58 protein-coding genes, 8 tRNA genes and 1 pseudogene are annotated in these 57,671 nt (G+C 37.5%); 59 read left to right on the plus strand and 8 right to left on the minus strand.

Going from position 1 to position 57,671, the window contains the following annotated elements:
- The first annotated feature begins 117 nt into the window (after positions 1 to 117).
- A tRNA-Asn gene (locus ACFQ3N_RS04725) sits at positions 118 to 192 on the plus strand.
- Positions 193 to 200: 8 nt separating this feature from the next.
- Positions 201 to 273: transfer RNA gene (locus tag ACFQ3N_RS04730), tRNA-Thr, on the plus strand.
- Between the two features lie 87 nt (positions 274 to 360).
- Here ACFQ3N_RS04730 and ACFQ3N_RS04735 read toward each other — a convergent pair.
- Positions 361 to 1,086: a YwaF family protein gene (locus tag ACFQ3N_RS04735; RefSeq protein ID WP_390360051.1), complete on the minus strand. Its 726-nt coding sequence runs from the start codon at positions 1,084 to 1,086 to the stop codon at positions 361 to 363.
- Between the two features lie 115 nt (positions 1,087 to 1,201).
- Positions 1,202 to 1,978, minus strand: a complete 777-nt coding sequence (gene fabI / locus ACFQ3N_RS04740; RefSeq protein WP_390360053.1) for an enoyl-ACP reductase FabI — start codon at positions 1,976 to 1,978, stop codon at positions 1,202 to 1,204.
- 298 nt (positions 1,979 to 2,276) lie between these two features.
- On the opposite strand from fabI, the gene ACFQ3N_RS04745 reads away from it, so the two are divergent.
- The 11 genes from ACFQ3N_RS04745 (at position 2,277) to rocF (ending at position 8,998) form a co-directional block, all read left to right on the plus strand.
- Positions 2,277 to 2,351 (plus strand) — tRNA-Glu (locus tag ACFQ3N_RS04745).
- A gap of 5 nt (positions 2,352 to 2,356) precedes the next feature.
- A tRNA-Val gene (locus ACFQ3N_RS04750) sits at positions 2,357 to 2,432 on the plus strand.
- A gap of 208 nt (positions 2,433 to 2,640) precedes the next feature.
- A tRNA-Thr gene (locus ACFQ3N_RS04755) sits at positions 2,641 to 2,716 on the plus strand.
- 43 nt (positions 2,717 to 2,759) lie between these two features.
- Positions 2,760 to 2,843, plus strand: a tRNA-Tyr gene (locus tag ACFQ3N_RS04760).
- Between the two features lie 14 nt (positions 2,844 to 2,857).
- Positions 2,858 to 2,932 (plus strand) — tRNA-Gln (locus ACFQ3N_RS04765).
- A 254-nt stretch (positions 2,933 to 3,186) separates the two neighbouring features.
- Positions 3,187 to 3,262: transfer RNA gene (locus tag ACFQ3N_RS04770), tRNA-Lys, on the plus strand.
- Positions 3,263 to 3,480: 218 nt separating this feature from the next.
- Complete coding sequence (locus ACFQ3N_RS04775; protein WP_390360211.1) at positions 3,481 to 4,791, plus strand: hydroxymethylglutaryl-CoA reductase, degradative; 1,311 nt, start codon at positions 3,481 to 3,483, stop codon at positions 4,789 to 4,791.
- Positions 4,788 to 5,750: a mevalonate kinase gene (gene mvk, locus ACFQ3N_RS04780; protein WP_390360055.1), complete on the plus strand. Its 963-nt coding sequence runs from the start codon at positions 4,788 to 4,790 to the stop codon at positions 5,748 to 5,750. Before ACFQ3N_RS04775 ends, mvk begins: the two co-directional genes overlap by 4 nt.
- A gap of 67 nt (positions 5,751 to 5,817) precedes the next feature.
- On the plus strand, positions 5,818 to 6,795 hold the full coding sequence (mvaD, locus tag ACFQ3N_RS04785; RefSeq protein WP_390360057.1) for a diphosphomevalonate decarboxylase: 978 nt from the start codon (positions 5,818 to 5,820) through the stop codon (positions 6,793 to 6,795).
- Between the two features lie 13 nt (positions 6,796 to 6,808).
- The gene (locus ACFQ3N_RS04790; protein ID WP_390360059.1) at positions 6,809 to 7,906 is read left to right on the plus strand and encodes a phosphomevalonate kinase; all 1,098 of its coding nucleotides are present in this window, start codon (positions 6,809 to 6,811) and stop codon (positions 7,904 to 7,906) included.
- A 189-nt stretch (positions 7,907 to 8,095) separates the two neighbouring features.
- Complete coding sequence (rocF, locus tag ACFQ3N_RS04795; RefSeq protein ID WP_390360061.1) at positions 8,096 to 8,998, plus strand: arginase; 903 nt, start codon at positions 8,096 to 8,098, stop codon at positions 8,996 to 8,998.
- 384 nt (positions 8,999 to 9,382) lie between these two features.
- Here rocF and ACFQ3N_RS04800 read toward each other — a convergent pair whose 3' ends face one another.
- Positions 9,383 to 10,042, minus strand: a complete 660-nt coding sequence (locus ACFQ3N_RS04800) for a CPBP family intramembrane glutamic endopeptidase (protein WP_390360063.1) — start codon at positions 10,040 to 10,042, stop codon at positions 9,383 to 9,385.
- Between the two features lie 42 nt (positions 10,043 to 10,084).
- Positions 10,085 to 10,252 (minus strand): Spo0E family sporulation regulatory protein-aspartic acid phosphatase, encoded by a 168-nt coding sequence (locus ACFQ3N_RS04805; RefSeq protein ID WP_390360065.1) that lies wholly within the window; start codon positions 10,250 to 10,252, stop codon positions 10,085 to 10,087.
- A gap of 133 nt (positions 10,253 to 10,385) precedes the next feature.
- Here ACFQ3N_RS04805 and sigW point away from each other — a divergent pair, with 133 nt between their 5' ends.
- The 7 genes from sigW (at position 10,386) to glmS (ending at position 20,212) form a co-directional block, all read left to right on the plus strand.
- Positions 10,386 to 10,949, plus strand: coding sequence for an RNA polymerase sigma factor SigW (gene sigW / locus ACFQ3N_RS04810; protein ID WP_390360067.1), 564 nt, complete (start codon positions 10,386 to 10,388; stop codon positions 10,947 to 10,949).
- A 15-nt stretch (positions 10,950 to 10,964) separates the two neighbouring features.
- Entirely contained in the window at positions 10,965 to 11,603 is a 639-nt protein-coding gene (locus ACFQ3N_RS04815; protein ID WP_390360069.1) for a zf-HC2 domain-containing protein, read from the plus strand.
- Between the two features lie 207 nt (positions 11,604 to 11,810).
- Complete coding sequence (gene cdaA, locus ACFQ3N_RS04820) at positions 11,811 to 12,632, plus strand: diadenylate cyclase CdaA (RefSeq protein ID WP_390360071.1); 822 nt, start codon at positions 11,811 to 11,813, stop codon at positions 12,630 to 12,632.
- Positions 12,625 to 13,848, plus strand: a complete 1,224-nt coding sequence (locus ACFQ3N_RS04825; protein WP_390360073.1) for a CdaR family protein — start codon at positions 12,625 to 12,627, stop codon at positions 13,846 to 13,848. Before cdaA ends, ACFQ3N_RS04825 begins: the two co-directional genes overlap by 8 nt.
- 125 nt (positions 13,849 to 13,973) lie before the next feature.
- Complete coding sequence (glmM, locus tag ACFQ3N_RS04830) at positions 13,974 to 15,323, plus strand: phosphoglucosamine mutase (RefSeq protein ID WP_390360074.1); 1,350 nt, start codon at positions 13,974 to 13,976, stop codon at positions 15,321 to 15,323.
- Between the two features lie 733 nt (positions 15,324 to 16,056).
- Entirely contained in the window at positions 16,057 to 17,847 is a 1,791-nt protein-coding gene (locus ACFQ3N_RS04835; protein ID WP_390360076.1) for a S9 family peptidase, read from the plus strand.
- A gap of 562 nt (positions 17,848 to 18,409) precedes the next feature.
- Entirely contained in the window at positions 18,410 to 20,212 is a 1,803-nt protein-coding gene (glmS, locus tag ACFQ3N_RS04840; protein WP_390360078.1) for a glutamine--fructose-6-phosphate transaminase (isomerizing), read from the plus strand.
- Between the two features lie 66 nt (positions 20,213 to 20,278).
- On the opposite strand, the gene ACFQ3N_RS04845 is transcribed toward glmS, so the two are convergent.
- Complete coding sequence (locus tag ACFQ3N_RS04845; protein ID WP_390360080.1) at positions 20,279 to 20,482, minus strand: hypothetical protein; 204 nt, start codon at positions 20,480 to 20,482, stop codon at positions 20,279 to 20,281.
- Positions 20,483 to 20,581: 99 nt separating this feature from the next.
- Here ACFQ3N_RS04845 and ACFQ3N_RS04850 point away from each other — a divergent pair, with 99 nt between their 5' ends.
- From ACFQ3N_RS04850 to ytxJ, 8 genes are all read left to right on the plus strand, one after another.
- Positions 20,582 to 20,740, plus strand: coding sequence for a hypothetical protein (locus ACFQ3N_RS04850; protein WP_390360082.1), 159 nt, complete (start codon positions 20,582 to 20,584; stop codon positions 20,738 to 20,740).
- A gap of 113 nt (positions 20,741 to 20,853) precedes the next feature.
- Positions 20,854 to 21,039 (plus strand): hypothetical protein, encoded by a 186-nt coding sequence (locus ACFQ3N_RS04855; protein ID WP_390360084.1) that lies wholly within the window; start codon positions 20,854 to 20,856, stop codon positions 21,037 to 21,039.
- The gene (locus tag ACFQ3N_RS04860) at positions 21,032 to 21,169 is read left to right on the plus strand and encodes a hypothetical protein (RefSeq protein WP_390360085.1); all 138 of its coding nucleotides are present in this window, start codon (positions 21,032 to 21,034) and stop codon (positions 21,167 to 21,169) included. Before ACFQ3N_RS04855 ends, ACFQ3N_RS04860 begins: the two co-directional genes overlap by 8 nt.
- Before the next feature lie 131 nt (positions 21,170 to 21,300).
- Positions 21,301 to 21,942 carry an endonuclease III domain-containing protein gene (locus ACFQ3N_RS04865; protein ID WP_390360087.1) on the plus strand — a complete coding sequence of 214 codons (642 nt, stop codon included), beginning with the start codon at positions 21,301 to 21,303 and terminating at the stop codon, positions 21,940 to 21,942.
- A 44-nt stretch (positions 21,943 to 21,986) separates the two neighbouring features.
- Positions 21,987 to 24,299 (plus strand): RNA polymerase recycling motor HelD, encoded by a 2,313-nt coding sequence (helD, locus tag ACFQ3N_RS04870; protein WP_390360089.1) that lies wholly within the window; start codon positions 21,987 to 21,989, stop codon positions 24,297 to 24,299.
- Between the two features lie 252 nt (positions 24,300 to 24,551).
- Positions 24,552 to 25,277: an EcsC family protein gene (locus ACFQ3N_RS04875; RefSeq protein ID WP_390360091.1), complete on the plus strand. Its 726-nt coding sequence runs from the start codon at positions 24,552 to 24,554 to the stop codon at positions 25,275 to 25,277.
- Between the two features lie 32 nt (positions 25,278 to 25,309).
- Positions 25,310 to 25,708, plus strand: coding sequence for a secondary thiamine-phosphate synthase enzyme YjbQ (locus tag ACFQ3N_RS04880; RefSeq protein WP_390360213.1), 399 nt, complete (start codon positions 25,310 to 25,312; stop codon positions 25,706 to 25,708).
- 28 nt (positions 25,709 to 25,736) lie between these two features.
- A complete protein-coding gene (gene ytxJ / locus ACFQ3N_RS04885; protein WP_390360093.1) occupies positions 25,737 to 26,084 on the plus strand; it encodes a bacillithiol system redox-active protein YtxJ in 348 nt (115 codons plus the stop codon).
- Positions 26,085 to 26,150: 66 nt separating this feature from the next.
- Here the strand turns inward: ytxJ and ACFQ3N_RS04890 are convergent, their stop codons facing one another.
- Positions 26,151 to 27,119 carry an AEC family transporter gene (locus ACFQ3N_RS04890; protein WP_390360095.1) on the minus strand — a complete coding sequence of 323 codons (969 nt, stop codon included), beginning with the start codon at positions 27,117 to 27,119 and terminating at the stop codon, positions 26,151 to 26,153.
- 191 nt (positions 27,120 to 27,310) lie between these two features.
- On the opposite strand from ACFQ3N_RS04890, the gene ACFQ3N_RS04895 reads away from it, so the two are divergent.
- The 20 genes from ACFQ3N_RS04895 (at position 27,311) to moaD (ending at position 44,169) form a co-directional block, all read left to right on the plus strand.
- Positions 27,311 to 27,472: a hypothetical protein gene (locus ACFQ3N_RS04895; RefSeq protein WP_390360097.1), complete on the plus strand. Its 162-nt coding sequence runs from the start codon at positions 27,311 to 27,313 to the stop codon at positions 27,470 to 27,472.
- 181 nt (positions 27,473 to 27,653) lie between these two features.
- Complete coding sequence (locus ACFQ3N_RS04900; RefSeq protein WP_390360099.1) at positions 27,654 to 28,298, plus strand: TetR/AcrR family transcriptional regulator; 645 nt, start codon at positions 27,654 to 27,656, stop codon at positions 28,296 to 28,298.
- Positions 28,298 to 29,215, plus strand: a complete 918-nt coding sequence (locus ACFQ3N_RS04905; protein ID WP_390360100.1) for an ABC transporter ATP-binding protein — start codon at positions 28,298 to 28,300, stop codon at positions 29,213 to 29,215. Before ACFQ3N_RS04900 ends, ACFQ3N_RS04905 begins: the two co-directional genes overlap by 1 nt.
- Entirely contained in the window at positions 29,215 to 30,816 is a 1,602-nt protein-coding gene (locus ACFQ3N_RS04910) for an ABC transporter permease (protein WP_390360102.1), read from the plus strand. The genes ACFQ3N_RS04905 and ACFQ3N_RS04910 overlap by 1 nt, the downstream gene beginning before the upstream one ends.
- Before the next feature lie 347 nt (positions 30,817 to 31,163).
- Positions 31,164 to 32,273 (plus strand): hypothetical protein, encoded by a 1,110-nt coding sequence (locus ACFQ3N_RS04915; RefSeq protein ID WP_390360104.1) that lies wholly within the window; start codon positions 31,164 to 31,166, stop codon positions 32,271 to 32,273.
- A complete protein-coding gene (locus ACFQ3N_RS04920; RefSeq protein ID WP_390360106.1) occupies positions 32,260 to 34,428 on the plus strand; it encodes a molybdopterin oxidoreductase family protein in 2,169 nt (722 codons plus the stop codon). The genes ACFQ3N_RS04915 and ACFQ3N_RS04920 overlap by 14 nt, the downstream gene beginning before the upstream one ends.
- On the plus strand, positions 34,429 to 34,992 hold the full coding sequence (locus ACFQ3N_RS04925; RefSeq protein WP_390360108.1) for a 4Fe-4S dicluster domain-containing protein: 564 nt from the start codon (positions 34,429 to 34,431) through the stop codon (positions 34,990 to 34,992).
- An 11-nt stretch (positions 34,993 to 35,003) separates the two neighbouring features.
- On the plus strand, positions 35,004 to 35,528 hold the full coding sequence (locus ACFQ3N_RS04930) for a QcrA and Rieske domain-containing protein (protein ID WP_390360110.1): 525 nt from the start codon (positions 35,004 to 35,006) through the stop codon (positions 35,526 to 35,528).
- Positions 35,518 to 35,724: a hypothetical protein gene (locus tag ACFQ3N_RS04935; protein WP_390360112.1), complete on the plus strand. Its 207-nt coding sequence runs from the start codon at positions 35,518 to 35,520 to the stop codon at positions 35,722 to 35,724. The genes ACFQ3N_RS04930 and ACFQ3N_RS04935 overlap by 11 nt, the downstream gene beginning before the upstream one ends.
- Positions 35,714 to 36,028 (plus strand): hypothetical protein, encoded by a 315-nt coding sequence (locus ACFQ3N_RS04940; protein WP_390360114.1) that lies wholly within the window; start codon positions 35,714 to 35,716, stop codon positions 36,026 to 36,028. The genes ACFQ3N_RS04935 and ACFQ3N_RS04940 overlap by 11 nt, the downstream gene beginning before the upstream one ends.
- Positions 36,015 to 36,302 carry a hypothetical protein gene (locus ACFQ3N_RS04945; protein ID WP_390360116.1) on the plus strand — a complete coding sequence of 96 codons (288 nt, stop codon included), beginning with the start codon at positions 36,015 to 36,017 and terminating at the stop codon, positions 36,300 to 36,302. Before ACFQ3N_RS04940 ends, ACFQ3N_RS04945 begins: the two co-directional genes overlap by 14 nt.
- Positions 36,295 to 37,803, plus strand: a complete 1,509-nt coding sequence (locus tag ACFQ3N_RS04950; RefSeq protein ID WP_390360118.1) for a nitrate/nitrite transporter — start codon at positions 36,295 to 36,297, stop codon at positions 37,801 to 37,803. The genes ACFQ3N_RS04945 and ACFQ3N_RS04950 overlap by 8 nt, the downstream gene beginning before the upstream one ends.
- Before the next feature lie 19 nt (positions 37,804 to 37,822).
- Entirely contained in the window at positions 37,823 to 38,476 is a 654-nt protein-coding gene (locus ACFQ3N_RS04955; protein ID WP_390360120.1) for a sensor histidine kinase, read from the plus strand.
- Between the two features lie 12 nt (positions 38,477 to 38,488).
- A complete protein-coding gene (locus ACFQ3N_RS04960; protein WP_390360122.1) occupies positions 38,489 to 39,142 on the plus strand; it encodes a response regulator transcription factor in 654 nt (217 codons plus the stop codon).
- On the plus strand, positions 39,132 to 39,590 hold the full coding sequence (locus ACFQ3N_RS04965; protein ID WP_390360124.1) for a GAF domain-containing protein: 459 nt from the start codon (positions 39,132 to 39,134) through the stop codon (positions 39,588 to 39,590). Before ACFQ3N_RS04960 ends, ACFQ3N_RS04965 begins: the two co-directional genes overlap by 11 nt.
- Before the next feature lie 17 nt (positions 39,591 to 39,607).
- Positions 39,608 to 41,329 carry a PAS domain-containing sensor histidine kinase gene (locus ACFQ3N_RS04970; protein WP_390360125.1) on the plus strand — a complete coding sequence of 574 codons (1,722 nt, stop codon included), beginning with the start codon at positions 39,608 to 39,610 and terminating at the stop codon, positions 41,327 to 41,329.
- Positions 41,330 to 41,375: 46 nt separating this feature from the next.
- Positions 41,376 to 42,392, plus strand: a complete 1,017-nt coding sequence (gene moaA / locus ACFQ3N_RS04975; RefSeq protein ID WP_390360127.1) for a GTP 3',8-cyclase MoaA — start codon at positions 41,376 to 41,378, stop codon at positions 42,390 to 42,392.
- A 27-nt stretch (positions 42,393 to 42,419) separates the two neighbouring features.
- Entirely contained in the window at positions 42,420 to 43,430 is a 1,011-nt protein-coding gene (locus ACFQ3N_RS04980) for a MoeB/ThiF family adenylyltransferase (RefSeq protein WP_390360129.1), read from the plus strand.
- Between the two features lie 34 nt (positions 43,431 to 43,464).
- Complete coding sequence (locus ACFQ3N_RS04985) at positions 43,465 to 43,929, plus strand: molybdenum cofactor biosynthesis protein MoaE (protein WP_390360131.1); 465 nt, start codon at positions 43,465 to 43,467, stop codon at positions 43,927 to 43,929.
- Positions 43,930 to 43,935: 6 nt separating this feature from the next.
- Complete coding sequence (moaD, locus tag ACFQ3N_RS04990; RefSeq protein ID WP_390360214.1) at positions 43,936 to 44,169, plus strand: molybdopterin converting factor subunit 1; 234 nt, start codon at positions 43,936 to 43,938, stop codon at positions 44,167 to 44,169.
- A gap of 144 nt (positions 44,170 to 44,313) precedes the next feature.
- Here the strand turns inward: moaD and ACFQ3N_RS04995 are convergent, their stop codons facing one another.
- Positions 44,314 to 45,081 (minus strand): DUF3891 family protein, encoded by a 768-nt coding sequence (locus tag ACFQ3N_RS04995; protein ID WP_390360133.1) that lies wholly within the window; start codon positions 45,079 to 45,081, stop codon positions 44,314 to 44,316.
- 90 nt (positions 45,082 to 45,171) lie between these two features.
- On the opposite strand from ACFQ3N_RS04995, the gene ACFQ3N_RS05000 reads away from it, so the two are divergent.
- Positions 45,172 to 45,399 carry a hypothetical protein gene (locus tag ACFQ3N_RS05000; RefSeq protein WP_390360135.1) on the plus strand — a complete coding sequence of 76 codons (228 nt, stop codon included), beginning with the start codon at positions 45,172 to 45,174 and terminating at the stop codon, positions 45,397 to 45,399.
- 63 nt (positions 45,400 to 45,462) lie between these two features.
- On the opposite strand, the gene ACFQ3N_RS05005 is transcribed toward ACFQ3N_RS05000, so the two are convergent.
- Positions 45,463 to 46,602 carry a conserved virulence factor C family protein gene (locus tag ACFQ3N_RS05005; protein WP_390360137.1) on the minus strand — a complete coding sequence of 380 codons (1,140 nt, stop codon included), beginning with the start codon at positions 46,600 to 46,602 and terminating at the stop codon, positions 45,463 to 45,465.
- Between the two features lie 386 nt (positions 46,603 to 46,988).
- Here ACFQ3N_RS05005 and ACFQ3N_RS05010 point away from each other — a divergent pair, with 386 nt between their 5' ends.
- The 10 genes and pseudogenes from ACFQ3N_RS05010 to ACFQ3N_RS05055 all read left to right on the plus strand — a co-directional run bounded on the left by ACFQ3N_RS05010 (position 46,989) and on the right by ACFQ3N_RS05055 (position 57,391).
- A complete protein-coding gene (locus tag ACFQ3N_RS05010; RefSeq protein ID WP_390360139.1) occupies positions 46,989 to 48,116 on the plus strand; it encodes a betaine/proline/choline family ABC transporter ATP-binding protein in 1,128 nt (375 codons plus the stop codon).
- Positions 48,116 to 48,769: an ABC transporter permease gene (locus ACFQ3N_RS05015; protein ID WP_390360141.1), complete on the plus strand. Its 654-nt coding sequence runs from the start codon at positions 48,116 to 48,118 to the stop codon at positions 48,767 to 48,769. Before ACFQ3N_RS05010 ends, ACFQ3N_RS05015 begins: the two co-directional genes overlap by 1 nt.
- A gap of 1 nt (position 48,770) precedes the next feature.
- A complete protein-coding gene (locus tag ACFQ3N_RS05020) occupies positions 48,771 to 49,658 on the plus strand; it encodes a glycine betaine ABC transporter substrate-binding protein (RefSeq protein ID WP_390360143.1) in 888 nt (295 codons plus the stop codon).
- Positions 49,659 to 49,960: 302 nt separating this feature from the next.
- Positions 49,961 to 50,293, plus strand: coding sequence for a PadR family transcriptional regulator (locus ACFQ3N_RS05025; protein WP_390360145.1), 333 nt, complete (start codon positions 49,961 to 49,963; stop codon positions 50,291 to 50,293).
- Positions 50,290 to 50,922, plus strand: coding sequence for an HAAS signaling domain-containing protein (locus tag ACFQ3N_RS05030; protein ID WP_390360147.1), 633 nt, complete (start codon positions 50,290 to 50,292; stop codon positions 50,920 to 50,922). The genes ACFQ3N_RS05025 and ACFQ3N_RS05030 overlap by 4 nt, the downstream gene beginning before the upstream one ends.
- A 94-nt stretch (positions 50,923 to 51,016) precedes the next feature.
- Positions 51,017 to 52,477 (plus strand): DUF4153 domain-containing protein, encoded by a 1,461-nt coding sequence (locus ACFQ3N_RS05035; RefSeq protein ID WP_390360148.1) that lies wholly within the window; start codon positions 51,017 to 51,019, stop codon positions 52,475 to 52,477.
- A gap of 38 nt (positions 52,478 to 52,515) precedes the next feature.
- A complete protein-coding gene (locus tag ACFQ3N_RS05040) occupies positions 52,516 to 53,214 on the plus strand; it encodes an isoprenyl transferase (RefSeq protein ID WP_390360150.1) in 699 nt (232 codons plus the stop codon).
- An 80-nt stretch (positions 53,215 to 53,294) separates the two neighbouring features.
- Positions 53,295 to 54,554 carry a cytochrome P450 gene (locus ACFQ3N_RS05045; protein ID WP_390360152.1) on the plus strand — a complete coding sequence of 420 codons (1,260 nt, stop codon included), beginning with the start codon at positions 53,295 to 53,297 and terminating at the stop codon, positions 54,552 to 54,554.
- Between the two features lie 764 nt (positions 54,555 to 55,318).
- Positions 55,319 to 55,842 (plus strand): annotated as a pseudogene (locus tag ACFQ3N_RS05050) (isochorismatase family protein).
- Positions 55,843 to 55,978: 136 nt separating this feature from the next.
- A complete protein-coding gene (locus tag ACFQ3N_RS05055; protein ID WP_390360154.1) occupies positions 55,979 to 57,391 on the plus strand; it encodes a LysM peptidoglycan-binding domain-containing protein in 1,413 nt (470 codons plus the stop codon).
- Positions 57,392 to 57,671: the final 280 nt, after the last annotated feature.

The following is a 57,671-nucleotide window of genomic DNA, read 5'->3' on the forward strand; positions in this document are numbered from 1 at the left end:
AAGTTAAGCTCTCCAGCGCTGATGGTAGTTGGGGCTTTGCCCCTGCAAGAGTAGGACGCCGCCAGGCTGCTTTTTTTTATACTTTTTTATTTAGTGATTAATCACACTTTTTATTGTTCCACAGTAGCTCAGTGGTAGAGCTATCGGCTGTTAACCGATCGGTCGTAGGTTCGAATCCTACCTGTGGAGCCATTTTAATTGCTTCCATAGCTCAGCAGGTAGAGCACTTCCATGGTAAGGAAGGGGTCAGCGGTTCGAATCCGCTTGGAAGCTCTAAAGTTAAAGGTACCCAAACTTGAAAAAAGTTTGGGTACCTTTTTATATAAAAGTATCCATAGTAGAAAAAGAGTTTAGTGTTTATTATCTAGTTGAAACTTTTTTAAAGAGTTTATACAACCCAAATTGTCCTATTAAGACAATCAGTCCCAATAAACAAAGGTTAACGTAATACCAAAAACCACTACCTAATAAATCGAGAGGTGTACTAGTTGTTGGTGTGGTTGAAAGGTATAGATAGTTGGAGTTTAACCATGGATTAATTAAAAAGCCTATAATAGCAGCATAGATAAGTAAATAACCGTAAGTTTCCACCATTGCTTTGAAAGTTATCTTTATAGGATTTGTAGCAACTAGAAAAATACTCACCCATGAAATAGCTATATGATGAATAAATAATTTCCAAAACCGAAAGTGTGGGTAACCATATGGAAGTTCTGGAGTTATTAAAGCTAAAAGTGAAGGAATTAGCCCTATGAAAAAGGTGATATAAATTAATTTTTTGTTATGTGTTGCTAATGCAGCTGCTGCGATTATACTGGCAATTCCGCAAAGGTGAAGTGGGATATATTCACGTAAGCTCCATATGCCGTTATGTATAGACCATGCTTGATAGCCTAACTCAGAAAGAATTAAAAGACTAAAGAAAAACCAGCGAAGGGTATTATATAAATAATTGCTGGATATTATTTTTTTATAGGTGATTAAAAGTAATATGATACCTGCAAGATAAATAAATAGCACTATTAAATGACTTGTACCAAACGGCGCAAAACTGTCTCCGTATAATGTTGTGAACCATTCTCCCATAATAACCCTCCCTGCTGCAAAATGTCTTCAGGGTATTATATTTCAAAAAATAGACACGTACCCGTATTCATCCAGAGTAGTGTCTATTAGATGTTAAGCTTCATTCAGTGATGATTTATCCACCAATAATATGGTAACCTGAATCGACATGTAAAACCTCTCCAGTTATCCCTCTGGCAAGCTCACTAATAAAGAATAAGGTTGCGTCTCCAACTTGGTCCTGATCGACATTTCTACGTAAAGGAGCTTTTTCCTCGATCACACCAGTTTTTTCATTAAAGCCAGATACACCTTTAGCAGACAAGGTACGAATTGGCCCTGCAGAGATCGCATTAACACGAATACCATATTTCCCTACATCTTCAGCTAAATACCTTACACTAGCTTCTAATGATGCTTTTGCAACTCCCATGACGTTATAGTTTTCAATTACACGTTCTGCGCCTAGATACGTCTGTGTTACAATACTACCACCTTCTGTCATAACTTCTTTAGCTGCTTTTGTAACAGCTACAAGTGAAAATGCACTAATCTCTTGAGCTAATAAGAAACCTTCACGAGAAGTGTCAGCATATTCACCTTTTAATTCATCTCGATTTGCAAATGCAACGGAGTGAATTAATCCATGAATAACGCCAATTTTTTCTTTAATTTCACTAAAAGCTTCATGGATGCTTTCATCGTTTGAAACATCACATGTAACGACTAATTTCGCTTCGATTTGATGTTTTTCAAGCAGCTTAGTCAATTTTTGATAGGAACGTTCTTGTCTATTTGTGAAAATAAGATTTGCACCTGCATTATGTAATGACTTGGTTATTCCCCAAGCAATACTTCTTTCATTTGCTACACCCATCACTACGATATTTTTACCTTGCAATAATCCTGACACATGAGCACCTCCATTAATATTACTTTTTACATTATAACCTAACTCCGTGTGATAGAAAAACTATGTTATTTATTTGTTTAAAAATGAAATAAGTTGGAGAATATTTATAGAGCAAAATCCCAGAAAAATTTAACTATAGCTTTCAAGTCTACAATCATCGTAAAAAAAATATAAAATATTAGATTACCCCTTTACAAATAGACTATATCTGTATATAATAAAATTCGTCGGTTTACGACATGATGCTTTTTTTAAGGCGTATAATATCAAAAAATGTATTTCATGTAAACCATTGTAAGGCCCGTTGGTCAAGTGGTTAAGACACCGCCCTTTCACGGCGGTAACACGGGTTCGAATCCCGTACGGGTCACCACTTATGGAGGATTAGCTCAGCTGGGAGAGCACTTGCCTTACAAGCAAGATGTCGCAGGTTCGAGCCCTGCATCCTCCACCATTCCTTTTACTTGAAATCCAACACACATGGATCAATCAAAAGGAACTTTAATATAATTAGCCGGCCTAGTTCAACTGGTAGAGACGAGCAAAACTTCTACCGAATTAGCTACGAGTAACCTCGATGCACGTAACATCTTTGAATGACCTAGAAGAAGCAGAGGTAGCCTAAGCATGTTGATCAATCAAGAAAACTTTAGTTATAATTAGCCGGCCTAGCTCAACTGGTAGAGCAACTGACTTGTAATCAGTAGGTTGGGGGTTCAAGTCCTCTGGCCGGCACCATTTTTTTAAGTATAAAAAATGATAAATGGTTAAGAATACATTCGGAGGGGTAGCGAAGTGGCTAAACGCGGCGGACTGTAAATCCGCTCCCTCGGGTTCGGCAGTTCGAATCTGCCCCCCTCCACCATTTCATAATTTTGTTGGGCTATAGCCAAGCGGTAAGGCATCGGGTTTTGATCCCGTGTACCCCAGGTTCGAATCCTGGTAGCCCAGCCATTTTTTATTTTTCAAGCCATTTTGCAACTCATGATGATGCAAGTAAATGCAAAGGTCATTAAGATAAAAAGCAGGCAATTGAATAAATTATAGTACAAAACGAGCCATTAGCTCAGCTGGCAGAGCAACGAGCAACACATCTGCCGAATTAGCTACGAGTAACCCCGAAGCACAAAACATCCATGAATAAACTGTTAGATGTAGGGGTCATTAGGATGAAACGCAGGCAAAAGAATAATTTAATAGTACAAAACGAGCCATTAGCTCAGCTGGCAGAGCATCTGACTTTTAATCAGAGGGTCGGAGGTTCGAATCCTCCATGGCTCACCATCTTATATGAATTAAAATTTAGGTGAAATACATCATACATAATTAATTTTCAATAAACAAGGTCGTTATGATTGTAAACAACCTTGTTTATTTGCATTTTATGCATTTTTTTAACATAATAGATACAGTAATTTTTTTATTCTATATGAATAACAACAATTGATAAAAATTCGCTTTAATTAAATATAATAGCTTACTATTTTGACATATATAACTATATATATAAAAGGATGAGTGGTATGGAAACTTCTAGAATTCCTGGCTTTTATAATATGAGTGTTGAAGAGCGCAGAGAATTATTGACTAATATGACCGATTTCTCTGATGAGGAAACAGAATATTTGTTTTCAAAAGAACCATTAAAAATGGAAACAGCAGACAAGATGATTGAAAATGTCATAGGTACATTTCCACTTCCTCTAGGTTTAGGGTTGAATTTTTTAATTAATGGGAAAGAATATGTAGTACCCATGGCAATTGAAGAGCCATCAGTTGTTGCATCTGCAAGTTATATTGCTAAAATAGTAAGAAATGCGGGTGGATTTTCGACGGAATCTACAGATCGAGTCATGATTGGCCAAATACAAGTAGTCGGTGTCCCTGATATGGATGCAGCAAAAAATGCATTATTAGAAGCTAAAGAATTGTTGATTAATGATGCAAATGCTTCTTTTCCTAGTATGGTTGCTAGAGGTGGAGGAGCAGAAGATCTTGAGGTACGAATACTAAATCAAGAATCTGATTCAAAATACTCACAAATGCTAGTTCTGCATTTATATATAAATACATGTGATGCGATGGGTGCTAACATTATTAATACGATGGTTGAAGCATTAGCGCCAACAGTAGAGGAATTGACAAAAGGAAAGGTTTATTTACGGATTCTTTCTAATTATGCTGATAAATGTTTAGCAAGAGCACGTTGTGTTATTCCTCCCTCTTTATTAGAAAGTGAGGAATTCACAGGAGAACAAGTCCGTGATGGAGTTGTTCATGCATATGAGTTCGCTGCTTCAGACCCGTATCGTGCTGTAACGCATAATAAAGGTATAATGAATGGAATTGACCCAATTGTTATTGCTACAGGAAATGATTGGCGAGCAGTAGAGGCTGGTGCCCATGCCTATGCTTCGCGTCATGGTATGTATAGTTCCATGACAACCTGGTCAGTGGATAAAGAAGGAAATCTTGTAGGTGAGCTAGAGTTACCTATGTCTGTAGGAACTGTTGGTGGGTCGATTCGTGTTCATCCTATATCAAAGATTGCACACAAGATTTTAAATGTGGATTCAGCACAAGACCTAGCTCAAGTCATCGTAGCAGTCGGTTTAGCCCAGAACCTTGGAGCGCTGAAAGCATTAGTAACAGATGGTATCCAAAAAGGTCATATGGCTTTACATTCTCGCTCTGTTGCAATAGCAGCAGGGGCCAAAGGGGAGATGATTGATATCATTGCTGAACGATTAATAACCGAAAAAGAAATCCGTGTCGGAAAAGCTAAAGAATTGGTGGACGAATATAAAAAATGAGTGCAGAAAAAGCAACAACTTCAGAACAAACAGCTATAGGTATAGCTCATAGTAAATTGATTTTGATTGGGGAACATGCGGTTGTACACGGACAGCCTGCTATTGCAATCCCTTTTCCGCTGGTAGGAGTAGAATCAGAAATCGAATTTGTTCCTGGTGCAATCAAGCTGGATAGTACGTTTTATCATGGTCCTATTGACTTGGCTCCAGAATCTTTAGATGGGCTGGTAAATTGCGTTAAGGCAACATTAGAACATCTGAATTTACCTATTAAGGACATGTTGATTCGTATTACATCATCCATACCACCAGGTAAAGGCCTTGGATCTAGTGCGTCTGTTGCTATTGCTGTAATTAGATCGTTGTTTGCATACTCAAACCAAAGTTACACAGAAGATGAACTGTTAAACCTAGCAAACGTTGCAGAAACGTATGCCCATGGAGCCCCTAGTGGTATCGATACATTGACGATCACTTCTGAGTCTCCAATATGGTATGAGAAGGAACTTCCTATGCATTTCATTCGTCCTAAGAGTGATTTCCACTTTGTAGTTGCTGATTCAGGGAGAATGGGAGATACGCGGTTAGCTATAGAATCTGTAGCCCATTTACTAAAATCTGCTCCTAAGAGAATACAGGCTAGATTAGATCGAATTGGTGAAATAACACATCAGGCAAGAGGTGCATTAGAAAGAGCAAGCAAACATCTTTTAGGTAATATGTTGAACGAGGCCCAAAAAGAGTTAGAAGCACTTGGGGTAAGCGATGCTGGCCTAAACAGACTTATTTATTTTGCCCGCCAAGAAGGAGCATTAGGTGCTAAACTAACTGGTGGGGGTAATGGTGGCTGCATCATTGCTTTAGCTCGGGATGAAGTGCATTCTAGACACCTTACTGAGAAACTTAAAAAAATTGGTGCTCACGCTGTTTGGCCTTTCGTATTAAGAAAACAGGATTAAATAAGCAGTAACCAGCGTGACGTTGTAGTAGAGTTTTATGGCTACATGCAAAAAGGGGATATACACAATGAAAGCCACAGCAAAAGCCCATACAAATATTGCTCTAATTAAGTATTGGGGAAAGCGTAACGAATCATTGATATTACCAATGAATAATAGCCTTTCCTTAACACTGGATGGATTTTATACGACAACTTCTGTTGAATTTCGCGAACATTTACTAGAGGATCATTTTTTACTGAATGATCATGTTGTTGCTGGTGACGAATATTACCGGGTAACGAGGTTTCTTGATCTGATCAGGGATTTTAGCTCTAAACCAAACTTATATGCAGAAGTGAATTCCATAAATAAAGTCCCTACAGCTGCTGGCTTTGCTTCCTCTGCCTCTGGTTTTGCTGCCTTGGCAGCTGCAGCAACAAAAGCGTTAGATTTGAGTGTAAGCAATCAGGAACTATCTCGTTTAACAAGGCAAGGTTCAGGCTCAGCATGTCGCTCAATATACGGTGGCTTTGTAGAATGGGAGCAAGGGAAACAGGACGATGGTTCTGATTCTCATGCAGTTCAAGTTGCACCAGCAAACCACTGGGACGTTCGTGTTGCTGCTGTCGTTCTATCCTCAAAAATGAAAAAGGTTTCCAGTCGCGATGGAATGAAGCGGACTGTCGATACATCACCGTTTTATACGAGTTGGGTGGAAACAATTCCAAATGATCTTGATCAGATAAAGCAAGGAATAACCGATCGTGATTTTGAAAAGGTAGGACGTATTGCAGAATCTAATTGTTTGAAAATGCATGCTACAACGTTAGGTGCAGAGCCACCATTTACATATTGGCATGATACAACATTGGCTGTTATGCACATGGTTCGAGACTTAAGAGCATCTGGTGTTCCTGCCTACTTTACGATTGATGCTGGACCAAATGTTAAAGTTCTCTATTTACCAGAGAACGAAGAAACGGTTCAAAATACGCTCCGTGACGTACCTGGAGTAACTGATGTGATACTAAGCCGTTCAGGTCAAGGAGTAACCTATATATAGGGGTTGAAAAATCTTGCCTAATCCACCATTGACTATTAAAGTACCGGGAAAGTTAATGATTGCTGGTGAGTTTGCCGTACTCGAGCCTCACCACGATTTAGTAGTAATGGCAGTAGACCGTTACGTATATGCAACGTTGAAGCGAAATAACGAGAACCGACTTACATTACATAATTTCAAGTTATATGATCTGAAGTGGGAATTTGAAGATCAAGTTAATATAACTTCAACTGATAACCGTTTACGCTTTGTAGAGGATGCAATGACGATTTGCCTTACATATCTGCAGGAAAAGGGAATCACTTGTAATCCATTTGATTTGTCTATTAAAAGCGAACTTGACGATGCTTCAGGCTTAAAATATGGATTAGGGTCTAGTGCTGCCGTTGTAACATCGGCCGTCAGTGTTATTTTGGAAGAGTTTTTACCAGATAGTCCAACCAAAGAGTTGATCTTTAAGCTTGCATCCATTGCTCATGTGAAAACACAAGGTAGCGGTTCTGGTGCTGATGTTGCTGCTTCTTCTTATGGAGGCTTACTTCGCTATTCTTCTTTTCAGGCTGAGTGGTTAAAAGAACAGCATGAGAAAACTGTTTCTATACTAGAATTAGTAAATAGCGAATGGACTTATTTTTCTATTGAACCAATTACATTTCCTGATACTATTCAAATGTGTATAGGATGGACCGGAAAACCCGCTTCAACTTCATCTTTAATTGGTGAGATAAAAAAGCTTAAAGTAGATAACAATAAATCTTATCAAGAATTTCTTCATAATAGCCAACAAGCTGTCAGCACTTTTTTGAAGGGGATAAAGGATGAAGATTCATCTTTTATCCTGGATGGTGTAAGGCAAAATAGACAAGCATTATCTACTGTAGGAAAGCAAGCGAAAGCAGCAATTGAAACTCCTCTATTAGGCGATTTATGTGACCTGGCAGAACAAATTGATGGTGCAGGAAAACCCTCAGGTGCAGGCGGAGGCGATTGTGGCATCGCATTTGTATCTACCAGTGAAAGAGCACAGAAATTAAAAAGTTTGTGGGAAAATGCAGGTATAAAGCCACTAGATATTAGACTGGCCCGAGATGGTGCCTGTGTTCACAACTAGAATAAATCCAAGGTAAACAGACGTTCTAAAAATAACGTCTGTTTTTTTGCAAATACAAAAGTATAAAACTTCCCTACTTAAGTGTAACTAAGCCTTTCTAATGTTTGCATATATATACATATTTGTGTCGGGTTGAGTCACAGATGGTTTTTTGGATAAAATAAGAATAAGATAGAGGAGGTAATACATATGAAAACCAATATGTCCGTAATTGGAGTACCAATGGATTTAGGTCAAAACCGTCGTGGAGTTGATATGGGTCCAAGCGCACTTAGGTATGCGGGTGTTATTGAAACACTACAGCGATTAAAGTACAACGTTAATGATTTAGGAGATATACCAATTTCACGCCCAGACAATAAAGAATCAAGGCAAGAAGATAATTTACGAAACCTACATCAAGTTGCTGAGGCAAATCAAAAACTTGCTGAAATGGCTGAACAAGAAATTGCTAAAAATCGGTTCCCACTAATTTTAGGTGGAGACCATAGTATTGCAATTGGAAGTTTAGCTGGAATTGCAAAACACTATAAAAATTTAGGGGTTATCTGGTACGACGCACATGGAGATTTGAATTGTGCAGAAACATCACCATCCGGTAATATTCATGGGATGCCACTTGCAGTTAGTTTAGGTATTGGGCACGAAAAATTAACCAATATTTTAGACTACCAACCTAAAATTAAACCCGAAAACATTGTTATTGTTGGTGCGCGTTCACTTGACCCAGAGGAAAGAGAGTTAATTCGGGAAAAGGGAATTAAAGTTTTTACCATGCATGAAATTGATCGTATGGGAATGACAAATGTAATGACAGAAACGATTGATTACCTACAAGAGAATACAGATGGAGTACATCTCAGTTTGGATTTAGACGGACTAGATCCAGAAGAAGCCCCAGGGGTTGGAACACCTGTTTTAGGTGGTCTATCTTACCGTGAAAGTCATTTGGCGATGGAAATGCTAGCTGAGTCTAAGATAATTACGTCAGCTGAATTTGTGGAAGTCAATCCAATCTTAGATGACAAAAATAAGACGGCTACCTTAGCTGTAGGATTAGTTGGGTCATTATTTGGTGAGAAGTTAAAATAACAGTACCTGAATAGGCATCCAATCTCGGATGTCTTCTTTCTTTAAGGCTCATTTCGTAAGTTTTGTTGCTATTGTGATAAAAACAACAACCTTCTTTAAAAAAATATAAAATTGGAGATATATAGATAATTTAGTAACTGCATATGCTACATCCAACTCCAGCGCGCAGCAACTAGAGTGACTTCCCTCACATCCATACAACAAGTCAAAATCGATTCGCTTAGAAGGAAGGTCGACTAAAACCGGTCTCTTGGTCCAAGGTCGCCATATCCCTATGAAGGGGCATGTTTCCTTTATCTCATGGTATTTGAGGAAGAACGACTAAAGCTACCGCTTTGCGCGGGCGTAGTCCTTACATTGCTAAATGGGCACGTATGCTTTTCATTAAAAAACCGATAAGAGGGCTATTATTATAATTGCAATATCTGCTATAACATGCACGATCCAGGAGTTAAATATATTGCTGGAATTTTCATTAAGCCAATTAAATATCATACCAATAGCAAATAAACCGAATAATGCTAATAAGAACAAACTGACGTTAAACCATGTTAAAAAAATAGCGGTGTGATAGATGGAAAACAGGAATGAGGAGTATATAAATGCTGCTATTCTATTATCCTGTAATAAATTTTTGAAGACAAATCCCCTGAAGAAGAGTTCTTCCAAGAAGGAGTTTCCTATTACGATATAAAGTGCAATAAATATAAAAGTTTCCTTCGTGACATTTTTTTGTGCTAGGTTGTCACGAATAGTGGCAAAATCAATAAAGTCTTTTAGCATAAAGTATGTTCCAAGAAGTATAACGAATGAACCGATGCCAATACCTAAACTTATTTTCAGTCGTTTCAAATCCATTTTTAACGTACTAAAATAACCTGGGTTCCGCTTTGTTAGGTAGTGGAAAATAAAAATAACAAAGAAGAAAACAACTACCTTTGTTGATGTTTTATATATGTAATCAACAACTAGGATTTGTTCAACGATAAATAGCAAAAGTATAGATACTAAACTTAATGCGTAAACCAAATAACTTGTTTTCATGACCGCACCTCAACATGTTTCTTCAATCGTATCATATTCTTTTTAATTCTGGGGACGGTTATTAACCTTACGTTGATATTCATTAAGTAGCGTATCTAATCTCTTGCTAGACTTGATAACAGCATCTGAAGTAAATTCCTCGGCATTACTTAAGGTAATCATTTCATTGCGACATTGTTCGATCTTTTGCAATAATATAGAATTATCCACAAATCTATCCCCCGATCTAGTATAATATACTATAAAATTACCCAATTAATTGTATGGATAAACGATTTTTTTGAAACCTTTTATAATACATATTCGTAACATAAATACCGCACAGTTAGCGGAGGTACTCTATATGGATCAAATGATTAAAGAAAAAATAATACAGGTTAAAAAAGGAGATCAAGCTGCATATGAAGATGTGGTCTCGTTTTTTCAGAATAAAATTTACCAACATTGTTTTCGAATGCTTGGTAATATGCACGAGGCGGAGGATATAGCACAGGAGGCTTTTATTCGGGCGTATGTAAATATTCACTCATTTGATGATCGCAGGAAATTCTCGACATGGTTATATCGAATTGCTACAAATTTAACTATTGATCGAATACGAAAGCGAAAACCAGATTTTTATCTCGATGCAGAGATAAAAGGGGCAGAAGGATTGGATATGTACTCCCAGTTACCAACTGATGGACGATTACCGGAAGAAGAAGTTGAAAGTCTGGAATTACAAAGCTATATTCATAAAGAAATTACCGAGCTCCCACCGAAATATCGTAGTATCATTATGCTACGTTACTTAGAAGAGTTTTCCCTCAAAGAAATAAGCGAGATTCTAGATATCCCATTAGGGACAGTAAAGACTCGCATACACCGGGGACGGGAAGCACTACGGAAAAAACTTCGTCACGTGTAAAGGAGTGTGACTGATATGAATTGTCAAAAACAAGTAGTAGAGCTCATGCATAAGTATTTAGATGGCGACTTAACCCAACATGAAGAAACCTCTTTACGTGTTCACTTGGAGGAATGTGCTGAATGTCAGCAGCACTTCCATGAATTAAAACGAACGGTTACGCTTGTGCAAAGTGCTGAAAATATAAGTGCACCAAGTGGATTCACTACAAACGTTATGAAGAATCTACCGACTGAAAAAAAGAGTGTCAAATATATACGATGGTTTAAGATGCATCCTGTTATCACTGCCGCTGCAATTTTCTTTGTTTTTATGTTTAGTGGAATGTTCTCAGCATGGCAGCAAGACGATGAGTTAGTCGTATCTAAACAAGAGAATTTAATTATTCAGGGTGATACAGTTACAGTTCCAAAGGATGTAACCGTTGAAGGTGATCTCGTAGTCAAAAACGGCAATCTCAAAATAGAAGGAACCGTTGAAGGCAATGTTACGCTGATTAATGGAAAACTCCTTCCTGGTAAGTTAGAAGGGGAAGGGCTCATGGCGTCTACTGGTGAAGTAAATGGTGAACTGAAACATGTCAATCAAATCTTCGAGTGGGTGTGGTATCATTTGAAAATGTTAGTTGAAGGTGTATTTTCGTTTAAGGATTAATAATACATTTACAAAAATTAGGGACATGCTAAAGTCCCTAATTTTGTTTATCGAAAAGAATAGAATTCCCTGCATAAAATAGTCGAGTTTAGGGTACAGTTAAACGTTATATTTAGACACATGCTAAAGATGAAAATATGATATAATAAATAATACCGTTATTAAAAAAGATAGGAAGATAACATATGTGTAGAGGGAAGTGTGAACATGCTAGTCGGGGGATTTGATGTATTAAACCTATTGCGAATTGGAATAGATATTGCTCTCGTCTGGTATATCTTATATAAATTAATCATGCTGATCAGAGGTACAAAAGCTATTCAATTATTAAAAGGAATTGCTGTTGTATTTATTGTTAGGCTGTTAAGTAGTATATTTAATTTACAAACGATTGAATGGATTACCAATGAAGCAATCTCTTGGGGATTAATTGTTATTATTATTTTATTTCAGCCAGAACTCAGAAGAGCATTAGAGCAATTAGGAAGAGGCAACATCTTCTCCAGAAGCAGCAAATCTGAGGAGGAAATTTTAGATCAGATGATTGAGTCTATCATACAGTCGTGTAATTATATGGCTAAAAGACGTATTGGAGCTCTCATTACCATTGAGCGGGAAACAGGCGTGGGGGAATATGCCGAAACAGGAATCTCGATTAACGGTAAATTAACGCATCAATTGTTGACCAATATATTTACACCTAATACCCCACTTCATGATGGTGCCGTAATCATTAAAGGGGATGAAATAGCAGCTGCAGCTTGTTATTTGCCATTATCTGAAAGCCCCTTTATTTCTAAGGAACTAGGAACAAGGCATCGTGCAGCCATGGGTATTAGTGAAGTAACAGATGCATTAACCATTGTAGTCTCTGAAGAAACAGGTAATATTTCATGTACGAAAAACGGAGAATTACATAGAGAATTAAATCAAGAATCATTACGGAAGTTTTTAGGAGAAAATTTATCTTTAAACATAAGAACCCCTGAATCAAAGACATGGAATTGGAGGGGGAAAAATAATGGATAAATGGTTTAAAAGTAAGTGGTTTGTACGAGTAATATCATTGGCATTTGCTATTTTACTTTACATTGTTGTCAGTGTAGAGTTAAGTGAAACTCAATCCAATCCTCGTCTCTTTGGTGGCACTGATGATTTACAATCAGTTGAGGATGTTCCATTAGAAATACGAATAGATGAAGACAACTATATAGTAAGTGGTGTTCCTGAATATGTAAATGTTTCATTAGAGGGATCAACAAGTACATTAGCACCAATTATAAGGCAAAAGAACTTTGATGTATTCGTTGATTTAGAAGGTTTGGATGTTGGCGAACATACTGTTGAAGTAGAACATGAGAATATACCAAATGATGTAAATGTTTATGTTGAACCAAGAACAATTGATGTAACCGTTGAACAAAGAGCATCAGAAGAATTTGATGTAAAAGTTGATTTTATAAACGTAAATCAACTTCCAGAAGGTTATGAAGTTGGTGAAGTAGAAGTTAATCCAGGTTCTGTTACCATTACTAGTTCGAAAAATATTATTGATCGTATTGCACTTGTAAAAGTGTTTGTAGATGTGTCAGATGCTAGTGAATCAATAAATAATCGGGAAGTTCCTGTAAATGTTTATGATAGCCAAGGAAATGAATTAAATGTTCGAGTAGAGCCTGAAACTGTAGAGGCTTCTATTGAAATAGATAACCCTAGTAAAACAGTTCCTGTAAGTGCAGCTACTACCGGAGACTTACCAAGTGGGTATTCACTAAACTCAATTTCTGTTAATGTAGACGAGATTGAAGTCTTTGCAACCAATGAGATATTGAGTCAAATCGAAGAAATTTTAACGGAAGATATTAATCTAGCTACCGTGACTGAATCACAAACAATGGAATCTAACTTATCATTGCCAGATGGTGCACGTACTTCAGGTGGAGGTACCGTTGAGGTTACTATTGAAGTAGAAGAAACTAGAACGATCAACGAATTACCAATAGAAGTAGAGAATTTAGATGATGGACAAGATGTTTCATTTATACAACCAAATGAACCTGAAATGAGTGTCACGGTTGTTGGTAACCAGGAAATTGTAAGCGGGCTGACAGCAGATGACTTTCGACTATTTATTGATGTAGAGGATTTGGATGAAGGTGAACATCAAGTTCCAGTTACAATAGAAGGTCCCGAAGACATAACATATACAGCTGAATTTGAGGAAGTTACCATACAGATTTCATAAAGGTATCAAAAGGGTAGGGATTGTAGTAGATGTAGAACGTAAGATTGATATACTTTCTAATCATATACAACATTGCTCTCACTTTGAAGAATTGGTTTGAATAGGGAATAAAGGAGAGGAACAACATGGGTAAATTTTTCGGAACTGATGGTGTTAGAGGAATAGCCAATAAAGGTTTAACACCAGAGTTAGCATTTAAGTTAGGACGTTTCGGTGGTTATGTACTAACAAAAGAAACAAAGAAACCAAGGGTTTTGATTGGTCGGGATACAAGAATATCTGGACATATGTTAGAAGGAGCTTTAGTTGCAGGATTATTATCAATAGGTGCAGAGGTAATGCGTTTAGGTATCATTTCAACACCGGGAGTTGCTTATTTAACTAAAGCGACAAGTTCACAAGCTGGTATAATGATTTCAGCGTCACATAACCCTGTCGAAGATAACGGAATTAAATTCTTTGGTCCGGATGGATTTAAACTCAATGATGATCAGGAAGCTGAAATTGAACAATTAATTGAAGAAAAAGATCAACTACCACGTCCCATCGGAGCAGACATAGGGGTAGTAAATGATTATTTTGAAGGCGGTCAAAAGTATCTCTCTTTCTTGAAAGAATCCGTCGATAATGACTTTGAGGGGTTACAAATTGCCCTAGATTGTGCTCATGGTTCGACATCGGGTCTTGCTACCCACTTATTTGCAGACTTAGAAGCAGATATTTATACTATTGGTAGCTCTCCAGATGGCTTAAACATTAATGATGGTGTAGGTTCAACTCACCCCGAAACATTACAAGCCTTTGTAACTGATAAAGGTGCAGACATTGGACTAGCGTTCGATGGTGATGGGGATCGATTAATAGCTGTTGATGAGAAGGGCAACATCGTTGATGGTGATCAGATCATGTTTGTAATTGCAAAGTATATGAATGAAAAAGGCTTTTTACGACATAACACTGTCGTATCAACAGTAATGAGCAACATAGGCTTTTATAAAGCGTTAGAAGAGCATGGCATGCGGAGTGATAAAACGTCTGTTGGTGACCGATACGTTATGGAAGAAATGCGTAAGGGTGGATATAACTTAGGCGGTGAACAGTCTGGACATATTATATTCTTAGACTACAACACAACAGGTGATGGTATGCTTACGGCAATTCAACTTGTGAATGTGCTAAAAGAAACTGGTAAACCACTATCTGAACTAGCTGAGGAAATGACCATTTTCCCTCAGGTATTAAAAAATGTTAAAGTGATTGACAAACAACGAGCAATTAGTAATTCAAGAATTCAAGAAGAGATTGATCTAATTGAAAAGCAAATGGGTGAGGAAGGACGTGTACTAGTACGTCCATCAGGAACTGAGTCACTTGTTCGTGTTATGGTTGAAGCACCAACAAAGGAAGAATGTGAAAAATACGCAGACCAAGTTGTGCGAGTAATTGATGAGTTATTAGGAATGAAAGATGAATAAGTAATAGTTTGGGGCTGCTCTCTGTTATGGAGAGCAGTTTTTTTGTAGCTTAGGAAATTATAAAATTAGGAGCCTGTGGATAATTTATTAACTGCTTAAGCCGCGTCCAGCTCCGACGTACAGGACAAGGAAAGCTTCACAGTGAAACATCGCACGAAGAAAAAGCGAACTTCTTTTTCAAGGACGTACTAGTGCCGATGACGCCACAGGATAAGTAAAGCTCCCCTGAAAAGCATCGCACGCAGAAAAAGCGCTTTTCTTTTTCAAGGACGTGGCGTTTTCATCGGCCAGCGCCCGTACTGCTAGTGGGCTTCCTTATCCTCTTACGATAAGTCAACATCGAATCGCTTAGCAAAGGAAGGCCGACTAAAAGCGGGCTCCCGGCCCAACGTCGGCATACCCCTATGAAGGGGCATGTTTCCTTTTAGATGAACTTGACTTTTCGCCAATAATGGCGAAAGTCAGAGTGAATCTTATACTCTGGAGTGAATCTCATTAAGATTTGGAAGATCGACTAACTTCGCAGCTTTCGGCGGCAACGTCGACCCACCCGCGTGCGCGGGCGCAGCCCATACGTCGCTAAACGGGCGCTTACGCTTTTGTTCTGCACTATTTTCACTGTCATAGATCCAATAAATAAGGTATAATAGTACCGTTAATTTATTTAATAAATGGAACTATTCTAACATTTAGGTCTAATAATAGTTTAGTTCCAAAATCTAGGGGGTATATGATGATACAGTTTCCAAAACCAACTATAGAGCAATTTTTTCGTACATATGTAATAACAGATTTTACAGTAAGTACTGATGAAGAGCGGTTAATTTTCAGTTCCAATTTAAGCGGTAAGGTAAATTTGTGGGGGATGGACTTACCAGAAACATTCCCCTATTTGTTCGCACAACAAGATGAATCATGTAGCTTCATAAAAATTGATCCAGAAAACCGATATGTTCTAGCTGGTTTTGATAAAGATGGTGATGAAAACCATCATATTTATGCAATTCCTAATGAGGGTGGTATTCCTCACCCCCTTATTACTGGTGGTGCATCTGAGAAGTATTTTTTTACAAATTTAAGTGAGGACGGGAAGCGGGTCTATTACATGACGTCTGAAGATAATCCTTCTTTCTTGAATGCACGTGTTCGTAATTTAGAAAATGATACAGATACGCTTCTCAATACCGGAGAATTATCGCCTACAAGTCTAGTTGCGGTCTCAGATAATGAAAATGCGTTTGTTTATTTACGTTCCTTTGCGAATACATATGTTATTGGTTTCGTGAAAGATGGTGATCAAACATATGACTTAACACCTGATCATGAAAAAGTTCATGTAACATTTGATCCTGTTTTCGTAGATGAAAAAACCATTTACTTTGTCACCAACTATGAAAGTGAATATAGTTATGTAGCAAAATATGACCTTGATTCCAAAGCCTTCTCTTCAGTAGTGACAATCGATCATAAAAGTGTGGATTCATTAATATACAACAAAAAACAAAACGCTCTTTATCTTGGTACAGAAAATGGTGTAACGGATGAAATATATCGATATTCATTAGAAACACAAAAACTTGAGAAATTGACTACACCTGTTGACGTGATTGAAAAAATTCAAGTTACCAAAGCAGGGAATCTATACGTATTAGGAAGAAGCGCAACAGTACCACATAATATTTTTCAATCTACAGACGGAAATACATGGAAGCAGTTAACTAATAATCGAGTATTAGGATTGAGCAATGAGGATATGGTAGAGCCTGATGTGGTTTCGTATAATTCGTTTGATGGAATGGAAATGGAAGCACTTTTATTCAAAGCAAAGCCTGAAAATGACAACGGTTATACGATATTTTGGCCCCACGGTGGACCACAAGCATCAGAGCGAAAATCCTTCCGTTCGATGTTCCAATGTTTTTTAAACCGCGGGTATACTATTTTTGCACCAAACTTTCGTGGTAGTACAGGCTATGGGTCTTCTTTTGTTAAATTAGTTGAACAGGACTGGGGACACGGACCACGTTTAGACTGTTTATCAGGAATTGAGTGGTTATTTGCTAACCATATTACCGATCGTGGAAAATTATTCTTAGTAGGTGGAAGCTATGGCGGCTATATGGCTTTATTGCTGCACGGACGCCATCCAGAATATTTCAAAGCTGTCGTTGATATCTTTGGACCATCTGATTTATTCACGTTTGTAAATTCCGTTCCACCACATTGGAAGCCAATTATGGACCGTTGGTTAGGTGACCCAGAACGTGATAAAGAGCGCTTTATTAAAGATTCTCCAGTAACCTATTTAGATGGAATGACAAGACCAATGCTTGTCATTCAAGGGGCAAAAGATCCACGTGTTGTAAAGGAAGAGTCTGATCAAATCGTTGCGAAGTTAGAAGCGGCTGGTCGTGAAGTAGAGTATCTCGTATTGGAAGATGAAGGACATGGGTTTTCTAAGAAAGAAAATGAAATTAACGTTTATTCTCGAATACTGGACTTTTTAGAGAAGCATCAGGGATAACAATGTGGCCTTTCCTATTTTGGGAAGGCTATTTTTGGTATAAAAACAGACAAGGATATCATAAGATAAGATTGGTTGGAAAATAAGACAATAATCTATAAATTAGATTGTCATACACATTAGAATAGAACTCGGCATACACTTTATAACAACACCCCCCAAAAAAACATTGACCTGTTATAATATTGTCGGTTAAAATGTAATGAGCCCTATGTGCCAAATGTTTTAGTATTTATTTAGTGTGGTATTAGTAGAGGGTGGATCATTTTTAGTCAAATATAGAAAGGTGGATAGAGGTTAAGAGCTAGAAAAAGCGCCTGAACTATTTTCTGATCGGGAAAGAAAATAGTTGACGAGGTGGAGGTAAATCGATTTATCGGCGGGTACCTTCCGGTTGTGCATCTCAATCGATAGCTTTTTTCAAAAACAATGAGGCGACTTGTTGGACAAAGGGAAAAAGCAAGATGTATATAACCAATCACGGGAAAGGGGCAGCAAAACGCCCCGAACAATAAAATGAAGGTCGTTTGTTGCCCCTTTTATACGAGGAGGAAACAACGATATGTGTGGAATAGTAGGATATATTGGACTTAACGATACAAAAGAAGTATTACTAAATGGACTAGAAAAATTAGAATATCGTGGCTATGATTCAGCTGGAATCGCGATGTTAAATAATAATGGGAAAAATCTTTTTAAAGTAAAGGGGCGCATCGCAGCGCTTCGAAACAAGGTAGATAACACGATCCAATCTACAATGGGAATCGGCCATACCCGCTGGGCAACACATGGGGTGCCAAGTGAAGAGAACGCACACCCGCACCAAAGCGCGTCAGCCAGATTTACATTAGTTCATAATGGTGTTATAGAGAACTACCAGGATTTAAAAAAAGAGTATCTAAGTGATGTAAGCTTCGTTAGTGAAACAGATACAGAGGTAATTGTTCATCTAATCGAAAGATTCTTCAACAAACATCAAGATACTGCTGAGGCATTTCGCCAAGTGATGAGCCTCTTGAAGGGTTCCTATGCTATCGCGATGATTGATTCAGAAGATGAAGATACACTTTATATTGCCAAAAACAAAAGCCCGCTTTTAGTAGGCTTAGGCGATGGCTTCAATGTTGTTGCAAGTGATGCAATGGCAACATTAAAAGTAACGGATCAATATCTTGAGATTTTTGACCAAGAGATCGTGCTTGTGAACCGTAGTTTCGTTGAGGTACAAAAGTTAAATGGAACAGTCGTTGACCGCAAGCCTTATACAGCGGAAATTGATGCAAGTGATATTGAAAAAGGTACGTATCCGCACTTTATGCTGAAAGAAATTGATGAACAACCATTTGTTATGCGCAAAATCATTAACGAATATCAGGATGATAACAATGCATTGAAACTTGATGCTGATGTTCGCCAAGCAATGAGTGCATGTGATCGTGTCTATATTATTGCAGCAGGCACAAGTTATCATGCTGGTTTGGTAGGTAAAGAGTTCATTGAAAAAATAGCTAATATTCCAGTTGAAGTCCATGTAGCAAGTGAATTTTCATACAACATGCCACTTTTATCAGAAAAACCATTGTTTGTGTTCATTTCACAAAGTGGAGAAACAGCTGATAGTCGTGCAGTATTGGTTAAAATAAAAGAAATGGGATTTCCGGCACTAACCGTTACCAATGTGCCAGGATCCACCCTTTCTCGTGAAGCAGATTATACTTTAAATCTCTATGCAGGACCAGAAATAGCGGTAGCATCAACAAAAGCATACACTGCTCAAATTGCTGTATTGGCAATTCTTGCAGTGGACACTGCACAAGCAAAAGGTCTTGAATTGGACTTTGATCCAATGCAGGAGCTTGCAATTGTTGCAAATGCTATGGAAATTTTAACAGACCAAAAAGAAGTAATTGAAGAGTTAGCAAGAAATCACCTGGCAACAACACGAAATGCGTTCTTTATCGGTCGTAGTGCTGATTACAATGTTTCGTTGGAAGGCGCATTAAAATTAAAGGAAATTTCCTATATCCAGGCAGAAGGTTTTGCTGGAGGAGAATTAAAGCATGGCACAATCGCGTTAATTGAAGAGGGAACACCTGTAATTGCTCTAGCTACACAGGCTAATGTTAACTATTCCATCCGCAGCAACGTCCAGGAAGTAGTCGCACGTGGAGCAAATGCAATGGTGATTAGCTTGAAAGGTCTTGAACAGGATGATGATGCATTTGTATTACCACATGTGCATGAATTATTGACACCACTTGTTAGCGTCGTACCACTGCAATTGTTAGCATATTATGCAGCATTGCATCGTGACTGTGATGTTGATAAACCAAGAAATTTAGCGAAGAGTGTTACTGTAGAATAATTAAAAAATCATCTAATACATAGTTGTATTAGATGATTTTTTGTCTAAGGGGAAAAACTGGTTTATTTAGGAATTATTAAAGGTCTGTGAGATCTCTTTTTCAGCAAATATTTCATTAGCTGCTTCCAACTTCTTATGTCCATCAACGGAATCTCCAGCATAATTATTTTCCTTTTTAAGAGGAGGATTCGATCTTAATCCGTTGTGAACGCTGATTTCTTCATCGGTATCAGCACCAGTTGAAACTTCCTTCTTTTTTTCATCTTTCATAACCTTCACCTCGTTATAGGTTGTGTGCAATAAATTTTTTTATGCTGGTTAATATAAAACCTATTTCAGAGAATAGTAATAGGTGAGGAGGTAGGAAATATGGTTTATAAGGGTAAGGAACAATATAAAGTTACAACAGGTGACTATAAAAATAAGACACGAGGTCTAGATTTTGGTTATGAGTATTCAAGTGGTAACAAAACGGTTGGAAACCAGTCTCCACAGAGGAAGAAACGACAAGAGAGCTTGGATAAATAAATATTTTAGCTAAAATACAATTATTACCTTCATTAATCTTAGCCTTATCAAGAAAAACTAATCATAAGGAAGGATACTTCCTGCGTTTTATAATATGAAAGGGGATAGATGTAATGGAGGAGAAGAGAAGAGCTCCAAGTATTAAGAAGACTGAAATAGGTGGAAAAGAAGATATACGAGAAATTGACCATGAAACAGTCCACCCTGGTGAAGCTGAGATGAGCCTTCAGAATGCTGATTTTGCTCCCGGAGAAAACACCTATTTGAATGACGCTAGACAGGAAAATGTTAATGAGTAGAAAGAAAAGGCAAGATAACAAACAGCCATTAACTAAAAGGGAACATGAATTTTCAGAAGAATTATCTGATAGTGGGGAAAGAGATCAAATTATAAAAAAACAATCCCCAAAAAGCTGCGGCGGATTATAACAGAAAAAACTCTACTTTCGTAAACAATCCGGAAGTAGAGTTTTTTCACCTATAGACGTTATACTATCATTAGTTGATACAATACTAGGGAGATATTTCAATGAGTAATGTATTAGGAATGGAAGGGAACAATGAAGCATAGTTACCAACTAATTTATGATAAATTATTCGATTATTATGGTCCTCAAAACTGGTGGCCGGCTGACACGCCGTTTGAAATGATGGTTGGTTCGATACTTGTACAACATACGAACTGGCGGAATGTTGATAAAGCATTAACAAAAGTCAAAGCCTATCTTGATCCTGAACGAATAGAAACGTTAAAGACAGATGAATTAGCACAGCTTATACGTTCTAGTGGGTTTTTTAATATAAAAGCTAAACGGATAAAGACATACTTAGAGTGGTTTAAGACGTATAATTATGATATTGAACGTGTAAAAATGAAAAATAAGCAGGAATTGCGGAAAGAGCTATTGAATATCAAAGGTATTGGAAGGGAAACGGCAGATGTAATGCTTCTTTATGCATTTGAGCAACCAATTTTTGTAGTTGATGCGTATGCAAGACGAATGTTTTACCGACTTGGGCATGATATGCCAAAGTCGTATGATGTGTTTAGAAAACAAGTCGAAAAAGAATTACCAAATAAATGGACATTATATAATGAGTATCATGCTCTTTTGGTTGAGCATGCGAAGAGACATTGTAAAGCAACGCCTATATGTGAGGGTTGTCCATTATATGACATATGTGAGCAGAGACTTGATTAACTATTGTTAATTGTAATTCAATACGAGTGAGTGGGGTTTGTTTAATGAGTAATGAAGCGGATAACCTTTCTGTTGAACAACAACGAGTGGACCATGTAATAAAGGAAATCAGTAAAAAGGAAGAAAAACTTTATTCTAGAGCTACTGGACTAAAAGAGAATGTAATTGAACTTAGAAAGAAATTTTGGGAAGATGTTACGATTAATTTGGATGAGCCTGATGATGTTATTGAAACCGAAGCGAGCATTAAACAACAGGCAGAGTTATTGTCCGAAAGAGAAAGTGTCCACGGGAAAGTCGGCGAGGAACTTAAAACGTTTGAAAAACTTAAAAACTCCCCGTATTTTGGAAGAATTGATTTTGTAGAGGATACCGCAAAAGAAAACGACCAACTATATATTGGTATTAAATCATTGATGGATTATGAAGAGGAAAATTTCTTAATATATGATTGGCGTGCTCCAATTTCCAGTCTTTACTATGATTATTCTCCTGGTAAGGCTATTTATGAAACGATTGAAGGAAAGATAACTGGGGAAATCACTCTAAAGCGGCAATTTATTATAAGAGAAGGACTCATTAAGGGGATGTTTGATACAGGGGTTACGATAGGTGACCATCTTCTGCAGCAAGCACTTGGTCATAATGCGAGTACTACGATGAAAAGTATTGTAGCGACGATTCAAAAGGAACAAAACAAAATTATTCGTAATGAACGTAGTGATTTACTAGTCGTACAAGGAGTGGCAGGTAGTGGAAAAACGTCTGCCGCATTACAACGTATTGCCTATTTAATGTATCGTTATCGGGAAGAACTTCATGCCGATAACGTTGTTCTATTTTCGCCAAACCCTTTGTTTACAAGTTATATTTCTAATGTACTCCCAGAACTTGGGGAGACAAATATTAGACAGGAAACGTTTCTGGATTATTTGGAAAAAAGCGTAGGAGATAACCTTTCTGTTGAGTCTCCATTTAAACAGATGGAATATGTGCTAACTGAAAATGGAAGTGATACGTATGCCATAAGAATGAAAGGTATGCATTATAAATCAAGCTTGGATTTCAAAGATATGATAGACGAGTTCAGTACACAATTAATAAATGATGGAATTCAATTCAGAAATATCACTTTCCGCAAAAACATACTTATATCCAAAGAACAAATAAGTGACTATTTTTATTCCTTGGAAAAAGAAATAGCTACACCTAATAAAATGGAGCTTGTATTAAAATGGATTCTTAAAGAAATACGAACCATTCAGAAGGAAGAGAAGAATAAGGATTGGGTAATGGACCAAGTCGAGTTGTTAGATAAAGAGGCATATTTAAAAGCACAATATGAATTACAAAGACAAGATGAAAAAACTGGATTTGACGACGCTAGTGTGGAAGAAGAGTATCTACGAAGTCAGGTTGTAAAAAAGTATTTTTCATCCATTAAAAAACGGGTGAAGCGGTTTGAGTTTGTTCATGTATTAGCTACGTATCGCAGGTTTTTTACAGACTGGAATCCACAAACTACACCTGAATATTGGAAAGAAATATGTGATCAAACAGCATCCGATTTATCACGTAAGTATTTAACGTGGGAAGATGCCACACCTTATTTATATTTTAAAGGCACGTTATTAGGAGATGATCGTGCTGATCGATCTGTACGTCATTTGATAATTGACGAAGCACAAGATTATTCAGCATTTCAATTTGCTTATATACAACATTTATTCCCGTATACCCGGATGACGTTGTTAGGGGATGTGAACCAGGCAATATACACATATGCGACTGAAGAAAACCCACTAATTCCAGAAACGTTTCTAGGAAATCATGAAAGAATTACGTTATCAAAAAGCTACCGTTCCACGAAGCAAATTGTTGAGTTCACCAAATACTTCGCTCCGGGTGAAGAGGTAATTGAACCCTTTAACCGGGAAGGAAGCAAACCACGAATAAGACGGAACAATAAAGAAGATCTAGCTGCAGAATTGATTGACAGTATTCAATCAATAAGGGAAAAAGGACTTCAAACCATTGCCATCATTTGTAAGACATTACAAGAAAGTGAAACGATTTATAATCTCTTGCAGGATGAGGTAACTATAGATCTTATAAATGAGGAGACCTATTCCTATCAACAAGGGTTGTTAGTACTTCCAATATATCTGGCTAAAGGTATTGAGTTTGATGCTGTAATTATTCCAGATGCATCTAAACAAGCATACTTTATGGAATCAGACAGAACACTTTTCTATACAGCCTGTACAAGAGCTATGCATGAGTTGGTAATGGTAAGTGGAAAAGAGCCATGTACCTTTATAGAAGAGGCACCAAAGGACACATACGAAATGAACTAAGCTTGAGGGTTCAGACATATAGGAAGGCGTGGATGCTAAAGCTGTTTTACCATAAAAGGTCAAAACTAATCAAGAGAGAAACATTTATAGCCACTGGATGCTTATCTCTTTAGTGAAAAATTGGATGGGTTGGAGATAAATTCGGTGTTACATGGTAGTTAATCTGGAAAAAAATGAATAAGGATCTACACCTGAATCTTTTGCACCTAAAAAACGTAAACTTTAGTGATAGATATAAAGAGGATGTTTAAAATGACAGATTATGAACTAAAGGTATATGAAGAACTGCAAGCTTGGCGGAGAAAAGTTCTGAAACGATCAGGTTTCATAAATCAACTATCAAAGAAAGCACAAACGAAAGTTAATAGCTTTATCCCGGAGAAAGCCCACAACATTATTACAGAGAGTATTAAGAATATGGTGAAAGCAACCTTAGTTGGTTCGAATATTACTACTAAAAAACAGCAACCAGTCGGAGTAAGTCTTTACGAAAGGGATGAGACCCTGAAGGAAAAGCTTACCACTTACCGTAAAACGGCCGTCATTGAAGGAGCAGGAACAGGGGCTGGAGGTATTTTCCTGGGGCTTGCGGATTTTCCGTTACTATTATCGATCAAAATGAAGTTTTTATTTGAAGCTGCAGCGATTTATGGCTATGATACAAATGAATACGCGGAACGTCTATTCATTCTCCATGTGTTCCAGCTTGCTTTTTCAAGTGACGAAAGACGTAAAGAAACGTTTCATACATTAGAGAATTGGGAAGAAAAAAAGAATACACTCCTAGATATGGATTGGCGTGTCTTCCAACAGGAATATCGTGACTACATTGATTTAGTTAAAATGCTTCAATTAGTACCAGGATTTGGAGCGATTGTTGGAGCATATGCAAATCATAATCTTCTAGATACGTTAGGGGAAACGGCGATGAATGCCTATCGATTGAGGTATTTAACAGCGCAACCGAAGGATTATTAAAATCAAATAGAATATATTTATAAAGGGGGGAGATAGTATTGAAATTCACTATCTCAACAAATGAAAAACAATCATTTACGAACTTGGATCAATACCTGGACAAAGCTCTTATTGATAGTGGTGTCAGGGAAGGGATTATGGTTGTCTACTGCCCGCATACTACTGCAGCCATAACCATCAATGAAAACGCTGATCCAGATGTGAAAACGGATTTAAAGCGTGGTCTTGATGAAACATTTCCGAATAAGGCGGATTATGTCCATATGGAGGGCAATTCGGATGGTCACATGAAGTCAACGGTCGTTGGAGCCAGTGAAACATTGATCATTTCAGATGGGCAGTTGATTATGGGTACATGGCAAAGTGTGTATTTTTGTGAATTTGATGGCCCAAGAACAAGAACAGTACACGTGAAAATTAAGGAAGGTTAGGAACCTTATAAAATGGAGGGATATTGTAATGAGCGAGTTAAGAGAACTGCAATCAAATGAAGAACTGGAAAATGTATGGGATAGTACCACAGAAAAACCGACATTATTGTTTAAACATAGCACGACATGTCCGATAAGTGCGGCCGCATTTAAGAGATATCAATCTTTCATAGAATCAGCGGATGATCGTGTGGCTAGTTACATGGTGAAAGTGATTGAGAGTAGAGATGTTTCAAACCAGATAGCGGCGAAAACGAATATAAAGCATGAATCACCCCAGATTTTCTTACTACGAAATAAAGAAGTTCTTTGGCATAGCTCTCATTCAAAAATAACAGTTGACGCTATTAATAATGCACTTCAGCGTTCTGAATAAATAACCATATAAAAGTGCTGCAGTATTTACACCTAAATACTGCAGTACTTTTATGTTCTATTAATTTCACACTAGTACAATCAGAAATATGGAAATAGTAATAATCGATACTAAGGTTGAAATAAGTACATATAAAGGAACTTGTTTAACCAATGAATTATACTTATCTGCAAAGACGTATACAAGTGCTCCTGTAGGTAGTGCAGATAAGATTATAATCGATGTTGCCCATAATTCGTCGTCGAGCGGAAATGCGAAATACACGAGACAAATCGCTAGTATAGGCAGGAATATAAGTTTTAAGAATAATAGAGTGATAAGTTCTGATACGTGATACTCTTTGTTTTTAAAGACACTTCGTTCACTTGCTAAACCTAATCCTAGTGCAAACAAGGCTGTAGGACCTGCTGCTGGACCAAGAACTTCTGTAAATACATATACAGATTCAGGGATTGGGATCTGTAATACAGCAACCATTATTCCTAATAGTAAGGAAGCGTTAATTGGATTAAGTAGAACAGATTTTGCAATCGAAGCAAACATGGGTACAACGTTTACTTTTTCACCTTGTTTATTCATCAAGCTTTTCGCAACTTCAAAAGAAGCAATTACAATAGTAATGATCACGATATCATATATAAAAGTTGCTAATGCAGCAGGTATCGCAGCTTCCTGCCCAAATGCTGCTATTAATAATGGAATACCAAGAAAACCAGTATTTCCATATGAAGTAATCATGCCATACATGGACAAGTCCGGAAACTTCTTTTTAAATACCAGTAAGAAGATTAGTACTGTTAGAATAAACCCACTTAAGGCAATTATGAGGTTTATCATAATAAAATTGAAGTTGGCAATTTGACTGACAGGTGCTGTCGATAATGAAAAAAACAATAATGCCGGAAGTGCAAAGTAATATACAAAGTAGTTTAAGGATGAGGTACCTCCAGCAGGTAATAATGAAAGTCTTTCAGCTAAAAAACCACATAAAATAATTGCAAAAATTGGTATAACTACTTCAAACATAACCCCCATTTGTTCTTCCTCCTAAAAGTAAAAACTATTTCTTCATCGTAACATAAATAAGTCGACTCATTCCAAAGTCTTAGATTACTCTACAGTAAAAGTAGGGTTTTTTGTGCTTATATTTCATTCAGGAAGCCGACGACTAAACTTACATCCCGCAGTATGATTAGTATGTAAGTTAAGTGAGGAGGAGTTAGACGATGGAATTTAATGAATATGTTTATAGAAGTGAAGCAAAGGCACGGATAGATAAATTGCAAAAAGAAACTTTTTTAAATGCACAAATTCGTAATAAAGAAAACTTCTATTCTATAAAAAATAAAAGCGTGTTAAAAACTATATTAATGAGTCTTTTGAAGTAATGTGATTATAGTAGTATTTACGGACCTCCATTTCTCGGGAAGTCCGTATTTTTGTATCTATAAATGTTAAATATAATACGACAAAATATTGTATTGACCAATTTGGTCTATTGGTGTTATGCTCTGATCGACCATATTGGTCCATTTAGTTAATGTACAAGGACGAATACTAAAGGAGGGGTTGGACATTACGAATAAGTTTGAAAACCTCGGTTTCGATAAACAACAGCGGATTTTAAATGCTGCACTAAAAGAATTTGCAGGTAACGACTATGACCAAGCCTCAACAAATCAAATTGTAAAGGAAGCTGAAATAGGAAAGGGAATGCTTTTTTACTATTTTAAGAATAAAAAAGAGCTTTATCATTATCTCATCACCTATAGTTTAGACATTATTATAGAAAAGTATTTGAACCTTATTGATACAAATGAAACTGATTTTATAGAACGGTATAAACTCGCTACCAAAGTTAAAATGAAAGCTTTTGCTGAAAATCCAAATGTGTTCAACTTTATAGGAACATTTTTCCTAGCAGAGACTGTACAATTACCCGATAAAATAATGGAGGAATATAACAGACTTAATGAGCTGGGATATACCATCATTTATGACAATATAGACTATTCTCTGTTCAGAGATGACATCGATGTGTCTAAAGCGTTTCAGCTTATTCGTTGGTCTATAGAGGGGTACCAGGAGGAACTGAAAAAGCGACTTCATGGTAAGAAACTTTCATTTATTGACATGAATCCTTACTGGGATGAATTTTATGAATATCTGGATGTTTTAAAAACGAGTTTTTATAAAAAAGAGGGGGAAGTGTAATGACAGTACTAAGTACAACCAACTTAACGAAACGGTTTGGTAAATTCACTGCTTTAGACGGGGTAAATCTAGAAGTAAACGAAGGAGAAATTTTTGGATTTATTGGACCTAATGGTGCTGGAAAGTCAACAACAATTCGTGTATTACTTGGAATTTTAAAAGCCACTGAGGGAGAGACGAAGATTTTCGGAAAAGATCCATGGAGAGATGCAGTTGAGATTCATAAGAACATTGCTTATGTGCCTGGAGATGTAAACTTATGGCCAAATTTAACAGGCGGAGAAGTTATTGATCTTTTTGTGAAACTTCGTGGAGGTAACAATAAAAGTAAACGCGAAGAACTGATCAAAAAATTTGATTTAGATCCATCAAAGAAATGTAGAACATACTCAAAAGGGAACAGGCAAAAGGTTGCGTTGGTAGCGGCTTTTGCATCGGATGCAGAACTTTATATTCTGGATGAACCTACATCTGGGCTTGATCCTTTGATGGAGCAAGTGTTCCAGAAATGTGTAATGAATATTAAAAAGGAAGGGAAAAGTGTCCTGCTTTCCAGTCACATTTTATCGGAGGTGGAAAAATTATGTGATCGTGTGGGCATTATTCGCCAGGGCAAATTAATTGAAACAGGCACTTTGAGTGAGTTGCGTCATCTAACACGTACGAATTTGTTTGTAGAGACAAAAGAACAGATTAGTTCCTTGACTGAATGGAAGGGTGTTCATCATATAGAAGAAAAAGATAAAGGCATGTCATTCCAAGTAGATTCAGAAGAAATGGACAATGTAATGAAATACATTACTCAATATGGAATTGTTAAACTTGAAAGCGCACCTCCAAAATTAGAAGACTTATTTATGCGCCATTATGAGGATGAAGATAAAACTGTAGAGACAGGAGCAGGGGGTGTGTCCTAATGGCTGATAACCAATTTAAAAAAACGGGAAGACTTTCTCGGTTAATTGTCAGACGAGATCGTATTCGAATTCCGTTATGGTTGATTGGAATCTCTTTCTTTACACTAATGGTACCGATTGCCTTTACTGATTTATATGGTTCCCAACAGGATAGGGATGTAATGGCTGTAACAATGGAGAATCCTGCTATGACAGCTATGGTAGGGCCAGGAGACTTAGAAAATTATACAATAGGTGCTATGACTACACACCAGATGCTGCTAATGACAGCCTTAGTGGTTGGACTTATGAGTATCTTGTTCGTTACCCGCCACACACGAGAAGATGAAGAAGATGGACGTATCGAAATGATTCGCTCCTTACCAGTAGGGCGTCTATCTAACCTAAATGCAACTTTATTCGTTTTAGGTGTAACGAATATAATAGTAGCACTAATAACCGGTTTTGGGCTATATGGATTAGGAATAGAAAGTATGGATCTAGAGGGGTCATTACTATATGGTGCTGCATTAGGTGTAACGGGTATTTTCTTTGCAGGTGTGACAGCCTTGTTCGCACAGCTCTCAGAGAGCTCTCGAGGTACAATTGGTTACTCTATAGCAGTACTAATCGTTGCTTATCTTGTTCGCGCTATTGGCGATGTGAGTAATGAAGCATTATCATGGATCTCGCCTTTAGGGTGGGTGACTAAAGCAGAGGCTTATTCAACTAATAATTGGTGGCCAATTCTACTAATGATAGGTGTATCTATTATTCTATTTATTCTTGCTAATTATTTGAATGTTATTCGAGATTTGGAAGCTGGGTTTTTACCTTCCAAACCTGGAAGAAAGTATGCACATGTCTTTTTACAAAACCCTATAGGTCTTGCTTTAAAACTTCAGCGTACTGGAATAATTGCTTGGGCTATTGGGATTTTTGTGATGGGTGCATCTTATGGATCTATTTTAGGCGATTTGGAATCCTTTTTTGAAGGAAATGAAATAATGGAGCAGATGCTAGGATCATCTGAGGATTACACATTAACGGAACAGTTTATCCCTATGTTAATGATTGTGATGTCATTACTCTCAACAATCCCTCCTTTGATGGCTATGAATAAACTTTATGGGGAAGAGAAAAAAGGTCGTATTGAACATATACTAGGTAGATCTGTATCACGGACACGACTTATGGCCAGTTACCTGACTATATCATTGGTTAATGGATTTGTTATGCTGTCTCTTGCTGCGATTGGCCTATGGTCTGCAGGTAATATTGTTATGGAAGAAGGATTTGAGTTTGGAATGATCTATGGTGCCGCTTTAGTCTATTACCCTGCAATGCTCGTTATGATCAGTATTACTGTTTTTCTTATTGGCTTTATCCCTAAGTTAACTAGCTTTATTTGGTTATACGTATTTTATTCCTTCATTGTTCTTTATATGGGAAGTTTATTCCAATTCCCAGAATGGGTTGGAAAGCTGTCGCCATTCGGTTATATTCCGCAACTCCCCATTGCAGACATGGACTTTATGCAACTATCTATAATGGTAATTATCACGGCTTTAATCATGATATTCGGTTTCATCGCATATAATAAGCGGGATATTCATGGATAAATAAGTATGTAAAAAGAAAATGTTAAAAGCGAGATACGTACATAATGTGCGCTATCTCGCTTTTTTTCTTAGCAGATAGGAAAGTATAAAAACTTTCTTATCTGCATAAGTGCAACTAGGTCATTCGCCATAAAGGCTTGCACTCCAAAGCATAAGGGCTTCTAAGAAAGCAAAGTACGCTTACCAAGAACCCCTTTAACGAATGCCAAGTTTTCTAATAAAAAATACAAATATAGGGGAATTCACCGTGAAAGATTAGGAAGTTCCCCAATTACGGAATTGCTTTGTGTTGCCTATAATTAGATAGAAGATAAAAGAGGCACAAAGCCTTGTTAAGGAGAGTTCAGATGGAAGCTACTAGATTAAATGAATCGGTAAATAAACCTGGAAATAAATCAGAGGAAAAAACAAATTCAGTAAATAACGCTTTTGCTTCACATTATGCTAAATCTTTGTTTCTTGCTGTATTAGGTCTAATCGTACTTACCTTTATAGGTACAAGAATGTTTACACACGTTGACTGGAATCTATACGGATATATGGTTGGAACCCTCGTATTCTTGGGCGGATTCTTTTACCGTTTCATAGCTTGGGGAGAACGACCACCGACGAAAATTATTATAAAAAAAGGAATAAAGCTCTTATTTCGCAAGTCCACTCCAAAAACATCAGTAGAGCATTTGGCTACATATAGGTTTATCTGGAATAGGGGTATTTACCGATGGACTCAGCACTTGTTTATCGGATGGGGAGTTATTGTTTCATGTATGGTTACCTTTCCACTTGTGTTTGGTTGGATGTATTTCACGATGGAAGAGGGCGGGTACTATACGATCGTCGCAATGGGCATGAATCTTATGACTGTCCCAGCGGATGGAATAATTGCTTTTTTCTCATATAACGCATTAAATTTTAGTGCCATAGCAGTAATTATTGGTGTTTGTATGGCTTTGTATCGTCGCTTGAAGAATATGCAAGCAAGAGCTGATCAGAATTTCTTATATGACTTTATGCCACTTTATCTCTTGCTATTTATAAGTATTACTGGTCTTATTTTAACGTTCATGAATGTGTTTTTACATGGAGCAGGACATTACGTTATGTCATTAATCCATCAATATTCGGTTATTATTACGTTAATATATCTACCTTTTGGAAAGCTTGCTCATATTCCGTTCCGTCCACTTAGTGTTTTTGCTAGAAATTACCGTGAACATTATGGCGAGAAGTCGATGAAAGAATGTAAAGTATGTGGTTCGGAATTTGTTTCAACAGAGCAATCAAGTGATGTCATAGATGTACTTGGCCAAAATGATTTGGAATTTAATATGAAAGACGGTTTTAATCTGGCTGAATTGTGTCTTCCTTGTAGGAGAAAATATCGTATCGCTAGATTTTCAGGATTCGCAACACATGAAGTACCAATCAAGGAGGCAAATCAGAATGCAAAAGGATAAATTTTATCGTGATATAGAAAATGTTAGACACCCTAACGAAACATTAGTAAAGACACATTGCAGCTATTGTGGGATGCAATGTGGAATGAATTTACGTGTAGATAAATCTACAAACAAGATTATTGGCGTTGAACCTAGATATGATTGGCCAGTAACGCTTGGAAAAATGTGTCCAAAAGGCGTTACTGCTTATCAGCAGACTAATCATGATGACCGTATTCTTAAACCGCTTATTCGAGATGATGCTTCGTTAAAAGGTACACAAGAAGGATTCAGAGAAGCTAGCTGGGATGAAGCATATGACCTAATCGCCAAGAAGTTTGGTGAATTACAAGCGGATTATGGAAAAGACAGCCTTTCTGTGTTTAGTGGCGTATCTATGACTAATGAAAAATGTTATCTAACTGGTAAGTTTGCCAGAGTTGCAATGGGAACTAGATATATAGACTATAATGGTCGTTTCTGTATGTCCAGTGCCGCTGGTGGTTTTTTGCGGACATTTGGTGTTGACCGTGGTTCAACCCTGCCTTGGACGGATGTTCATGAAACGGATTGCCTGTTTATAGCTGGAAGTAACACAGCTGAATGTCATCCTACATCAATGTTCCGTGTATGGGCTGTACAAGAGCGAGGAGGGTATCTTATTGTTGCAGATCCTCGTGAAACACCAGTAGCAAGAAGAGCGGATGTTCACCTGGATTTACGTCCTGGGACTGATTTGGCATTGGCTAATGGTATTTTACATTTATTAATTAAAAACGGTTATACCGACGAAGAATTCATTGAAAAACATACAAATGGAATAGAAGAAACAAAGGAATTAGTGAAAGATTTCACTCCTGAGAATACGAGCGCTATAACAGGTGTTGCAGTTGAAAAGATTGAGAGAGCCGCTGAAATTTACGGAAAAGCTCCAAATGCTATTGTGATGTTTGCTAGAGGAATTGAACAACAGCACAAAGGTGTGGATAATGTTTCTGCATATACAAATATGGCGCTTGTAACTGGAAAAATTGGTAGACCAAAAGCAGGAGTAGCTACTTTTACCGGTCAAGGAAATGGCCAAGGAGGCCGAGAGCACGGACAAAAATCTGATTTATTACCTGGTTACAGAAAAATAACTGATCCTGAAGCGGTTAAGTACGTTAGTAAGGTATGGGGAATCGAACCTGAAGAAATGCCGAAACCTGGTATTTCAGCTTATGAAATGTTTGAACAAATGAATGAAAAAACTATTCGTGGTTTATACCTACTTTGTTCCAATCCAGCGGTCTCTGCTCCAAACTTAAATGTTGTAAGGAAAGCACTAAAGAACCTTGATTTCATGGTTTGTTCTGACTTTTTCCTTTCAGAATCTGCTGAATATGCCGATGTTATTCTCCCGTCTGTTACATGGTCAGAGGATGAGGGGACAACAACGAACTTGGAAGGACGAATTATTAAAATAAATAAAGCTCAGGAACCAATTGGAGAATCTAAACCAGACTGGCAAATTCAAGTGGAGCTAGCAGAGCGTCTTGGAAAAGGAAAACATTTCTCTCATTTAAAAACGGCAAAAGACGTAGCAGAAGAATTTCGATTAGCATCTAAAGGTGGAAATGCAGACTACTATGGAGCAACGTGGGACAAAATTGACGAACAAGATGGTGTGTTTTGGCCATGTAAGGATAAAGAGGATAAAGGAACACCTCATATGTTTCTAGATAAAAAATTCTATCATCCAGATGGAAAAGCGAAAATTTGCGCACTTCCATATCGGGCGCCAGCTGAGGAACCAAACGTGAAGTATCCACTTCGTTTAACAACTGGCCGCGTGGTCTATCATTACTTGTCTGGTAATCAAACGAGAAGAATTAAATTTTTGAAAGATATGTGTCCAGACCCATATGTGGAGGTCCATCCTACTACGGCGGGAACATATAACATTGAGCATGATGAGATCGTGCAGCTATTTACACGAAGAGGAAAAGCGAGTTATAAAGTGAAGATCACAGAAGCCATTCGCGAGGATACTGTATTCGTTCCTTATCATTTTGGTCACGACGAATCAATTAACCTACTAACCATCGCAGCATTAGATCCTATATCAAAAATGCCTGAATACAAAGCTTGTGCTGCTCAAATAGAGAAACTCGAGTCTGGGAAGGTGCTTTAAATGTCAAAAAAGAGATTATATATTGAGTTAGAAAATTGTATCGGTTGTCGTTCATGTCTAGCGGCTTGTACGCAGTGCGGTGGACATGAGGAAAAAAATAGAAACTATGTATATGATGTAAACCCATTAGTGAACCGTCAAACGATGCCGCTAATGTGTTTACACTGTGTAGACCCAGCATGTGCAAGAAGCTGTCCGGCACAAGCAATTCAAATTCATGAATCTGGAGCGGTACTATCCGCGCTAACAGAAAAGTGTATTGGATGTCAAAACTGTACGATTGCTTGCCCATATGGAATTCCAAAATTTGATGAAGAAGAGAATCTGATGTACAAATGTGATCTTTGTATTGACCGTACTAAAGACGATATTCCACCTATGTGTGCAAGTGTTTGTCCTTCTAATACATTACAATGGCTTTCGGAGGAAGAGATTGAACAAAAACAAAAACAACATGATCTCGGTAATGATAAATGGGTTACAAGCATGCCATTTCTTGAAGGGGAAACGAACGTTAAAGTCAATCTTCCCGGTATATTACAAGGGACAACGAAACTGTTTTAGGAGGACATAAAATGACAGGCCGAAACAATGATGTATCTAAAAAAGACGATAACTATACACATAATATAAATAAAAATAACGAAAGAACATTGGACAGAAGAGGATTCATGAAAACTTTAGCTGGTTCTGCGGGTGTTTTCGCAGTTGCTTCTCTGCCATGGGGAGCAATAGCTGCTAAAGAATTAATGGGACTTTCGGATAAAGAGTATCCACATCACAAGATTGCTGATGTTGGGAATGTTGCTGTTGGTGATTCAGTTGAATTTCACTTTCCAAGTGAACATGACAGTGCAGTACTAATTCGTCTAGAGAAAGACAAATATGTAGCATATCAAAATGCGTGTACTCATTTGAGATGTCCTGTTTATTGGGTTAAGGAAGAACAAGAAATGGTTTGTCCATGTCACCACGGGGTGTTTGATGTGAATAATGGAGCACCAACCGCAGGTCCACCAAGGCGTCCACTTCCTGAGATTGTGGTTGAAGTGAATGACGGCGCAATCTATGCAGTAAGGGTGAAACGTTATGAAGCGTAGTTATGTTGGTGTTATAAGTCTTTGTGTCATTTTAGCATTAAATATTATATTCATGCAGTTGCTGGTGCATCAGTTTTTTTATGAAAATTATGATGGTGTTCTTATATACATGGGGATAAACATTTTACTTTTCCCTATCGCAATTTTCATTTATAAGAAAGAGAAACATAGAGGGGGTCAGACCAATGGCAAGTGAAACATACTTGGATTTTTGCTTTGTTCAGAAAAAAGCAGGCACTTTAGGTGCAAAAGTTTACTCCAGCTTTGAAAAGATTTTTAAACGTGAACGTCGCCTCCATTGGTATCTTGACGAAAAGGAGGAAAACGGAGCTGAGATTGTTGTTGCAGAAGTGAAAGGTATAAGCAGGTGGGGATCAGAAGAAGAGGTAATCGAATACCTGGAAGAAACTGCTGAGGAAGACTTTTGGAATGCATTACAGGGCTATCAATTTCAAGTTCTGCCTGTTAAGAAAGGGTGTTGTAAAAGTGGAGACAGTTAAAGCGGAAGATCTAAACGGGTTAATTTCTTCTTCTGTTGAAGTTTGTATCCATGGAAGAGAAGACGAGGATAAGGCTCCTTGGATAAAAAGAAAACTTAATAAGGTAGAACTTTGTCCGGATCAAACACATCTACGCATCTATTTCGACAAGCATTTCTTTATTGCAGTTCCTCTAACTAGCTCAGTTGAAAAGAAAGAGAATGAATGGACAGCATATGACGAGAAAGCAAAACTTTATTATGTCATTAGAAGCGAGGTAAAAGTAAATGTTTAAAAAAGCGCAATTACCAATACAAACCATGAATCTCGTAGTTGGTTTTATGGTTTGGGTAATTCTTTCTTCCTTATTATCATTTATTATAGAAGATATTCAAATCACAGCCCAGCAGGCAGCGTGGGTAACCGCTGTGCCGGTTATACTTGGCTCTTTATTACGAGTTCCGATGGGGTTTTTAACAAATCTTTTTGGAGCACGAAAGTTATTTATGATCAGCTTTTTGTTGTTATTATTTCCTGTTTATTATGTCAGTATCGCAAGCACTTTTATGGATCTAATAATTGGTGGATTATTTCTCGGGATAGGTGGAGCTATTTTCTCTGTTGGTGTTACATCCTTACCTAAATATTATGCAAGGGATCGTCACGGTTTTGTGAATGGTATTTATGGAGCGGGTAATATTGGTACGGCGATAACTGCATTTGCTGCACCAGTAATTGCTGGTGCAATTGGCTGGTCTCTCACCATTCAGCTCTACATGGTTTTACTAGGACTATTTGTAGTAGTTAACTTTTTTTTAGGCGACAAACATGAAACCAAAGTAACGACACCGTTAATGGAACAGATTAAGGGTGTATACCGGAATGAAAAACTATGGTTATTTTCCATGTTTTATTTTATAACGTTTGGCTCTTTCGTTGCTTTTACCGTGTATTTGCCAAACTTCCTTGTTAATAATTTTGAATTGAATCAAGTTGATGCAGGTTTAAGAACAGCGGGTTTTATTGCATTGACTACATTCATCCGCCCATTTGGTGGATGGCTTGCTGATCGTTTCCATTCTCTTATTATTCTGATGTACGTATTTGCAGGATTCACTGTGGCAGCAATGTTACTATCTTTTGCTCCGTCTATAGGTTTGTACACGATAGGTTGTTTAACAATTGCAGTAGCAGGCGGTATTGGAAACGGTGTTATCTTTAAACTTGTTCCGATGTATTTTCACAAACAAGCAGGTATCGCAAATGGTATTGTAGCAGCAATGGGGGGGCTTGGTGGATTCTTCCCGCCACTTATCCTAACATCGCTATATAATCTAACCGGTCATTATGCTATTGGATTTATGGCTCTTTCTCAGATTGCTCTTGCAAGCTTAGTAATCGTAATCTGGATGTACTACCACGATAAACTAGCATTATCGGATCAGGTATTAAAAAACACGCCACTCGGAATGATGGTAACGGATCAACAGGGCAAAATTATTACAGTGAACCCTGCTTTTTCAAAGCTAACAGGTTATGACAAAAAAGAATCTGTAGGAAATAATCCTAATATGTTAAGTTCGAATAAACATTCGGATGAATTTTATACACATATGTGGAAACGCTTAGCAACTGATGGTTTTTGGCAAGGCGAAATATGGAATAAGCGGAAAAATGGAGAGCATTATCTAGGATGGCTGACCATTAACGCTATTAAAGATGATGCAGGAGAAACGATACAATATGCTGGTGTTTTTAGTGATATAACACAAAATAATAAATCATCAAGTGTCTGACACTAAAGGGGGGATAGCGATGAACCGTATAGCTAATCAGGCAAGTGCTTATATTATTCATTCACAGGAAGAAGAAATAAAGCGTATAGCAGTTGAACTTCATGAGGGTGTCAGCCAGAACCTTTATAGCTTATATACTGGGTTGGAATTTTTACAATCTGGAATTAGTGATCCAACTATGAAAGACTATGCAAAGGATTTATCTGAATTAATGAATCGTACTATTCAAGAAGTTAGATTGTTATCAGTTGAACTTTATCCGAATACACTTGCAATGCTGGGTTTAAGTTCAGCGTTAAAAAGCTATATTAAATTGTTCACATCAACCTTTGGAATCGTAATCCAGGTAAAATCAACAGGTGAAGAAATAGAGTTATCGGAATCAACAAGCTTGGCTATATTTAGGTCCTGTCAGGAAGCATTAATTAATATTGCCAAGCATGCAGATGTTGCTGAAGCAACTTTTCAGTTTACATGGGAAAAGAAATCGTTGACAATAGAGATAATGGATAGTGGTAAAGGATTTAATATACATGAGGAAATGAAAAATAACCAATTTAAGGGAATTGCTGCGATTAAACAAAGAATGAATATTGCGGGTGGTAGATGTGTAATTTCCTCTGAAAAAAATAAAGGAACAAAGGTGTCGCTTATACTGCCAATTAAGGAATAGGGGGAAATCAACATGATAAAAATTTTGTTGGTTGATGATCATGCTGTGGTTAGAATGGGGTTAAAGGTGCTGTTAAATGATGTACCTGATATGGAAGTGGTTGGAGAAGCTTCCGAAGGGGATGAGGGAATTCAACTGGCATTGGAAAAAAAGCCTGATGTTGTCTTAATGGATTTAAGTATGCCCCATGGAAAAGATGGACTTTCTGCAACTTCTGAATTAAAAAAACAATCACCTGACACAACTATTCTAATATTAACGATGCATGACGATGAGGAATACTTGTTCCGTGCAATTCAAGCTGGTGCTTCAGGATGTGTGTTGAAAAGTGCACCCCACCAGGAATTAATAGAAGCCATTAAGTCAGTCTGCACTGGAAATGCTTATCTCCATCCTGCTGCAACCAAAAGATTAATGGATGAGTATCTAGGGAATCTTAAGCAAGGTGGTTCTGATATGTATCAACTTTTATCGGACCGTGAGAAGGAAGTATTAACCTTAATTGCAAAAGGTTACTCCAACAAAGAGATTGGAGAAAAATTAATTGTCAGTGTAAAGACTGTAGAAGCTCATAAAAGTAATCTAATGGGTAAACTTCAAATGAAAACTAGACCAGAGCTGGTTTCATATGCCTTGAAAAAGGGGCTGCTTGGTTATGGTATGTAGCCTTGAAAAGATAGAGCATGATATTCTTTTTGCTTGTAATAAATTAAGAGAAAATGTGGGTTGTGACTTTACAGGGCTGGCATTACAAAAACAATCTGGTCTTGATATAACATGGCCATTTGTGAGCGGCAATAGGAATGAAAAGTTTAAATATATTACGGTTCGTTATGGCAAAGGAATAGCCGGTAAAGTAATAGGAACTAACAGGAGCATGCAAATAGATGATTTTCCAAGTCATATTAACGGCAAATCTACCGATTATCCAATAATGTTAGCTGAAAAAATGGTAGCAGCATTTGCAGTGCCATTACAGTTGAAGGGGATACCAAAGGGTTCTCTGTTAATTGGATATCGAAAAGCAATTCAATTTAAAGAAGATGACTACAATAAGGTAAAACAAACAGCAAATGAAATAGAGGCTTTGTTACCTTTATATTTTCTTGAATAGAAGGAGGAAAGCCATAGATGATTAAAAACACAAATCGAAATCATAATCATTCTACTGATAAAGAAGATGCAGCTATTGTGGTGGATTCATCACAAGTTATACAATCTATAAGTAACAAGGCTCTCCAATTACTCCATCTAGAAAAAGATTACACTGGTGAAAATCTACAAACCTTAATACCTGATTTAAACATCACTTTAATGGAACAAGGAACCATTATCCAGCACTACGGTCATAATAATGAAGGAGAGCGTTTTCCTTTATTTCTACGTATAAACACATTCACCTTAAACGGATTAGAGTACTACCTTCTTATTCTCCATAACAGTAATAATCACTCCATGTCTGGAATGGAACCGCAAAAGGTATTAGATGAACTTTTAGATATAAAGTTTGCGCTGGATGAGTCTACAATTGTAGCAATTACAGACCAAACGGGAAAAATAAAATATGTTAATGAAAAATTTTGTGAGATCTCCAAGTACACAAGGGATGAATTGATTGGTCAAGACCACCGAATCATAAACTCAGGTTACCATACTAAGGATTTTATTCGTAATTTATGGAGAACAATAGCAAACGGAGAGGTTTGGCATGGGGAAATTAAAAACAGGGCAAAAGACGATACCTATTATTGGGTAGACACAACCATCGTTCCTTTTTTAAATAATAAAGGAAAACCTTATCAATATCTTGCTATACGAAATGAGATTACGGAACATAAGCGTGTTGTAAATGAACTAAAAAAATCCATGCAAGAACTTGTCGATTTGAAATTTGCTTTAGACGAATCTACTATCGTAGCTATTACCGATAAACAAGGGAAAATAACGTATGTAAACGACCAGTTCGTCCAAATCTCTAAATATTCACGTGGTGAACTATTAGGTAGAACTCATTCTATTATAAATTCAGGCTACCATCCAAGCACTTTTTTCAAGAATTTGTGGAAGACAATTGGTAACGGAAAGGTTTGGAAAGGTGAGATTAAGAATAAAGCAAAAGACGGCACATATTATTGGGTAGATACAACGATTGTACCTTTCATAGATGAAGCTGGTAAGCCTTATCAATATCTAGCCATTCGATCCGAAATAACCAAACGCAAGCGAGTCGAGGAAGAATTACAATATACACTAACACGGATTATTAATGTGCAAGAGGAAGAGAGAAGAAGGTTATCAAGAGAAATTCATGACGGTATCGGACAAAACTTATACAGTCATTTAATTACGATTAACCGGCTAAGTTCTCAGATGGAACACCCATTAGTTGATCAAATGCTTGAAGAAGCCGCCGAACTCATCCAAGAAGTGAGAGATTTCTCATGGGAATTAAGACCGTCAGTACTTGATGACCTGGGACTTATACCTGCCATCCGTTCGTTTCTTAATCGCTTTTCCGAAAGCTACCATATTGATGTCTATTTCGACTGCTCCCTTACAGCCAGACTTGATAATAATATTGAAATAACCATTTATCGCATTATTCAAGAAGCACTAACTAATGTCAGGAAGTATGCTAATATCGATCAGGCAACTGTTGCCATTAGGGAGTTTGATAATATTGTGCGTGTGACCATTGAAGATAAAGGAAAAGGATTTGAACTTGACCAACTGTCTTCTGGTGTTGGATTGATCAGTATGGAAGAGAGGGCACGATCAGTATCTGGAGACCTTCAAATAAAGTCTAGTCCTGGAGAAGGCAGTATCGTAATTTTAGAGATCCCTCGTAACTGACTTGAAAATTTGAAAGATAAATAGAGTAAGTAGGAGAGATAATCCCATGAAAAAATCCCTATTAGTAGATAAATTTGGTCGATCACTACAGGATTTACGTATCTCAGTTACAGACCGTTGTAATTTCAGGTGCTCGTACTGTATGCCAAAAGAGATCTTCGGGAAAGATTTCAAGTTTATGCCAAAAGAACAACTTTTGAGTTTTGAAGAAATAGAACGCTTAGCAAAGATATTTGTTCAATTTGGAGTGAAGAAAATTCGTTTGACTGGCGGGGAACCATTATTGAGAAGAAATCTACCCCAGTTAATTGAGAAATTAGTAGCCATCGATGGTATTGAAGATATAGGATTGACGACCAATGGAGCCCTGTTGGAAAAGCAAGCACTTCCATTAAAAGAAGCAGGCTTAATTCGTGTAAATGTTAGTCTTGATTCTTTAGATGAAGAAAGATTCAAATCAATAAATGATGTTGGTGTAAGCCCAGAACGCATTTTACGAGGAATAAAAAAAGCTCAGGAAGTTGGGCTAGAAGTAAAAATGAATATGGTTGTCAAAAAAGGATTGAACGATCAGGATGTAGTGCCAATGGCCAAGTACTTTAAGAAACAAGGAGTATCTTTACGGTATATTGAATTTATGGATGTTGGTCAGTCAAATGGTTGGGATTTTAAACATGTTGTTACGAAAAAAGAAATATATGAACAGCTATTACAGCATTTTCAGCTAGAACCTATTGATCCATCATATATTGGCGAAGTAGCGAAGCGATATCGGTACGTCGGTAGCAATACAGAAGTCGGGTTTATCACATCTGTTTCTGAGTCTTTCTGCTCTACTTGTACACGAGGAAGAATCTCTGCGGATGGGAAGTTTTATACGTGTTTATTCGCAGAAAGCGGGTTTGACCTCAGGGAACTAGTTCGTTCGGGGGCAACCGACGATGATATTATCACTGAATTTTCACCAACATGGGAAAATAGAGGTGACAGGTATTCAGATGAACGAACAGCTGAAACAGCAAAGAATAAACCAAAGATAGAAATGTCATATATTGGAGGTTAATCTCCATAATAGAAAGGAAGTCGTAAGATGGATGATCGATACTCCCGCCAAATTTTATTTCGACCAATAGGGGAAGCAGGTCAACGTAAAATACAACAAAAACATGTATTGATATTGGGTTCTGGCGCACTGGGTACGGCAAGTGCTGAAGCTTTGGTTCGTGCAGGTATCGGAAAACTCACAATCATAGACCGGGATTACGTGGAATCCAGCAATCTTCAACGACAACAATTGTTTTCTGAGAAGGACGCAATCGATCAGATGCCTAAAGTAATAGCGGCAAAAAATAGGTTATGTCAAATTAATTCAAATGTTGAAATCGATGTTCATATTATGGATGCTACAGGTAATACGCTCACTCCACTATTGAATGACGTAGATTTGGCCATTGATGCAACAGATAATTTTGATATTCGTTTTATTATGAATGATTTATTTCAAAAACATCATATTCCTTGGATATACGGATCTTGCGTTGGTAGTACCGGTATGAGCTACACGATTTTACCAGATCAAACGCCTTGTCTTCAATGTTTGTTAAATGCAATGCCAGTATCAGGTGCAACTTGTGATTCCGTTGGTATCATTTCTCCTGCTGTTCAAATGGTGGTAGCGCATCAAACGACAGAGGCATTTAAGTTATTAGTAGAAGATTATGACGCACTGCGTTCTCGTCTTGTGACCTTTGATCTTTGGAATAACCATTACCAAACTATAAATGTAGAACGGGCAAAAAAAGAACACTGTCCAACTTGCGGGGTTGATCCTAGTTTTAGCTATCTTGATTATGAAACCCAGACAAAATCTGAAGTGTTATGCGGAAGAGATACTGTACAAATACGAGCAGGCCGAGATTTTAATTTAGAAGATTTAGCTGCACGCCTGACAAAAGTCGGAGAAATTAAGACTAATCCGTTCCTGCTGTCCCTTGAATATCAAACCTATCGATTCGTGATTTTCCGTGACGGCCGGACGCTAATCCACGGAACAGACTCAATAGATAAGGCTAAACGGATGTATTATCAGCTGATTGGATAACAGCAGTCAGATTTAATAGAAGGAGTGCTTTACGGTGAGTGAGGAACTTTTCGATATAATAGATACACCAATTCAACTTCAGGAATTAGTTGATAAAGTTGAAAGAAGAGAGGCAGGTGCGGTAACAACATTTATTGGAACCGTACGTGAATGGACGAAAGGGAAAAGAACGGTATACTTGGAATATCAAGCATATAAACCAATGGCTGTAAAAATGTTGAAAACAATCGGTGATGAAATTCAAGCAAAGTGGCCAAATACCAAAGTCGCGATTACGCACCGAGTTGGCAGGTTAGAAATATCAGACATAGCAGTAATTATTGCTGTATCATCCCCCCATCGAAAAGCAGCCTATGAAGCCAATGAATACGCGATTGAGCGAATTAAGCAAATCGTACCTATTTGGAAAAAGGAAAACTGGGAAGATGGAGAAACATGGATAGGCGATCAACTGGAAAAGGTACCATATCCAGAAGGAAAACCTAATATAAAGGAGTGACTAATGGTGATAACTGTATTATTGTTCGCCCATTTACAAGAAGAAGCAGGGAAAGATCGTATTGAAATGGAAATAGACGACATATCTATTGCAGATCTTAAAAACAATTTACAAGAAAAGTATAATTTAACACAAATGGACCAGATTATGTCAGCTATAAATGAAGAATATGCAATGAATGATGATACAGTAAAACAAGGTGACATCGTTGCATTCATTCCGCCTGTTAGTGGTGGTTGATATAAAATACTAGTTAAAAACTCTGATGTATGCGTATGACAAGACCCGAATTGCATAGGCGAGTGACTGAAGAAGAGTTTTACAATGAGTCGAACAATGGCGCAAAAACCAGTAGGGTGGACTTTATTAGTTTGAATCTTGCCACTATTCAGGTTCTAAACTGATATCTATCTCAACAAATGGCATCTCCTGATAGCTTTCAATTACGCCATTTGCAGAAATGGCACCCTTGGAAACGACTTTTTGTTTCAATGAGGTATATACCGGTCCGTCAAAAGGGAAATCACTCATTTGAATGGTATTTTTATCTTTCCAACGAAGATGTAATTTGTCTTGGTTACAAATATCTAATGATGCGGGAACAGGTAAACCATCCTTGAAAAATGGATGTTCCTCTTTGTTAGAAGTACCAGGTTCATTTAAACAAATATATAAGGATAAGTTATCACAAAATTGAAGAAGGCCGTAATGGAAGTCAAATAAAGCTTTATCAAAAGCCGGTAACGAATGCTTTAAATTACGTTGACGCTTTTCTTCCTTTTGAACAAATGCTTCAGCTTCTGGGGAGGTATCGTCGATTAGAAAGCGTGTATAATGTCTGCTACATAACAAGCCAGCATAAGGATCAACTTTCTCTATTTCATCTATTCCATGTTTATAAAAAACGGTCTTAGGGGGAGTGGGAAAATCTATAAATGAATATGGTGCTTGCTTTTGGTCATTCCAAAAAGGCTGTTTATCAATCAGCTTCCATCCGTAATCATGATTAAAAATTGCATATTCAACGGATCCTCTGAGGTTTGGTTCATGAAATAATGAGTCTTTCCAGTTAGTGATAATCTCCCCTGATATATGGGCATGGTAGTCCTGTTCAATCATGACGAAACCGTTAGAGCCCTCTCTTATAATCATTTATGAGTCATCCTTTCAAATTGTCTTCAAATATTGGTAACCATCACCTCTTATGATGTACACTTTAAGTATTAGGAAAGGGTGATTTAAATGGGAACATGTAATATCGATCATTCTCATGAAGATGTTGTAAAAAAGCTGGAAAGTCAGGAAAAATTCTTACCGGTAAATTTAACCAAACAACTAGAAACCTTTTTGAGGGAAGAACATTCCCAGAAGACGCTAAATGAATTATTTCATCTTTTTAAAAAATATGATTTGGCTTCTAAAACGGAGCAAGAAGATAGAAACAAACAGTTAGAAAATCTAATTAGTTAGTTTAATCGGGTGAATTCAAAAGACCCCATTTGTTTGATAGAGGAAGCAAATGGGGTTATAGTTCTATTTCTTTTTAGTAGCCTCTGTCATCTGATGCCAGATGGAACCTTCTGCTTTTTCTCCGCCTTTGATGCGAGCCAGTGCCATTTTTAATTGCATTCGTACTTCAAATTCGGGATCGTTCATCGCCTGTTCTAGAGCCGGGATAGCTGTCTCATCACCTATTTCGTATAAAAACATGGCAGAACGCCAGCGAACAATACGGCTAGAGTCTGTTAACGTGTTTATCATTTCAGGTGTTGCTTCCTTATAACCAAGATCTGAAAGACAATCACCAGCGGTGCGTCGAACGTTTATAGCTTTATCTTTTAGGGCCTTATATAAGAATGGAAGTACTTCAGGTTCTTCTATCATTCCTAGATATGCAGTGGCAAGCCGTCGAACCGATGCCTTTTTATCATCTAGTGCTTTGTCCAATACCGGAAGATCCTCTGGAGTTGGGTCCATACGGTCTAATGCAGCATAACGTTCCTTCCAGCTAGGATTATCCAGCATATCAAGTGTGACTTTCTTCTGTGTTTTTGAATTTTTGTCTTCAGAAGGCTCATTTGTTAAAGCGAGTTTGGTTAACTCAGCTAGTCTTTCTGCGTCATAGCTTGCTGCTAATTCTTCCGAAACATCCTGACCAATTTCTTCTACATCACCATACCGAGGGCTTTGTTCCACCCATTTTCTTTCCATTAACATATTATCTGAGGCAACGGAAGCCTCCATTGTAGCGTTCGTGAATTTCACTGGAAGTCCGAAACGTTGTTCATTTTCCCCCTCCTGCAATTTTACTTGCATGGGAATGTTACGGAACATTTGAATGAAAACCTTAACTTCACCAAAAGGATCTTCTGGTGTAGCCTTTTCGTTAGTGAGGTCGTCTGTGGTTTCTTCCGAAGAACCTAAGACATTGCGAACTTCCGGTAAGATTTCTTCCCATGCAACACGAGGATTACGTTCAAGAGCGATAAAATCTATTACACGATAAAGACCTTTAACGCCATTAATTTCGAATAGCGCTTTGATGTAATCAGGGGCATTACTAAGGTCATCACCTAGCTTATAATTTATAGTTTGCCCGTCAGCCAATTGCTCATCCACGTTTATCTTCATAGAATATGGACTGGGTGTTGGTTCTATAGATACAATTTTCACTTATTTTTCCCCCTTAGACATTTATACTACTGATGTTAACAAAGATATAAGGAACTATCCATTTCAGAACGTTTTTATATGTTCAAGTCTTTTTATTCGACAAATTTTGCAGAAAATCGCTCATTTTCTACCAAATTTGTAGATATAATTAGGAAGTAGAAGGAATAGATAGTAAATATAACTTAATGTATGTTCTGATACTGTATTTGTATAGATCCTAGATAATATAGACAAATTAGTAAGTTTGTGTACTTTGTAACAAAGTGTTCATGGATGTATACTTCTTATAGAGTTATTTTTCACATAAACCTTTGTATAGCAAAGGGGTCCCTGCGCATACTAGCGCATGGGAGCTTTTTTTTGTGGAAATTTCATAGGGGGTAACCATGTTAAAATTTGAGAATGTAAGTAAACTTTATAACGACGGATTTAAAGCAGTAGATAATGTTAATTTTGAAATTTCTGAGGGTGAACTCGTTGTTCTCATCGGGCCCAGTGGATCTGGGAAATCAACCACAATGAAAATGATTAATAGAATGATTCCACATACAACTGGAACAATCTCTATTGATGGGGAGGATGTTACGAAGTTAAATGCTGCAGAACTGCGACGTAATATTGGGTATGTTATTCAGCAAATTGGTCTATTTCCTCATTACACTATAGAAAAGAATATATCAATTGTTCCCCAGTTAAAAGGGTGGGATGTACAAGACATCAATAAAAGGGTGGAAGAGCTTCTGGAGATGGTTGGTCTGGATCCACATGTATACCGTAACCGATATCCCAAAGAATTATCTGGTGGACAACAACAGCGTGTTGGTGTTGCACGGGCGCTAGCATCCAAGCCCAATATTATCTTAATGGATGAGCCATTTGGTGCTCTGGACCCAATTACAAGGGAACAATTACAGGATGAGTTGATTTCCTTGCAGCAAAAACTTAAAAAGACAATTGTCTTTGTAACCCATGATATGGATGAAGCTTTAAAACTTGGTGATCGAATTGCTATTATGAAAGAAGGAAAATTACTTCAGATAGATACCCCGGAGAAATTATTGCACGAACCAGCCTATGGTTTTGTGGAAGAGTTCATTGGAAAACATCGAATCATTCAGAATCCTGAACTTATGTCAGTTAGAGATGTAATGAATGAAACTGTCTTAAGATCTTTGCCGAATCGGTCTCCTGAAAAATCCTTGTCAATGATGCGTAAGGATAAAAAAATGATGATAGTTGTTGTTGACGAGAATGACAAAATGATGGGGATTGTGTCTGCTTATGATTTAATGAAGAAGATGAATGAAATTAAATCAATTGAAGAAATCATGCGATCGTCTGAACCTTATCTCAAGAGTTCACAAAGTGCTAAAGATGCCATTGTAATGATGTCAACAGCGTCACTCGGTATAATTCCGGTTCTTGATGAAATGAATAGGGTAGTAGGACTAGTGACTCGTGGAACATTGCTTTCCGCACTGTCTAGTCAGTGGACAGAAATGGAGGCAGAATAATGAATAAAGCAAATTTAATGGAACAAATTATTCAACAGACACAAATGCGCTGGGCAGAGGTACTTGAGGCGACGTTTATTCATATACAACTCGTGTTTTTTTCTATGCTGATGGCAGTTATACTAGGAGTTTTATTAGGTATTCTCATTACACGGGTTCCATCGCTGGTTCCACTTGTATTAGGTGGGACGGGTATTATGCAAACTATTCCCAGTCTTGCAGTACTTGGGTTTCTAATACCCGTTTTTGGAATTGGTGTTAAAACAGGGATTGCGGCATTATTCTTATATTCACTCTTACCGATTGTTAGAAACACATACGCAGGTATCAAAGATGTTGATAGTGCAACAATAGAAGCCGCTAAAGGAATGGGTATGACGAGCAAGCAAATATTATTTAAGGTTGAGCTTCCTTTATCTGTTCCAATTATGATGGCTGGTGTTCGTACAGCTGCTGTTATTAACGTTGGTAATGCTACATTGGCAGCCTTTATAGGTGCCGGTGGACTTGGAGATTTTATCTTCTTAGGCATTACCAGAGGAATAGATGGTTTAATTTTCTTAGGAGCCATTCCTGCTGCTATGTTAGCTATTATACTTGAGTTTGTCTTCAACAAGCTTGAACGTTGGTCTACACCAGAAGGGTTGAAATAGAATGAATAGAAAAAAACTAATTTTACTTTTTATAACTTTCATTACTGTTATACCCCTAGCAGGATGTATATTAAATACGGATGAATCAATTACTGTGGGGTCAAGAAATAACACGGAAAGTATCATCTTATCAAATATCATGGGACAATTAATTGAAGAAAAAACAGATGTGAGTGTAATCTATAGAGAAAATCTCGGTGGTTCTAATGTTGTTTGGAATGCAATGATGAATGGCAGTATTCAGGTAATACCAGATTATACAGGTACAATTGTGATTACGTATTATGGTGAATCTCCTGGAACAGCTGAAGAAACACTGGCGAAAACGAAGGAACTTGTGGCAAAGGACGGTATTAGAGCCTTTAATACTTTTGGATTCAATAACACCTACACGTTAGCATTTGATGAAGCAGAAGCAGAGAGACTTGATATAGAAACGTTCAGTGACTTTGCGGAAGTTTCCGATCAATATACACTTGGGGCTGTTTTCGAATTTATTGATCGTCCGGACGGATTGCCGGGGTTTAAAGAGGAATATGATCTAGAGTTTAAAGATGTGAGAGGTATGGACCATGGAATGATGTACCGCGCCATTAATGGAGATGAAGTGGATGTAATTAATTCCTACACAACAGATGGTCAATTACAAATATATGATTTGAGAGTGCTCGAAGATGATAAGTCTTATTTTCCGCCTTATCATGCGCTTCCTCTAGTGTTGGAAGAAACGCTTGAAAAATATCCTGAATTAGAAGAAATATTACAGCAGCTTGAAGGTAAAATTGATGAACAGACAATGCAAGCCATGAATGCGAAAGTAGATAACGAGAACATGATGGTTGATTTAGTAGCAAGAAATTTCTTGCAAGAAGCTGGTTTAATTGAATAATATAATATTCTACAGGCAGTAAAGAAACCTACAAACTAAAAAAGAGAGAGCTTCTCTCTTTTTTAGTTTGTAGTATTTTATCAAAATGCGGAAAAAACGGCTAAATTCGCGGAAATAACCAAAAAAATGCGGATATATCACTAAAAAACGCGGAAATAACTAAATAACCGCGGAAAAACATTGATTAAACGCGGGAAAAATCCTGTCACATAACTACGAAGAAAAAATTTCCTATCCACTTTACAAATAGCTGTGAATTTTATATAGTGTAGATACCTAATAATTCTAGGTAGGTGAAAAACATGTTTAACCGAGAGCTTGTAAAAGGGAGCACATCACTTTTAATTCTACAACTGTTAAATGACCGGGACATGTATGGTTACGAACTGGTTAAAGAAATGGATCAACGTAGTGAGCATAATCTCCAAATCAAAGAAGGTACACTGTATCCGGCACTCCATAAACTGGAAAAGCAGGAATACATTGAATGTTACTGGGAGAACCAAGTAAAAGGTCCTTCACGTAAATATTACCGTATAACAGCAGAGGGTGAAAAGATCCTCGACGAAAAAACAAGTGAATGGCATCGTTATGTTCAAGTCATGAACAACTTAATTCGGAGAAATGAATCATGATCGTTGGGGAAGACCAATTTTTTCAGGAATTAAAAAACGAGCTCGCTGATCACCCAGAAATAGAAAAAATTCTCGCGGATTATGAGTTGCATGTGTATGAACTTTCTCAGGAAGAATCCATGGATGAACAGAACATGTACAATGAATTGGTTAATAGATTAGGCGCACCTCATGAGATTGCTCGACTATGGCAACAGGAAATAGATATTACCCCAAGGAAAATGCAATGGTTGTTTGTGCTCTTTAACATAGGTATTTTTATTGGTGGAGGGTTATTAACTATTAGCTACAATGTTTTCCATTGGAATTGGATAGATCTACTTTGGGTGGGATTAACGGGAGTGCCTTCTGTCATTATTTTTATATATATTTTGTTCTGGGGCCTTTTAGGCTATGAAATTGGTAAAGAGTTTGGCCATAGCGGTCTAAAGCTGTTACGTAAAACGTTTCTATTTTCAATTGTTCCTAATTTAGTTTTAATGTACTTAGTTATATTCGGACTCATCCCACATAATTGGTTCCAACCATTATTGAATGTACCATTTATTATCGTGTGTATTGTATTTACAGCATTCCTGTATCCAATAAGTTGGCTGGGTTATCGTTGGGGAAGAAAAATTTCTGTATAAGGGGCCCCTTGCCTGCCCCTAGAAACTATTTTTTTGGCTATATACATAGAATTTCTATGTATATAGAATAACATTGTATAGGGCGGGATAAAAAATGGATTTGTATGTTAAACAAAAGGATTGGCTATTTCTACTTGTTTGTTTTGGACTTGGAATATTAGCGGAAATTAGCTTTTTTCATGGAAGTATTGGGCTATCATATCCTGTATTTATAGCAGGGTTTTACATGGTGCTTTTTCTTCGTTATCGTCTCTCGTTTACCCATCGGAGAATTGGGTTACTTATAATGGTGGTTATTTGGCTGTTGGCAGGAAGTTATCTTTTTTACGACAGTATCCTGCTTCACAACTTGAATCTATTGATCATACCTGTTCTTGTTTTTATTCATATGGTGCTAATTACCAGCCCTAATAATTGGAGTTGGGCAGCACCTGAATTTCTTACGTTACTCATAACTAAATTCAATGAAGGTCTGAAATATAGCTCCGCATTTTGTAATGCAGGGTTTAAACGAATTTTTAAAAACATGAACGAACAAACAGCGCAAATTGTAAAGCGTATTTTTCTAGGATTGGTAATTGGTATTCCGTTGTTGTTAGTGATCACCGGACTATTAATGTCAGCTGATGCGGTTTTTCAGGATATTGTCTTACGATTACCACAATTTATCTTTCAGTTTAATTTTCAAGAGGGATTGTTTCGATTTGTACTTATAATTATGTTTACTTTATTGTTTTTTGGTATCTTCCAAGTATTGCATGTTAAGTCAAAACAAAAGGAATCGTATACCAACAAGGAAAAATCGCGAGTGAGTTGGGATGGTATAACTACTGCAACTGTTCTTGTTTTACTGAATGGCGTTTATGTAGTGTTTACAGTTATTCAATTTCGTTATTTTTTTAGTGATAGCTTACAGAATGGGTTTACGTATGCAGAATACGCAAGACGAGGTTTTTTTGAATTAGTTATCGTCACGCTAATTAACTGGACGGTTCTAACGACCTTTTTGAATCTGGTCAAGAACCCTGGTAAACGAATGAATCTAATGATGAAAATAATGTATTCTCTATTAATAGTTGTTAGTGGCGTTATGCTGACATCGGCTTTTCAACGTTTGAGTATGTATGAAGCTGCCTATGGTTTTACGTTAGATCGTATTTTGGCTCATGCATTTATGATTTTCTTGATGGTCGTTTTTGCTTATACATTAATTCGAGTATGGATGGAGCGGTTATCCTTACTACATTTTTACCTGATTGCTGGGTTGATTTTTTATACAGGTTTACATGTAATCCATATCGAACAAATCATCGTGGATGAAAATTTAGACCGGTATGAACGTACTGGTAAGATAGATATTCATTACTTGAATTCCCTATCGTATACAGGTGTGAATGGTTTAATCAAGTTGTATCAGGAAGACCCGGACCATCCAAGGCTGCAGGGTATTTTACAAAACGAAAAACAGATAGCTGAACAATCACCTAGCACGTGGCAATCGTTTAATTTCATAAAACAAAAGGTAACCAAAAAGCTAAGGGAGCTTGACCTATAAAAAGAGAGGCACTTAACTCTAGGAAGGTGTGGTTAGACGTGAACTCAAGCATTCCTAAACACGTAGCGATCATGATGGACGGAAATGGGCGCTGGGGAAAAACAAGGGGGCTGACACGAAGCGAAGGTCATTATGCAGGTGCAAAGACAATGCAAAAGATCATAGATGCCTGTATTGAATTAGGTGTCAACGTGTTAACCCTCTATGCGTTTTCATCCGAAAATTGGTCGAGACCAAAGGATGAAGTTAATTATCTCATGCAGTTACCTGTTAAATTTTTCAAACAAAAGCTGCCTGAATTTATGAAAAGGAATATAAAAATACGGATATCGGGAAATATTATGGTGCTTCCAGAACCTACCAAAATGGCACTGATGAAGGCAGAAGAAAAGACGAAAGCTAATGATGGGATTATCGTTAATTTTGCGTTTAATTATGGTGGCAGGGATGACATCTTACAGGCAATTCGTAAGGTGGTTAATGAAGTTCAACATAACAGGGTTGAATTTGAACAAGTGGACGAAAAAATGTTTGCACAGTTTTTATATACTAAAGACCTACCAGATCCAGATTTAGTAATACGTACTGGTGGTGAAAAGAGGGTAAGTAATTTTCTGTTATGGCAATCCTCCAAAGCAGAATTATATTTTAGTGATGTTTATTTTCCTGATTTTAATCAGGAATTATTGGAAGAAGCTATTCATGAATTACAGAGAAGACAACTAGCACACCTATAATCTCTATAAAAAGAATAAAAATCTTTTTTTAGGGAAAAAAATGATAAGATAAACAATACATTTTAAAGGGGTAACTAGTTATGGTAATGAACTCCTCCATACCACAAGAAAAGGGTTTTGATAATAGTCTTGCCTTAATGACTGAAGGATATCTATACATCCCAAACAGACGCCGACACTTCCAATCAGATATTTTCCAAACGCATTTAATGGGTGGTCAAAAAGTGATTTGTATGGGTGGTGAAGAGGCTGCGGAAATATTTTATGATAATGATAAATTTCAACGCCAAGGAGCCGCACCAAAAAGAATTCAAAAGTCGCTGTTTGGAGGGAGCGGTGTTCAAACGCTAGATGGTAGTGCACATAAACTTCGGAAACAATTGTTTATGTCACTTATGACGACTGAACGGTTAAGTCAACTTGTTCAGATAACTAATAATCAATGGCAAATCGCTATCAACAAATGGGAGCAATCCGATGAGATCGTTCTTTTCCATGAATCAGAAGAAATCATGTGCCGGATAGCTTGCCTTTGGGCAGGTGTACCGTTATGGGCAAAGGAACTAAAGCAACGCACCAATGAATTCAGTGCAATGATCGATGCATTTGGAGCAGTCGGACCAAGACATTGGCGCGGAAGATTGGCTCGTAATAGCTCCGAGAAATGGATAAGGGGCGTTATCGACCAAGTTCGTTCTGGTGAATTTACTGCAGAGGAAGGAACAGCACTACACGCTTTTTCGTGGCACCGTGATGTTGGTGGGGAACTTTTGAATACCCACATTGCAGCGGTGGAAGTTATGAATATATTGAGGCCAATTGTAGCTATTGGAAGATTTATTACCTTTGGAGCCGTTGCGTTACATGACTATCCAGAGACGAAAAAGAAGCTGCAAATGGGTGAAGCTAATTATAGCCAAATGTTTGTCCAAGAAGTACGTCGTTTTTATCCATTTGGTCCATTTACTGGTGCACGGGTTAAGAGTGACTTCACCTGGAGCGGGCATAACTTTAAAAAAGGGACATTAGTATTACTCGATCTGTATGGAACCAATCTTGATCCGAATTTATGGGAAGATCCTAATGCATTCAAACCTGAGCGTTTTCAAGAATGGGATGGGAGTCCCTTTAACTTCATCCCACAAGGTGGTGGGGATTATCATATTGGTCACCGTTGTGCTGGTGAGTGGGTAACAATAGAAGTCATGAAGGCAAGTTTAGAATTTATGACAAGAAAGATTGATTATGAAGTCCCACCACAAGACCTAAACTTCAGTATGATGAGAATGCCGTCAATACCCAAGAGTAGGGTTGTGATTAGTGGAGTTAGACGGAAATAGAAAATTTCAAAGTAACATGAAGCGTTCATTAGAGCGCTTTTTTCTTAGTAGATAGGAAAGTATAAAATTTTCTTATCTACATAAGTGCAACTAAGGCTTTCGCCATTAAGGCTTGGCGATAAGCCAAGTTTTCTAAGCTTAGGAAATTATAAAATTAGGAGCCTGTGGATAATTTATTAACTGCTTAAGCCACGTCCAGCTCCGACGTACAGGACAAGGAAAGCTTCACAGTGAAACATCGCACGAAGAAAAAGCGAACTTCTTTTTCAAGGACGTACTAGTGCCGATGACGCCACAGGATAAGTAAAGCTCCCCTGAAAAGCATCGCACGCAGAAAAAGCGCTTTTCTTTTTCAAGGACGAGGCGTTTTCATCGGCCAGCGCCCGTACTGCTAGTGGGCTTCCTTATCCTCCTTACGATAAGTCAACATCGAATCGCTTAGCAAAGGAAGGCCGACTAAAAGCGGGCTCCCGGCCCAACGTCGGCATACCCCTATGAAGGGGCATGTTTTCTTTTAGATGAACTTGACTTTTCGCCAATAATGGCGAAAGTCAGAGTGAATCATATACTCTGGAGTGAATCTCATGCGGATTTGGAAGATCGACTAACTTCGCCGCTTTCGGCGGCAACGTCGACCCACCCGCGTGCGCGGGCGCAGCCCATACGTCGCTAAACGGGCGCTTACGCTTTTGTTCTATGAAAAATATTATATATATTTCGAAATTAAAAGGAGTGTCTTATGATTAAAGCAAGCATTACTAGTCATTGATTCACAACAGGAATTAATAGATGGTAATCAAGAAGAAAAGGGTGTGTTCAATAAGCTGAAGCTAGTAGAAAACATAAACTCAGTCATAAAAAAAGAGCTGCAGGATAAAGTATTAATTGTTTTGTGAGAGATCTGGATGTTAGTGATGGAGGGGCAAAGGATTTCAGATTCACCAAGACATTCACGTCCTGTCTAATGCTAAGGTTTTTGATAAAGAAGCAACAAATTCTTTTCATGGTACAGGATTAAAAATCACCTAATTGAAAACCAGATTGAGCATCTTGTAATTATGGGGTGTCAGACAGAACATTGCATTGACACAGCTGTTCGAACTGCTACTATTAATGGATTTGGCGTTACATTAGTAGGTATGGACATTCAACTGCAGACAACTCTATTTTAAAAGTTGAACAAATTATAACACACCATAATGCGGTACTACATGGTCATTATAATGTAGAGCATTTTTCCATGGGGAAAGAGAAATTATTTCGACCAACACATAACACTTATCGATAAATGGCGTGTACATGTGAAGTCCCGACTTTGAAGTGTGAAAGCATTAGAGTCTTTTTTCAATCTCTAATTTATAATAAGACAACCCCCCTTATGAATACCATAATAAGTAGAAACTAACAGCTGGGGGAGAGAAGAAATGCAAATTCATGTTGTAGCACGTGGTGAATCTTTGTGGCGTATTGCCCAACGTTATGGTACGGATATAAACCAAATTGTATTAGTTAATCAGCTAGCTAATGCTAATCTTTTAGTGATTGGTCAAACACTAGTTATTCCTGAACCTAATCGTGAATATGTTATTCAAGCAGGTGATAATTTATGGTCTGTTGCCCAGCGTTTTGGTGTAACAGTTCAAGAGCTTGCAGACGCTAATAACATAAATAATCCATCCCTGATTTACGTTGGTGAAATGCTAATAATCCCTTATTTTCCGCACACAATTCAACCTGGAGAAACCTTATGGTTGATAGCTCAGCGTTATGGCGTAACCATTAATCAAATTGTTCAAGTTAATAATATCGCAAATCCTTCTCTAATAAATCAAGGTCAGACAATAAGAATACCTACCCCGGATAGACCTGTCATAGAAATAAATGCATATACCACACGCGTTCGAGAAGAAGGAAGGCAAGAAGTGTTGGCATTAGGAAGAAACTTTACGTATCTTTCGCCATTCACGTACAGTATTAATGCTGATGGAACGATTACAGAAATGCGGGAAGCCCCTGTGTTAGAAGCGACTCAGGCTACTAATACTGCACCACTGCTTGTGTTAACTAACTTTGTGGAAGGGGGATTTGACTCTGATATAGCAGCTATTATTCTTCGAGATGCGAATTTACAAGAAATAGTGATAACGAATCTGCTAGAAAAAATGAGATCTAAAGGTTATACAGGTTTAAACATTGATTTTGAATATGTGTACCCTGCAGACCGTGAGAATTATAATTCTTTTTTACGTCGAGTGGTCGCCCGTTTACGTCCAGAAGGGTTCACTGTTTCTACAGCACTAGCACCTAAGATTAGGGGTGATCAACCAGGACTGCTTTATGAAGCCCATGATTATCCGGCCCATGGGGAAATTGTGGACTTTGTTGTACTCATGACATATGAATGGGGTTGGGCTGGGGGAAGGCCTTGGGCAATTGCACCAATTAGCGAGGTTCGTAAAGTACTAGATTATGCTGTAACTGTTATTCCTAGAAATAAAATATTGATGGGAATACCATTGTACGGAAGAGATTGGAGAATACCTTGGGAAGAAGGAACTAGAGCAAGAACTGTCAGCCCACAGGAAGCAGTACAGCTAGCGACAAGCTATGGGGTGGCAATTGAATATGATGACACGTATCAATCACCGTTCTTTCGCTATGTTGACGAAACTTCTCAAGAACATGAAGTTTGGTTTGAAGATGCAAGGAGCATGCGGGCTAAATATGACACTGTAATAGAGTATAGATTGAGAGGGGCAAGCTACTGGGTTTTGGGCATTCCATTTCCCCAAAATTGGCCAGTACTGCAAAATAATTTTACCGTTAGACAATTTTAAAATATGGACTATTTCCCACCTTTGAACGGATATTGTTTCGTGTCAAAGGTGTTTTTTAATTTTTAGTAGATAGGAAAGTATAAAACTTTCTTATCTACATAAGTGCAACTAAGGCTTGGCGATAAGCCAAGTTTTCTAAAAAAAGGATATTCATGAAGGTTCCAATAAAAATCGATAGCGCATTTTAATGGTAGTTGTTCTATTGATTGCACAAAAGGAGAATTGACCTCAGTCTTAGAATACGGAGGAAATGAATATGTTGGCATCAACTTATTTCATG

The organism is Virgibacillus byunsanensis (assembly GCF_042675965.1).
Classification (GTDB): Bacteria; Bacillota; Bacilli; order Bacillales; family Amphibacillaceae; genus Virgibacillus_R; species Virgibacillus_R byunsanensis.

Excerpts from the sequence above, each read along its gene's own strand:
- ACFQ3N_RS04910 (WP_390360102.1), top strand. The coding sequence starts at position 29,215 with ATGGCTGATAACCAATTTAAAAAAACGGGAAGACTTTCTCGGTTAATT.
- ACFQ3N_RS04835 (WP_390360076.1), top strand. The coding sequence starts at position 16,057 with ATGATACAGTTTCCAAAACCAACTATAGAGCAATTTTTTCGTACATAT.
- ACFQ3N_RS04890 (WP_390360095.1), bottom strand. The coding sequence starts at position 27,119 with ATGGGGGTTATGTTTGAAGTAGTTATACCAATTTTTGCAATTATTTTA.
- ACFQ3N_RS04875 (WP_390360091.1), top strand. The coding sequence starts at position 24,552 with ATGACAGATTATGAACTAAAGGTATATGAAGAACTGCAAGCTTGGCGG.
- ACFQ3N_RS04735 (WP_390360051.1), bottom strand. The coding sequence starts at position 1,086 with ATGGGAGAATGGTTCACAACATTATACGGAGACAGTTTTGCGCCGTTT.
- ACFQ3N_RS04800 (WP_390360063.1), bottom strand. The coding sequence starts at position 10,042 with ATGAAAACAAGTTATTTGGTTTACGCATTAAGTTTAGTATCTATACTT.
- ACFQ3N_RS05010 (WP_390360139.1), top strand. The coding sequence starts at position 46,989 with ATGTTAAAATTTGAGAATGTAAGTAAACTTTATAACGACGGATTTAAA.
- ACFQ3N_RS05000 (WP_390360135.1), top strand. The coding sequence starts at position 45,172 with ATGGGAACATGTAATATCGATCATTCTCATGAAGATGTTGTAAAAAAG.
- ACFQ3N_RS05035 (WP_390360148.1), top strand. The coding sequence starts at position 51,017 with ATGGATTTGTATGTTAAACAAAAGGATTGGCTATTTCTACTTGTTTGT.
- ACFQ3N_RS04930 (WP_390360110.1), top strand. The coding sequence starts at position 35,004 with ATGACAGGCCGAAACAATGATGTATCTAAAAAAGACGATAACTATACA.
- ACFQ3N_RS04855 (WP_390360084.1), top strand. The coding sequence starts at position 20,854 with ATGGAGGAGAAGAGAAGAGCTCCAAGTATTAAGAAGACTGAAATAGGT.
- ACFQ3N_RS04980 (WP_390360129.1), top strand. The coding sequence starts at position 42,420 with ATGGATGATCGATACTCCCGCCAAATTTTATTTCGACCAATAGGGGAA.
- ACFQ3N_RS04825 (WP_390360073.1), top strand. The coding sequence starts at position 12,625 with ATGGATAAATGGTTTAAAAGTAAGTGGTTTGTACGAGTAATATCATTG.
- ACFQ3N_RS04960 (WP_390360122.1), top strand. The coding sequence starts at position 38,489 with ATGATAAAAATTTTGTTGGTTGATGATCATGCTGTGGTTAGAATGGGG.
- ACFQ3N_RS04925 (WP_390360108.1), top strand. The coding sequence starts at position 34,429 with ATGTCAAAAAAGAGATTATATATTGAGTTAGAAAATTGTATCGGTTGT.
- ACFQ3N_RS04895 (WP_390360097.1), top strand. The coding sequence starts at position 27,311 with ATGGAATTTAATGAATATGTTTATAGAAGTGAAGCAAAGGCACGGATA.
- ACFQ3N_RS05055 (WP_390360154.1), top strand. The coding sequence starts at position 55,979 with ATGCAAATTCATGTTGTAGCACGTGGTGAATCTTTGTGGCGTATTGCC.
- glmS (WP_390360078.1), top strand. The coding sequence starts at position 18,410 with ATGTGTGGAATAGTAGGATATATTGGACTTAACGATACAAAAGAAGTA.
- ACFQ3N_RS04915 (WP_390360104.1), top strand. The coding sequence starts at position 31,164 with ATGGAAGCTACTAGATTAAATGAATCGGTAAATAAACCTGGAAATAAA.
- ACFQ3N_RS05030 (WP_390360147.1), top strand. The coding sequence starts at position 50,290 with ATGATCGTTGGGGAAGACCAATTTTTTCAGGAATTAAAAAACGAGCTC.
- ytxJ (WP_390360093.1), top strand. The coding sequence starts at position 25,737 with ATGAGCGAGTTAAGAGAACTGCAATCAAATGAAGAACTGGAAAATGTA.
- glmM (WP_390360074.1), top strand. The coding sequence starts at position 13,974 with ATGGGTAAATTTTTCGGAACTGATGGTGTTAGAGGAATAGCCAATAAA.
- ACFQ3N_RS04950 (WP_390360118.1), top strand. The coding sequence starts at position 36,295 with ATGTTTAAAAAAGCGCAATTACCAATACAAACCATGAATCTCGTAGTT.
- ACFQ3N_RS04995 (WP_390360133.1), bottom strand. The coding sequence starts at position 45,081 with ATGATTATAAGAGAGGGCTCTAACGGTTTCGTCATGATTGAACAGGAC.
- ACFQ3N_RS04935 (WP_390360112.1), top strand. The coding sequence starts at position 35,518 with ATGAAGCGTAGTTATGTTGGTGTTATAAGTCTTTGTGTCATTTTAGCA.
- ACFQ3N_RS05020 (WP_390360143.1), top strand. The coding sequence starts at position 48,771 with ATGAATAGAAAAAAACTAATTTTACTTTTTATAACTTTCATTACTGTT.
- ACFQ3N_RS04965 (WP_390360124.1), top strand. The coding sequence starts at position 39,132 with ATGGTATGTAGCCTTGAAAAGATAGAGCATGATATTCTTTTTGCTTGT.
- ACFQ3N_RS04860 (WP_390360085.1), top strand. The coding sequence starts at position 21,032 with ATGAGTAGAAAGAAAAGGCAAGATAACAAACAGCCATTAACTAAAAGG.
- mvk (WP_390360055.1), top strand. The coding sequence starts at position 4,788 with ATGAGTGCAGAAAAAGCAACAACTTCAGAACAAACAGCTATAGGTATA.
- ACFQ3N_RS04970 (WP_390360125.1), top strand. The coding sequence starts at position 39,608 with ATGATTAAAAACACAAATCGAAATCATAATCATTCTACTGATAAAGAA.
- ACFQ3N_RS05015 (WP_390360141.1), top strand. The coding sequence starts at position 48,116 with ATGAATAAAGCAAATTTAATGGAACAAATTATTCAACAGACACAAATG.
- helD (WP_390360089.1), top strand. The coding sequence starts at position 21,987 with ATGAGTAATGAAGCGGATAACCTTTCTGTTGAACAACAACGAGTGGAC.
- ACFQ3N_RS05045 (WP_390360152.1), top strand. The coding sequence starts at position 53,295 with ATGGTAATGAACTCCTCCATACCACAAGAAAAGGGTTTTGATAATAGT.
- cdaA (WP_390360071.1), top strand. The coding sequence starts at position 11,811 with ATGCTAGTCGGGGGATTTGATGTATTAAACCTATTGCGAATTGGAATA.
- ACFQ3N_RS04955 (WP_390360120.1), top strand. The coding sequence starts at position 37,823 with ATGAACCGTATAGCTAATCAGGCAAGTGCTTATATTATTCATTCACAG.
- rocF (WP_390360061.1), top strand. The coding sequence starts at position 8,096 with ATGAAAACCAATATGTCCGTAATTGGAGTACCAATGGATTTAGGTCAA.
- mvaD (WP_390360057.1), top strand. The coding sequence starts at position 5,818 with ATGAAAGCCACAGCAAAAGCCCATACAAATATTGCTCTAATTAAGTAT.
- ACFQ3N_RS04850 (WP_390360082.1), top strand. The coding sequence starts at position 20,582 with ATGGTTTATAAGGGTAAGGAACAATATAAAGTTACAACAGGTGACTAT.
- ACFQ3N_RS05025 (WP_390360145.1), top strand. The coding sequence starts at position 49,961 with ATGTTTAACCGAGAGCTTGTAAAAGGGAGCACATCACTTTTAATTCTA.
- sigW (WP_390360067.1), top strand. The coding sequence starts at position 10,386 with ATGGATCAAATGATTAAAGAAAAAATAATACAGGTTAAAAAAGGAGAT.
- ACFQ3N_RS04920 (WP_390360106.1), top strand. The coding sequence starts at position 32,260 with ATGCAAAAGGATAAATTTTATCGTGATATAGAAAATGTTAGACACCCT.
- ACFQ3N_RS04905 (WP_390360100.1), top strand. The coding sequence starts at position 28,298 with ATGACAGTACTAAGTACAACCAACTTAACGAAACGGTTTGGTAAATTC.
- ACFQ3N_RS04845 (WP_390360080.1), bottom strand. The coding sequence starts at position 20,482 with ATGAAAGATGAAAAAAAGAAGGAAGTTTCAACTGGTGCTGATACCGAT.
- ACFQ3N_RS04865 (WP_390360087.1), top strand. The coding sequence starts at position 21,301 with ATGAAGCATAGTTACCAACTAATTTATGATAAATTATTCGATTATTAT.
- ACFQ3N_RS04815 (WP_390360069.1), top strand. The coding sequence starts at position 10,965 with ATGAATTGTCAAAAACAAGTAGTAGAGCTCATGCATAAGTATTTAGAT.
- moaA (WP_390360127.1), top strand. The coding sequence starts at position 41,376 with ATGAAAAAATCCCTATTAGTAGATAAATTTGGTCGATCACTACAGGAT.
- ACFQ3N_RS04940 (WP_390360114.1), top strand. The coding sequence starts at position 35,714 with ATGGCAAGTGAAACATACTTGGATTTTTGCTTTGTTCAGAAAAAAGCA.